Source organism: Ruegeria sp. B1 (genome assembly GCF_056535885.1).
On the sequence record NZ_JBQFJA010000001.1, the window covers coordinates 3,883,604 to 3,939,558 of the forward strand.

General features: G+C 58.2%; 59 protein-coding genes and 1 tRNA gene (2 of these 60 running past the window's edge). 12 read left to right on the plus strand and 48 right to left on the minus strand.

What is annotated here, in order from left to right:
* The 3 genes from mtnA to ACR3ES_RS19180 form a co-directional block, all read left to right on the plus strand.
* Positions 1-222 carry the 3' portion of an S-methyl-5-thioribose-1-phosphate isomerase gene (mtnA, locus tag ACR3ES_RS19170; RefSeq protein WP_170435414.1) on the plus strand. Its footprint begins 873 nt before the window's first position, so only the last 222 of its 1,095 coding nucleotides appear in the window; the start codon falls outside the window, past its left edge; the stop codon is at positions 220-222.
* 113 nt (positions 223-335) lie between these two features.
* Positions 336-986: a class II aldolase/adducin family protein gene (locus tag ACR3ES_RS19175; RefSeq protein WP_480634741.1), complete on the plus strand. Its 651-nt coding sequence runs from the start codon at positions 336-338 to the stop codon at positions 984-986.
* 605 nt (positions 987-1,591) lie between these two features.
* Positions 1,592-2,332, plus strand: coding sequence for an SDR family oxidoreductase (locus ACR3ES_RS19180; RefSeq protein ID WP_480634482.1), 741 nt, complete (start codon positions 1,592-1,594; stop codon positions 2,330-2,332).
* 38 nt (positions 2,333-2,370) lie between these two features.
* Here ACR3ES_RS19180 and ACR3ES_RS19185 read toward each other — a convergent pair whose 3' ends face one another.
* On the minus strand, positions 2,371-3,612 hold the full coding sequence (locus tag ACR3ES_RS19185) for an MFS transporter (RefSeq protein ID WP_170435411.1): 1,242 nt from the start codon (positions 3,610-3,612) through the stop codon (positions 2,371-2,373).
* A gap of 148 nt (positions 3,613-3,760) precedes the next feature.
* Here ACR3ES_RS19185 and zapE point away from each other — a divergent pair, with 148 nt between their 5' ends.
* A complete protein-coding gene (gene zapE, locus ACR3ES_RS19190; protein ID WP_170435408.1) occupies positions 3,761-4,819 on the plus strand; it encodes a cell division protein ZapE in 1,059 nt (352 codons plus the stop codon).
* 62 nt (positions 4,820-4,881) lie between these two features.
* Here the strand turns inward: zapE and ACR3ES_RS19195 are convergent, their stop codons facing one another.
* The 4 genes from ACR3ES_RS19195 to ACR3ES_RS19210 all read right to left on the minus strand — a co-directional run bounded on the left by ACR3ES_RS19195 (position 4,882) and on the right by ACR3ES_RS19210 (position 11,139).
* Positions 4,882-6,156, minus strand: a complete 1,275-nt coding sequence (locus tag ACR3ES_RS19195; RefSeq protein WP_480424206.1) for a bifunctional folylpolyglutamate synthase/dihydrofolate synthase — start codon at positions 6,154-6,156, stop codon at positions 4,882-4,884.
* Positions 6,153-7,085: an acetyl-CoA carboxylase, carboxyltransferase subunit beta gene (gene accD / locus ACR3ES_RS19200; RefSeq protein WP_170435404.1), complete on the minus strand. Its 933-nt coding sequence runs from the start codon at positions 7,083-7,085 to the stop codon at positions 6,153-6,155. The genes ACR3ES_RS19195 and accD overlap by 4 nt, the downstream gene beginning before the upstream one ends.
* Positions 7,086-7,144: 59 nt before the next feature.
* Positions 7,145-7,939 carry a CPBP family intramembrane glutamic endopeptidase gene (locus tag ACR3ES_RS19205; RefSeq protein ID WP_480634742.1) on the minus strand — a complete coding sequence of 265 codons (795 nt, stop codon included), beginning with the start codon at positions 7,937-7,939 and terminating at the stop codon, positions 7,145-7,147.
* A gap of 92 nt (positions 7,940-8,031) precedes the next feature.
* Positions 8,032-11,139, minus strand: a complete 3,108-nt coding sequence (locus ACR3ES_RS19210) for an ABC transporter transmembrane domain-containing protein (protein WP_480424208.1) — start codon at positions 11,137-11,139, stop codon at positions 8,032-8,034.
* 246 nt (positions 11,140-11,385) lie between these two features.
* On the opposite strand from ACR3ES_RS19210, the gene ACR3ES_RS19215 reads away from it, so the two are divergent.
* The 3 genes from ACR3ES_RS19215 (at position 11,386) to ACR3ES_RS19225 (ending at position 14,123) form a co-directional block, all read left to right on the plus strand.
* Entirely contained in the window at positions 11,386-12,147 is a 762-nt protein-coding gene (locus ACR3ES_RS19215) for a DUF6478 family protein (protein ID WP_170435400.1), read from the plus strand.
* An 11-nt stretch (positions 12,148-12,158) separates the two neighbouring features.
* Complete coding sequence (locus ACR3ES_RS19220; RefSeq protein WP_170435398.1) at positions 12,159-12,518, plus strand: hypothetical protein; 360 nt, start codon at positions 12,159-12,161, stop codon at positions 12,516-12,518.
* Between the two features lie 78 nt (positions 12,519-12,596).
* A complete protein-coding gene (locus ACR3ES_RS19225; RefSeq protein WP_170435395.1) occupies positions 12,597-14,123 on the plus strand; it encodes an MFS transporter in 1,527 nt (508 codons plus the stop codon).
* A 50-nt stretch (positions 14,124-14,173) separates the two neighbouring features.
* Here ACR3ES_RS19225 and ACR3ES_RS19230 read toward each other — a convergent pair whose 3' ends face one another.
* From ACR3ES_RS19230 to ACR3ES_RS19260, 7 genes are all read right to left on the minus strand, one after another.
* Positions 14,174-15,514, minus strand: coding sequence for a S41 family peptidase (locus ACR3ES_RS19230; protein ID WP_170435392.1), 1,341 nt, complete (start codon positions 15,512-15,514; stop codon positions 14,174-14,176).
* 6 nt (positions 15,515-15,520) lie between these two features.
* Entirely contained in the window at positions 15,521-16,651 is a 1,131-nt protein-coding gene (locus ACR3ES_RS19235; RefSeq protein WP_170435390.1) for a peptidase M23, read from the minus strand.
* The gene (gene gpmI / locus ACR3ES_RS19240) at positions 16,648-18,165 is read right to left on the minus strand and encodes a 2,3-bisphosphoglycerate-independent phosphoglycerate mutase (RefSeq protein ID WP_170435387.1); all 1,518 of its coding nucleotides are present in this window, start codon (positions 18,163-18,165) and stop codon (positions 16,648-16,650) included. Before gpmI ends, ACR3ES_RS19235 begins: the two co-directional genes overlap by 4 nt.
* A gap of 151 nt (positions 18,166-18,316) precedes the next feature.
* Positions 18,317-19,987, minus strand: coding sequence for a sulfatase-like hydrolase/transferase (locus ACR3ES_RS19245; protein ID WP_170435385.1), 1,671 nt, complete (start codon positions 19,985-19,987; stop codon positions 18,317-18,319).
* Between the two features lie 69 nt (positions 19,988-20,056).
* Complete coding sequence (nqrM, locus tag ACR3ES_RS19250; RefSeq protein ID WP_170435383.1) at positions 20,057-20,293, minus strand: (Na+)-NQR maturation NqrM; 237 nt, start codon at positions 20,291-20,293, stop codon at positions 20,057-20,059.
* A gap of 15 nt (positions 20,294-20,308) precedes the next feature.
* On the minus strand, positions 20,309-21,334 hold the full coding sequence (locus ACR3ES_RS19255) for an FAD:protein FMN transferase (RefSeq protein ID WP_480424210.1): 1,026 nt from the start codon (positions 21,332-21,334) through the stop codon (positions 20,309-20,311).
* Positions 21,335-21,399: 65 nt separating this feature from the next.
* Positions 21,400-21,585, minus strand: a complete 186-nt coding sequence (locus ACR3ES_RS19260) for a hypothetical protein (protein WP_170435381.1) — start codon at positions 21,583-21,585, stop codon at positions 21,400-21,402.
* A gap of 121 nt (positions 21,586-21,706) precedes the next feature.
* Between ACR3ES_RS19260 and ACR3ES_RS19265 the strand changes: the two genes are divergently transcribed.
* Positions 21,707-22,231: a CBS domain-containing protein gene (locus ACR3ES_RS19265; protein WP_170435379.1), complete on the plus strand. Its 525-nt coding sequence runs from the start codon at positions 21,707-21,709 to the stop codon at positions 22,229-22,231.
* Positions 22,232-22,276: 45 nt separating this feature from the next.
* Here the strand turns inward: ACR3ES_RS19265 and ACR3ES_RS19270 are convergent, their stop codons facing one another.
* Positions 22,277-23,041, minus strand: a complete 765-nt coding sequence (locus ACR3ES_RS19270; protein ID WP_170435377.1) for a metallophosphoesterase family protein — start codon at positions 23,039-23,041, stop codon at positions 22,277-22,279.
* Between the two features lie 179 nt (positions 23,042-23,220).
* Between ACR3ES_RS19270 and ACR3ES_RS19275 the strand changes: the two genes are divergently transcribed.
* Positions 23,221-24,234, plus strand: a complete 1,014-nt coding sequence (locus ACR3ES_RS19275; protein ID WP_170435376.1) for an NAD-dependent epimerase/dehydratase family protein — start codon at positions 23,221-23,223, stop codon at positions 24,232-24,234.
* Positions 24,235-24,248: 14 nt separating this feature from the next.
* Positions 24,249-25,532: a Vi polysaccharide biosynthesis UDP-N-acetylglucosamine C-6 dehydrogenase TviB gene (gene tviB, locus ACR3ES_RS19280; RefSeq protein ID WP_170435374.1), complete on the plus strand. Its 1,284-nt coding sequence runs from the start codon at positions 24,249-24,251 to the stop codon at positions 25,530-25,532.
* Positions 25,533-25,589: 57 nt separating this feature from the next.
* Here the strand turns inward: tviB and nqrF are convergent, their stop codons facing one another.
* Genes nqrF through ACR3ES_RS19310 form a run of 6 tightly spaced genes read right to left on the minus strand, consistent with a single transcriptional unit; the run spans position 25,590 to position 31,447 of the window.
* Entirely contained in the window at positions 25,590-26,810 is a 1,221-nt protein-coding gene (gene nqrF / locus ACR3ES_RS19285; RefSeq protein WP_170435372.1) for an NADH:ubiquinone reductase (Na(+)-transporting) subunit F, read from the minus strand.
* Between the two features lie 10 nt (positions 26,811-26,820).
* Positions 26,821-27,429 carry an NADH:ubiquinone reductase (Na(+)-transporting) subunit E gene (nqrE, locus tag ACR3ES_RS19290; protein ID WP_170435370.1) on the minus strand — a complete coding sequence of 203 codons (609 nt, stop codon included), beginning with the start codon at positions 27,427-27,429 and terminating at the stop codon, positions 26,821-26,823.
* On the minus strand, positions 27,429-28,082 hold the full coding sequence (locus ACR3ES_RS19295; RefSeq protein ID WP_170435367.1) for an NADH:ubiquinone reductase (Na(+)-transporting) subunit D: 654 nt from the start codon (positions 28,080-28,082) through the stop codon (positions 27,429-27,431). The genes nqrE and ACR3ES_RS19295 overlap by 1 nt, the downstream gene beginning before the upstream one ends.
* Positions 28,082-28,897 carry a Na(+)-translocating NADH-quinone reductase subunit C gene (locus ACR3ES_RS19300; RefSeq protein ID WP_170435365.1) on the minus strand — a complete coding sequence of 272 codons (816 nt, stop codon included), beginning with the start codon at positions 28,895-28,897 and terminating at the stop codon, positions 28,082-28,084. Before ACR3ES_RS19300 ends, ACR3ES_RS19295 begins: the two co-directional genes overlap by 1 nt.
* Positions 28,890-30,098, minus strand: coding sequence for an NADH:ubiquinone reductase (Na(+)-transporting) subunit B (locus ACR3ES_RS19305; RefSeq protein WP_170435363.1), 1,209 nt, complete (start codon positions 30,096-30,098; stop codon positions 28,890-28,892). Before ACR3ES_RS19305 ends, ACR3ES_RS19300 begins: the two co-directional genes overlap by 8 nt.
* Positions 30,099-30,103: 5 nt before the next feature.
* Complete coding sequence (locus ACR3ES_RS19310; RefSeq protein ID WP_170435361.1) at positions 30,104-31,447, minus strand: Na(+)-translocating NADH-quinone reductase subunit A; 1,344 nt, start codon at positions 31,445-31,447, stop codon at positions 30,104-30,106.
* 294 nt (positions 31,448-31,741) lie between these two features.
* Between ACR3ES_RS19310 and ACR3ES_RS19315 the strand changes: the two genes are divergently transcribed.
* Positions 31,742-32,857: a THUMP domain-containing protein gene (locus ACR3ES_RS19315; protein WP_170435359.1), complete on the plus strand. Its 1,116-nt coding sequence runs from the start codon at positions 31,742-31,744 to the stop codon at positions 32,855-32,857.
* 103 nt (positions 32,858-32,960) lie between these two features.
* Positions 32,961-33,037: transfer RNA gene (locus ACR3ES_RS19320), tRNA-Pro, on the plus strand.
* A 277-nt stretch (positions 33,038-33,314) separates the two neighbouring features.
* On the opposite strand, the gene ACR3ES_RS19325 is transcribed toward ACR3ES_RS19320, so the two are convergent.
* The 29 genes from ACR3ES_RS19325 to ACR3ES_RS19465 form a co-directional block, all read right to left on the minus strand.
* Complete coding sequence (locus ACR3ES_RS19325) at positions 33,315-35,477, minus strand: hypothetical protein (RefSeq protein ID WP_480424214.1); 2,163 nt, start codon at positions 35,475-35,477, stop codon at positions 33,315-33,317.
* 106 nt (positions 35,478-35,583) lie between these two features.
* A complete protein-coding gene (locus tag ACR3ES_RS19330) occupies positions 35,584-35,919 on the minus strand; it encodes a hypothetical protein (protein WP_480424215.1) in 336 nt (111 codons plus the stop codon).
* 22 nt (positions 35,920-35,941) lie between these two features.
* On the minus strand, positions 35,942-36,760 hold the full coding sequence (locus ACR3ES_RS19335; protein ID WP_480424216.1) for a DNA adenine methylase: 819 nt from the start codon (positions 36,758-36,760) through the stop codon (positions 35,942-35,944).
* 152 nt (positions 36,761-36,912) lie between these two features.
* Positions 36,913-37,893: a contractile injection system protein, VgrG/Pvc8 family gene (locus ACR3ES_RS19340; protein ID WP_480424217.1), complete on the minus strand. Its 981-nt coding sequence runs from the start codon at positions 37,891-37,893 to the stop codon at positions 36,913-36,915.
* Between the two features lie 3 nt (positions 37,894-37,896).
* Positions 37,897-38,100 carry a tail protein X gene (locus ACR3ES_RS19345; RefSeq protein ID WP_480424219.1) on the minus strand — a complete coding sequence of 68 codons (204 nt, stop codon included), beginning with the start codon at positions 38,098-38,100 and terminating at the stop codon, positions 37,897-37,899.
* Positions 38,097-38,528 carry a phage tail protein gene (locus tag ACR3ES_RS19350; RefSeq protein WP_480424220.1) on the minus strand — a complete coding sequence of 144 codons (432 nt, stop codon included), beginning with the start codon at positions 38,526-38,528 and terminating at the stop codon, positions 38,097-38,099. Before ACR3ES_RS19350 ends, ACR3ES_RS19345 begins: the two co-directional genes overlap by 4 nt.
* Positions 38,528-39,946 (minus strand): phage tail tape measure protein, encoded by a 1,419-nt coding sequence (locus ACR3ES_RS19355; RefSeq protein ID WP_480424222.1) that lies wholly within the window; start codon positions 39,944-39,946, stop codon positions 38,528-38,530. The genes ACR3ES_RS19350 and ACR3ES_RS19355 overlap by 1 nt, the downstream gene beginning before the upstream one ends.
* On the minus strand, positions 39,904-41,271 hold the full coding sequence (locus ACR3ES_RS19360) for a phage tail tape measure protein (RefSeq protein WP_480424224.1): 1,368 nt from the start codon (positions 41,269-41,271) through the stop codon (positions 39,904-39,906). The genes ACR3ES_RS19355 and ACR3ES_RS19360 overlap by 43 nt, the downstream gene beginning before the upstream one ends.
* Before the next feature lie 13 nt (positions 41,272-41,284).
* Entirely contained in the window at positions 41,285-41,431 is a 147-nt protein-coding gene (locus ACR3ES_RS19365; protein WP_480424226.1) for a GpE family phage tail protein, read from the minus strand.
* Positions 41,432-41,457: 26 nt separating this feature from the next.
* The gene (locus ACR3ES_RS19370) at positions 41,458-41,757 is read right to left on the minus strand and encodes a phage tail assembly protein (RefSeq protein WP_171558849.1); all 300 of its coding nucleotides are present in this window, start codon (positions 41,755-41,757) and stop codon (positions 41,458-41,460) included.
* A gap of 81 nt (positions 41,758-41,838) precedes the next feature.
* Positions 41,839-42,339 carry a phage major tail tube protein gene (locus tag ACR3ES_RS19375; RefSeq protein ID WP_253261200.1) on the minus strand — a complete coding sequence of 167 codons (501 nt, stop codon included), beginning with the start codon at positions 42,337-42,339 and terminating at the stop codon, positions 41,839-41,841.
* 12 nt (positions 42,340-42,351) lie between these two features.
* Entirely contained in the window at positions 42,352-43,536 is a 1,185-nt protein-coding gene (locus ACR3ES_RS19380) for a phage tail sheath subtilisin-like domain-containing protein (protein WP_480424228.1), read from the minus strand.
* A 42-nt stretch (positions 43,537-43,578) separates the two neighbouring features.
* Positions 43,579-44,145: a hypothetical protein gene (locus ACR3ES_RS19385; RefSeq protein WP_480424230.1), complete on the minus strand. Its 567-nt coding sequence runs from the start codon at positions 44,143-44,145 to the stop codon at positions 43,579-43,581.
* A complete protein-coding gene (locus ACR3ES_RS19390) occupies positions 44,145-45,374 on the minus strand; it encodes a phage tail-collar fiber domain-containing protein (protein ID WP_480424232.1) in 1,230 nt (409 codons plus the stop codon). Before ACR3ES_RS19390 ends, ACR3ES_RS19385 begins: the two co-directional genes overlap by 1 nt.
* Before the next feature lies 1 nt (position 45,375).
* Entirely contained in the window at positions 45,376-45,942 is a 567-nt protein-coding gene (locus ACR3ES_RS19395) for a hypothetical protein (protein ID WP_480424234.1), read from the minus strand.
* Positions 45,942-47,021, minus strand: coding sequence for a phage tail-collar fiber domain-containing protein (locus ACR3ES_RS19400; RefSeq protein WP_480424236.1), 1,080 nt, complete (start codon positions 47,019-47,021; stop codon positions 45,942-45,944). Before ACR3ES_RS19400 ends, ACR3ES_RS19395 begins: the two co-directional genes overlap by 1 nt.
* A 2-nt stretch (positions 47,022-47,023) precedes the next feature.
* A complete protein-coding gene (locus tag ACR3ES_RS19405; RefSeq protein WP_480424238.1) occupies positions 47,024-47,650 on the minus strand; it encodes a phage tail protein I in 627 nt (208 codons plus the stop codon).
* Positions 47,643-48,644, minus strand: coding sequence for a baseplate assembly protein (locus ACR3ES_RS19410; RefSeq protein WP_480424239.1), 1,002 nt, complete (start codon positions 48,642-48,644; stop codon positions 47,643-47,645). Before ACR3ES_RS19410 ends, ACR3ES_RS19405 begins: the two co-directional genes overlap by 8 nt.
* Positions 48,641-48,982 carry a GPW/gp25 family protein gene (locus ACR3ES_RS19415; RefSeq protein WP_480493569.1) on the minus strand — a complete coding sequence of 114 codons (342 nt, stop codon included), beginning with the start codon at positions 48,980-48,982 and terminating at the stop codon, positions 48,641-48,643. The genes ACR3ES_RS19410 and ACR3ES_RS19415 overlap by 4 nt, the downstream gene beginning before the upstream one ends.
* The gene (locus tag ACR3ES_RS19420) at positions 48,979-49,203 is read right to left on the minus strand and encodes a hypothetical protein (protein WP_480424243.1); all 225 of its coding nucleotides are present in this window, start codon (positions 49,201-49,203) and stop codon (positions 48,979-48,981) included. Before ACR3ES_RS19420 ends, ACR3ES_RS19415 begins: the two co-directional genes overlap by 4 nt.
* The gene (locus ACR3ES_RS19425; protein WP_171558876.1) at positions 49,203-49,742 is read right to left on the minus strand and encodes a phage baseplate assembly protein V; all 540 of its coding nucleotides are present in this window, start codon (positions 49,740-49,742) and stop codon (positions 49,203-49,205) included. The genes ACR3ES_RS19420 and ACR3ES_RS19425 overlap by 1 nt, the downstream gene beginning before the upstream one ends.
* Positions 49,742-50,287, minus strand: a complete 546-nt coding sequence (locus tag ACR3ES_RS19430; RefSeq protein ID WP_480424244.1) for a hypothetical protein — start codon at positions 50,285-50,287, stop codon at positions 49,742-49,744. Before ACR3ES_RS19430 ends, ACR3ES_RS19425 begins: the two co-directional genes overlap by 1 nt.
* Complete coding sequence (locus ACR3ES_RS19435; RefSeq protein WP_480424246.1) at positions 50,284-50,727, minus strand: phage virion morphogenesis protein; 444 nt, start codon at positions 50,725-50,727, stop codon at positions 50,284-50,286. Before ACR3ES_RS19435 ends, ACR3ES_RS19430 begins: the two co-directional genes overlap by 4 nt.
* Positions 50,728-50,729: 2 nt before the next feature.
* Entirely contained in the window at positions 50,730-51,185 is a 456-nt protein-coding gene (locus tag ACR3ES_RS19440; protein WP_480424248.1) for a gp436 family protein, read from the minus strand.
* Between the two features lie 281 nt (positions 51,186-51,466).
* Positions 51,467-51,847, minus strand: coding sequence for a hypothetical protein (locus ACR3ES_RS19445; RefSeq protein WP_480424249.1), 381 nt, complete (start codon positions 51,845-51,847; stop codon positions 51,467-51,469).
* Between the two features lie 11 nt (positions 51,848-51,858).
* Positions 51,859-52,770 (minus strand): Mu-like prophage major head subunit gpT family protein, encoded by a 912-nt coding sequence (locus tag ACR3ES_RS19450; protein ID WP_171558888.1) that lies wholly within the window; start codon positions 52,768-52,770, stop codon positions 51,859-51,861.
* Positions 52,771-52,776: 6 nt separating this feature from the next.
* A complete protein-coding gene (locus ACR3ES_RS19455; protein ID WP_480458704.1) occupies positions 52,777-53,751 on the minus strand; it encodes a phage protease in 975 nt (324 codons plus the stop codon).
* A gap of 346 nt (positions 53,752-54,097) precedes the next feature.
* Positions 54,098-55,306, minus strand: a complete 1,209-nt coding sequence (locus ACR3ES_RS19460) for a phage head morphogenesis protein (protein WP_480424252.1) — start codon at positions 55,304-55,306, stop codon at positions 54,098-54,100.
* Positions 55,299-55,955, minus strand: the 3' end of a protein-coding gene (locus ACR3ES_RS19465) for a DUF935 domain-containing protein (protein WP_480424254.1). 870 nt of this gene lie beyond the right edge of the window; 657 of the gene's 1,527 nt are visible here — the last part of the coding sequence; the start codon falls outside the window, past its right edge — the gene reads right to left on this strand; it ends in the stop codon at positions 55,299-55,301. The genes ACR3ES_RS19460 and ACR3ES_RS19465 overlap by 8 nt, the downstream gene beginning before the upstream one ends.

Genomic DNA, 55,955 nt, shown 5'->3' on the forward strand with positions numbered 1-55,955 from the left:
CCAATTGAAGAACGGGATCAGGAAGAGGTGTCGCACGTCATGGGTGTGGACGAGGATGGAGCCATCGCCGATGTCCGCGTCACACCGGATGGCACGGAAGGCGGCAACCCTGCGTTCGACGTCACCCCAAACCGGTTGGTCACGGGCCTGATAACCGAGCGCGGAGTCTGCGAAGCCTCCGCCGAAGGTTTGAGCACACTGTTTCCTGAGCATTCCAATTAACGGTTTGTTCAGAACCCAACACGAAAGTTCGACAAATTCCATCGGGCGACCGGTTGTATTTCCAAGGCAAAAACAATGATCGAAAACTGGTACAAACTGGACGACGCCCAAACATGGCGCAAACGGGGGGGGCGGATCCTGCCGATCAGGAACTGGGCGAACGGGTCTACACATCTCGTCTGATCGGACAGAACCCGGATCTGCTCATGCATGGCGGTGGCAACACCTCCGTCAAACTGGAACGGCCCGACCTGTTTGGCGCGGCGCAGCCTGTCCTTCACGTAAAGGGATCGGGTTGGGATCTGGATACCATCGAAGCACCGGGACTGCCCGGTGTTTGGCTCGAGCCGCTCATGAAGCTCCGCGCCCTGGATCGTTTGACTGACTTTGAAATGGTCAACGTTCAGCGCGCCAATCTGTTGGACTCAGGGTCACCAAACCCGTCGGTTGAAACGCTTTTGCATGCGTTCCTTCCGCACAAATATGTCGATCATACTCACGCCACACCATTTTTGGTTTTGGCAAACCTGCCAAATGCGGCAGGTGTTTGCCGTGAGATTTTCGGCGACCGTATGGCCATAGTACCTTACATCATGCCGGGGTTTGGCCTTGCCAAAAAGCGGCGGAAGTGTTCGACGAGAACCCAAATGTCGAGGGGCTTTTGCTGTTGCAACATGGGCATTTCACATTTGGCAGCACCGCACAGGAAAGTTACGACCGGATCGTTTCACATACCAACGAAGTGGCCGCCTATTTTGGAATGACGGACCTGACGCCGATCGGTGTCCGCGAACCCGCGCGGAACTTGCAGGTGTTGCCTACCCTTCGCGGGGTAATCGCCGAGGTATCTGCCGGGCGGGACGATCCAATGCCGGTATTCGATCTTCGCAATGGTCCGGAAGTGATGAAGTTCTTTGAGCGTTCGGATGTCGACGCTTTGTCGCAACGTGGCATGGCCTCACCCGACCACGTTTTGCGAACCAAAGGCTGCCCGCTTGTCCTACGCGCGTCCGATCTGGCGGCTGGTCGCGCGCAACTCAAGGCCAAGGTCGAAAAGTTTGCCGAGGACTACCGCGCCTATTTTGATCGGCAAGCGCCAACAGCCGATGAACCAAAAACCATGTTGTCCGCAGACCCGAAACACGCATGGATTCAGGGGGTTGGCCTCATCGGCATCGGTGCAAACGCAAAGGCGGCATCGGCATCGGCCGATCTGGCCGAACAGAACCTTCGCGTCAGGGCGGTGGGTGAAGATGCTGGAGGGTTTTACCCGATAGGTGAGAAAGACCAGTTCGATTGCGAATACTGGTCTCTGGAACAGGCAAAACTCGGCAAAAACGCTCCTCCGCCTCTCCAGGGCAAGATCGTGATGATCACAGGAGGAGCGGGCGCAATTGGCCTGGCCACTGCAAAAGCCTTTGCGGCTGTTGGGGCAAACATCATGCTGGTGGATCAGGACGAGACCGCATTGGCGGAAGGCCAAAAATCCTTAGGCCATTGGCACGCCACCCATGCCGGCGACGTAACGGCTGACGGAGCCGCCGATGCCGCTATGGATGCGGTCATTCACCGGTTCGGTGGGCTGGATATCCTTGTGTCCAATGCAGGCTCTGCAATGTCAGGCGCCTTGCTTGACTTGGATGATCTCGAGTTTCGGTCTGCATTCGAATTGAACTTTTTTTCCCATAAGGCTTTCGCCACAAGTGCGGCCCGCGTTATGCGCAAACAAGGGCGCGGTGGTCAGTTGTTGTTCAACATTTCAAAGCAGGCCGTCAACCCCGGTCGGAACCTTGGCGCTTACGGCACACCGAAGGCGGCCACCATGTTCCTGCTACGCCAACTGACGCTCGAGCTTGCGGAAGATGAAATCCGGGTCAATGGTGTGAACGCAGACCGTATCCGTTCGGGCCTGTTGACGGACGCGTTCATCAAGGATCGCGCCGCGGCTCGGGGGGTCGCAGAGGATGTGTATATGGCAGGCAATTTGCTGGGCCGTGAAGTCGAGGCCACTCATGTCGCCGATGCATTTGTGGCTCTTGCCCTACTGGAGCGCACAACGGGTCATGTTGTGACTGTAGACGGTGGGAATACCGAGGCAGAGTTGCGCTGAGGCTGGCCCACCAAAAATGCAAGTAGGGGTGGCAGCATTCATGCTGCTGCCGGCGAAACCGCTCGGTTCTCGCGAATGGGCAGGTGGACGATGGCACTGAAAGCACCGACCGCCACGCCAATCCACCAAACCATCGTATAGTCACCATATTGGTCGTACATTCGTCCGCCCAGCCATACGCCCAAAAAGCTTCCAACCTGATGGCTAAAAAACACGAACCCGTAGAGTGTCCCCATGTATCGCAGCCCATAGAGATGCGCGACGAGGCCAGAGGTCAATGGCACGGTGGCCAACCACAAGGACCCCATCACCAGCGAAAACACGATTACCGTCAGCGGCGTGATCGGGAAAACGATGAACAGTGCGGCCGCAAGCGTCCGGCCTGTGTAGATCATGGCCAGCAGGTATTTCTTTGGGAAATGGTTCCCGGCCCACCCGGCCAGAAGCGTGCCACCAATATTGGCCAGACCAATTAGCGAAATGGACACCGCCCCCAGCGCTGAGGTTGTCGTAATCCCGATGGAATGCAAGACACCGCCCGGCTGGATCGGACCGCACATCTCGGTCACGAATGCCGGGAAATGCGCGGTGACAAACCCCAACTGATAGCCGCAGCTGAAAAAGCCAAGAAAGATCAGCGCGTAAGACGGGTCGCGAAAGGCCTTACCCAGAATCTGGCTCATGCTTTCTTCCAGCTCGGCTTTGCTGATCGGCTGAGGCGCCCGCATGAAGGGCAAGGTCAAAACAAGCGCCAGAACCGCAACGGCAAAAACAACGAACACCTGTTGCCACGGCAGGAAGGTCAGAAGCCATTCGGCTGTCGGTGCCCCGAGCACCTGACCAAAGCTGCCGGCCGCTGTGACAATCGCCAATGACATGGACCGGTTTTGGTCAGAGGACGCGCGGCCGACCACGGCCAGAACCACGCCAAATCCTGTTCCGGCGATACCGAAGCCGACCAGCCAGGCATACATTTGATGTTCGAACGGTGTCACAGACCAGGCCGACAAAACCATACCTGCGGCATAGGTCAGCGCCCCGAGAATGATCGCCCGACGGTCCCCGACTTTTTCGGCGATGGCCGCAAAGATTGGCTGACCAATGCCCCAAGCGAGGTTCTGAATGGCGATGGCCATCGAGAAATCGGTTCGCAGCCAGCCGAATTCATCCGCAATGGGAATCTGAAACACCCCGAACGATGCACGCACGGCAAAGCTGACCGTGATGATGATACATCCAACGATCAGAATCGGGTTCATGAGGCGGGCGGTCTGCTGCATCGGGATCTCGGCGTTTCGTTCGCCGGACGTTAGCGGTTTTGAACAAGCCGTCAATTCAGCAGATTTGCGGTCACGGATAAGCAAAATTGATGTGTCGCCCAAAATGGCTGCTTTTCAAGGCGCAGGGCGCGCGTTAAGGCTCGGGATCATGACGGATCTTGTTTCGATTTACGAGGCGCGCATTGCCGAGGGCAGCCTGACCCGGGATGACGCGCAAGAGGCCGTTCTGCCGCATTTCGAGCGTATCCGGACGGCTCTGTCTGAACCGGTCAAGCGCGGGCTGTTTCGCAAAGCGCCCCCGCCGCCACAAGGCCTCTACCTGTGGGGCGGTGTCGGGCGCGGGAAGTCCATGTTGATGGACATGTTCGTGGATTCTTTGGCGGACATCCCGGCGCGTCGGGTGCATTTTCATGCGTTCATGCAGGAAATCCACGCCGGTATGCACACAGCAAGGCAAGAGGGCGTCGAGGATGCGCTGGCGCCTGTGGCGCAAAAGGTCGTGAAGTCGGTCCGCCTGCTGGCCTTTGACGAGATGCAGATCACCGACATCACCGATGCGATGATTGTCGGCCGCCTGTTCGACATGCTGCATGACGGCGGCGTGGTTGCCGTGACCACCTCGAACCGGCATCCTGATGACCTGTACAAGGACGGGCTCAATCGACAGCTGTTTCTGCCCTTCATCGCACATATCAAGGACCAGTTGCAGGTGTGGGAATTGGTCTCACCCACGGATTATCGCCAGAACCGTTTGGAAGGCGCGCCGGTCTATTTCACGCCCATCGGGCCCGAGGCCCGGCACAGCATCCGGACGGTCTGGAATGATCTTGCAGGTGGGCAGGCCGACCCGCTGGTGCTGCAGGTGAATGGCCGCGCGGTGGAACTGCCCGCCTTCCGCAACGGCGTTGCGCGCGCGTCATTTTACGATCTGTGTGGCCGCATGCTGGGCCCGGCGGATTACCTGGCCATCGCCGAAGAGGTGAAAGTTCTGGTGCTGGAAGACATCCCGCGCCTGTCGCGCAACAACTTTAACGAGGCAAAACGGTTCGTGACCCTGATCGACGCGCTGTACGAAGGCAAAGTGCGCCTGATCTGTTCCGCGGCCGCCGAGCCCGAGATGTTGTATGTTGAAGGTGAGGGGACATTCGAATTCGAACGCACCGCCTCGCGCCTGCGGGAAATGCAGGATCAGAACTGGGGCACATAGGCGGCGCTGCCCCCGCCGCGCTTCGCGCGCCTCCCCCGACGTATTTTTGGCCAGATGAAGCCCTAGCCGTTTTCGCGAAGGATATTGCCGGCCAGATAAAGCGAGCCGCAGATCAGAATGCGGGCCTTTGGATCTCTGTCCGTGATCCCGGTCAAGGCATCCGTCACGCTGGTGGCTGTTGAGGCAGGCAGGTTCACACGGGCTGCGGCGGCGGCTGTGTCTTCGGCGCTCAGCGTGGCGGTCTCATCGGGTATCGAAACAGCCGTCAGGCTCTGAGCCTGCCCGGCCAACGGAGAGAGATAGCCCGTCACATCCTTGGTATTCAGCATGCCGCAAATCATGTGGGTCGGTTTTTGCGGTAGTTTCGCCAACACGTCAGCCAGTGCAATCCCGGCCGCCGCGTTGTGTCCCCCGTCCAGCCACAACTCGGCCTGCGGAGCCTGGTCGACCAGCGGGCCGGTTTTCAGGCGTTGCATGCGGGCGGGCCATTCGGCCTCGGTCACCGCAGCCTCATACGCCGCATCCCCCATGTCCAGGTGGCGCAGAACCGCCAAGGCAGCACCGGCATTCTGAATCTGATGTGCGCCCAGCAGGTTGGGCAGCGGCAGATCGCGCAGACCGGTTTCGTCCTGATAGACCAGACGACCGTTTTCTTCGTGAACATGCCAGTGCTGACCATGAACCAAAAGCGGAGCGCCCAGACGTGCGGCTGTGTACTCGATGACTTCGAGCGCCTCATCCTGTTGAGGTCCCACGACGCAGGGCACGCCCGCCTTGATGATACCGGCCTTTTCGGCGGCTATTTTACCCACCGTGTTGCCAAGGAATTGTTCGTGATCCATCGAAACGGGGGTGATCACCGTCACAGCAGGCTGTGCGATCACATTGGTCGCATCGAGCCGCCCGCCCAGACCAACCTCGAGCAACGTGAAATCCGCCTTGGACCGCGCAAAAGCCAGCAAGGCGGCGCAGGTCGTGATTTCGAAATAGGTGATGTTTTCGCCGCCATTCGCAGCATAACACTCATCCAGAACCGCCGACAGCGCGGGTTCGTCGATCAGCGTCCCAGCCAGACGGATACGCTCGTGAAACCGCGCCAGATGGGGCGAAGTATACGCGTGGGCCCGGTGCCCTGCCCCTTCGAGCCCCGCGCGGATCATGGCCAGGGTCGACCCTTTGCCATTGGTACCGGCAATGTGGATCACGGGCGGCAGCTTGGTGTGCGGATTGTCCAGTGCGGCCAGCAGACGCCAGACACGGTCCAGGGTCAGATCGATGATCTTGGGATGCAGCGCCATCATCCGTTCAAGGATGACGTCCGAGGTCTGCGCGCTCATGTCTCGGCCGTATCCTCGGCAGGCGCGTCTTCTGCGACCTCTTCAGGCTCTGGGGCAGGCAGGTCCCCTTTAACCGCAGGGGGCAGGTCCATCAGCATGCGGGTGATGGTGATCAGTTCCTCACGCATATCCGTCCGCTTGGTCACGCGGTCCAGCATGCCGTGATCCAGCAGGTATTCCGCGCGCTGGAACCCTTCGGGCAGTTTCTCGCGGATCGTCTGTTCGATCACACGCGGCCCGGCAAAACAGATCAATGCGTTGGGTTCCGAGATGTGCACATCGCCCAGCATCGCGTAAGAGGCCGTCACGCCACCCGTTGTTGGATGGGTCAGAACGACGATGTACGGCAGGTTGGCCTCTTTCAACATCTCGACAGCAACGGTTGTGCGCGGCATCTGCATCAGGCTCAGGATGCCCTCCTGCATCCGGGCACCACCCGCTGCAGAAAACAGGATCAGCGGGCGTTTCAGCCGGACCGCCTCTTGTGCTGCGGCGATGATAGCGTTGCCGACATACATGCCCATCGACCCGCCCATGAACGAGAAATCCTGTGCCGCAGCCACGATGGGTGTGCGCCCAATTTCGCCGGAGGCGACCAGCATCGCCTCTTTCTCGCCGGTCTTTTTCTGGGCCGCCTTCATGCGGTCGGGGTATCGTTTCTGATCGCGGAAATGCAGCGGGTCGTCCGTTGGCGCCGGAACCTCGACTTCGGTGAAAATCCCGCCATCAAATAGGTGTTTGAATCGGTCGCGCGGCGTGATCGCCATGTGGTGGCCGCATTGCGTACAGACATTCTGGTTTTCAGCCAATTCGCGGTGAAACAGCATCGTTCCGCATTCATCGCACTTATGCCACAGGTTTTCCGGCACTTCGCGGCGCGAGAAGATCGAATTGATCCTGGGACGAACGTAGTTTGTGATCCAGTTCATGTTGGAACCTTGCTGATGCGGCGTTGACGTCAAATAAGACGCAACGGCAGGAAATGCAATCAGCGCCTGATCGCCAGACGTGCTGTCAGCCAGCAGACAATCATCACCGCAAAATCCACATAGAGCCACTGCCGGAGCATGCCCGTATCGGACATGTCATAAGGCAACAGGAACAATGCAAGACCGCTGAGGTTGTCGGGTAGCGAGATGAACAGCAACGCCACGACATTGTTGAAGAAATGCAATGCAATAGCTGGGCCCAGCGTTCCGGCCCGGGCTGTCAGATCGGCGGCAAGCAGACCGAAAATGAACGACCAGACGGCGATCAGGGGCGCGTTTTCTCCGGCGACCGCAGGGGCATAGTGACCGGCAGCAAACAATGCGGCGGGCAGGCCCATCCAGATCACCCGAGACCGGAACCGGGCGGCCAGAGTCTGTTGGATATAGCCGCGAAACAGCACCTCTTCGGCGCTGGTTTGAATCAGGACCGCGCAGGCGGACAAGGGCAACAAAACGAGCCAGGTGGACAGGCTCAGGTTCTGTGTTAGCGGCGCGCCCATGTCATAGGGCGGCAGGATCGCCAGAACCACGCCCAGAACGAGCAGCGCACTGAATACTTTCCAGAACTGGCGCACTCCGACACTGCGCTGGCCGAGAATCGAGCGCAATGACCGGTGTTGCAGGTTCCGTGCGGCGATGGTCACGCCCAGCGTGATGAATCCAAAGCTACACAACAGAATGAGCATGGCGACAGGCGATGACCCCTGCAGAAAGCCCGTTGCCCAGTCTTGCGAACCCATTCCGGCAATCAGCGCAAACAGGCCCAAGTTCATGGCCGTGACCAGAACACCCACAAGTGCCAGTCCAACAAGCAGGCGCCAGAGCTCGGGCCGCGCGCGCGTCCTTCACAAGCCGCTCGTGGGCGGCGTAAACAAGGGGCGAGGCATCAGGCATTGTCACCCCTGTCCTCCATCCCGATCGCATGAGCGACTTCCGGGAAAATGTCCGCCGGGTTCTTGGCGCCGTTGATCCTGTTGGACAGTGCCGTCAGATACCCGGCCACCGTTTGCAGCAATTGCACCGCAACCGAGGCGTCGCTTTCGACAACGGCCCGCAGTTCCTCGGCTCCGATCCGCAGGAACGAGCAATCGGTCAGGGCAACAAGATCCAGTTGGCGGGTCTCGCCGGTAATGATGGACAGATCCCCAATCAGGCGTCCGGGTTCAATGATCGAAATCGGTCTTTTCTGCCCATCTTCATCCGACCAGTCCAACCTGGCCTGTCCAGAGATGCACAGATACGCTGCGTCCGGGTTTTGGCCGCGTGCAAAAATGACCTGCCCCGCGGCCACGTCGTACCACTGCGCCGAAAAGGCCAGCAACCGCTGGTTTCGAGCGTCAATGCCCGCAAACAGCTCGGTCGAAGAAATAACCTCGAGCTTGCGACTCAGATCGGCTGATGCTCCCTCTTCATGAACAATCTGCGTGCGCGAAACGCCATCAATGCGGCCATCTTTGACCTCAACAAACAGATCATAGGCTTCTGGGTGGGCAAAGTGATCTTCCATGAAAATCATGATCGACTCGGGCAACAACTCGCGCAGTTTCAGCCGCGTTCTCAGCCGGCTTTCGGAATCGTGGCTTGCCAACGCTTTATCCAAAATCAGAATATCCGGTCGCTTGATCCCGGCGCGGGAGAACGCGGCGCGCTCCTGAAAAACTGTCGGCAGGTTGTTCCCGCCCAAACCCGAGGGCAGATCGTAAATGATCGCTGCCGCTCTGCGACGCAACCCGGCCGTATTCAGAGCCCCTGCCACGACGTCCTCAATCTCTTCCGTGCGGGCTCCGGCCATCAGTGAAGTTCGACCATAAAGCGCGTTTTCCATCACCGTCAGGCGAGGAATATACGTATCGGGTGAGACGGGAATAAACATTCCGTCCATCGCCCCCCGCAAACGCTCGGCCTGTCCTTTGCGGATCGCAAGGATCTTGTCTTTGTATTCCTCCGGGAAATCGGGACCGATCTGTTCGGCGGTCAGAAGGAACGGCACGGTCAGCAAGAGCGCGCGCTCTTCGTCCGTGATCTCGGCATCGCCTTTTGCACTGCTGCGATCTTTGATGTCGAGCAGGCGGTGATACATCTCTTTGGAAATACCGAGCCGCAGGAACAGCGGGTGATCCGTCCCGTCGCGACCGAATGCTTGGTTCAGCGTTTCAAGAACGGCGTTCGATATGCCCATGGCGTCATCTGCCAGATCATGCGTACTGAGCACCGAGAAAAACCGGCCGTCTTCGGCCAGAAACTCCGGAGAGATATCCCGCGATGGTGCGGCAAATAGCAGATTGCCGCCCAATGGCACCGCAGGGTTAAAACGGTTCGGATCGAACCGGAACACGTATTGATCCAGATCTTTTTCCCGCAGGCGCTCTGCAACGGTTTCTCGCAAGTCAACGATTTCCTGCGCCAGAACGGGATGCAGGTCGGGGTCAAGCTGGCTGCGCAATGTGCGGCGGAACATGAACTCGTCAATGCCCATCGCCTCGACCAGCTGGAACCACCAGTCCCGTATCTCGTCGATACTGTCCAGCCCGGCAACCCCGGGATCAACCCACTCGTCCGACAGGGAATCCGGCGGATTTCCCGCGCGGACCGCCTCGATCTGACGGCGCGACGGCGCCTTGACGGCGTCGGTTTCGTGTTGCGGATGTGTGCGCAGCGGCATCAAAAGGTTGTCGCCCATTGTTCCGTCAAACAGGTAAGGCCGCGAGTAGGCATAGCCGATCCGGGCAGCGATCACGGATTGGTGCAGGTCTTTCAGGTTGTGCCCGGCCAGAATGACATCGCCCTGCACCGGTAGCAGCTCGCGCGTCAGCAACTGGGCCAGGGCGTTTCGCTCGGATGCATGGGTCGATTGGATCGCCACACGCGCACCCTTTGGAATGGTCAGGTCAATATCTTCCAGTATGGTTTTGCCATCATCATCTCGCACGGTCACATTGCGCAGCTCTATATCGCCAGTCAGATGCGGGATGGTCTCGGGCGATCCCACAAACAAGTGTTCTGGGATCATTTTGTCCGGGGCGAAGCGCTCGGTCACGATTTCCCAGCGCAGCGACATGTCCTGCACCTGATTGTAATAGGTCAACAGGTCCTTCCATGGCCCGCTCAGGTCTTTGTACGCCCCCAATGCAGCGACCAGAGCACCAACCGTCACCTCACCCGTAATCGCCAGATATCCGCCGACCGAGTAAAACAGAAACGGGGTCATCTGCGTAATCAGGTTGTTCAGGAACTTCATAAAGAACTTCTTGTTGTAGATCTTGAACCGGATCTCGAACAAGGTTCCCAGCCGGTGACTGAACTGCGCCAGCCGATAGCGCCAGCCGCCATTGGTGCGCAGATCGCTGATGCCTGCCGCGCTTTCCCCAATTTCCGAACTCAACTGCCGAACCTGTTGGATGCGATCCTTGTTCAACAGGTTGATCTGGCGTTGCAATTTCGGGATCAACCACGCCTGCAACGGGATCAGCGCGATGCTGGCAAGACCGAACCAGACGCTTTGCATGAACAGAAAGGTCACGATCGTCATCATCTGACCGAACTGGAACACCGGCTGTGCGATGGCATCCCCCATCAGGCCGCCCATCGGCTCAGCCTCGGACGTTATCATCGAGACCAACTCACCCTGACTGGTGGTCGCAAAGTAGGATTTCGGAAAACGCATCGCGCGGTGAATCAAGGTGAACCGAAGGCGGCGCAACATACGCTCGGCCAGAATGCCTTTCATCGTGTTGATGCGCATCTTCATCAACCCGCTGACCAGCACGGTACCCAGAAAGGCAAAACATAGAATCATGAGGTACTGAATCTGGGTCACGGTCAGTCCCCAAAGGGTCACCGTGTCTGCGGGTGCACCGATGGCGTCATTGATGATCTGCTTGGGTAATTCCAGCGAGGCGTAGAGAAACGGAAACGACAATACAGTCAGCAGCAGCAGCACGAATTGCTGCTTTTTCGAATACTTCCAGATGAACGAGAATAGGGTGGGTTCCATACCCGAGCCTTGTCATTAATTGAGAGTGCAGGGTGGTTTTTCAGGGAACGACCCGCTGAATTCAGATGACAGACGGTAAGCACTGGCCTCGCGTATTGCAAGAATTGACGCCGGTTTCCCAAACAGGACGTAACGACTTGCCATCAAAACCGTTTGCGGTCAGAGATTTCTGCGGCTTGGGCGGAATTCCGGGTTTGTCCCCAAACAGTCTTGGACTAAAGAAACACAGCCTGAGATGATGGAACCATGAGCAGAATTCTGGATCTTTACTTTCACCGCAAGGCTTTGCGACGCTGGCGCAAAGCGGCACAAGAGGCCGCGAATACGCAGTACATGAAACTGCGTCTGCAACGGGATCAGGCGCGTACGCTGCGGACCCAGTTGAATAGGTTGATTCACATCGCTGATGGCCGGCTGACATTGCCCCGGATCGGATCGGTTCAGTTTCCCAAACCTATTGGAACAGACTGGTATTGCCGTCCCGACCTCTGGCGGGGACCACTGGCCCGACCCGGCATCGCGTCGGCAGCCCGCAAGGCAGAGATCGACCCGCACGTGACCTTGTTTCATGACTGCAAGCAATCTGAAATTGCTGTGCGTCAAATTCGAAACAGACACGAGAGCGACCTTGCGCCTTACAGCCTCGCCATCGAGGTTTTCAGCTTTGAGGGGTCGTTTCTGTCACTATCGGTCGAATTGCCGCAAGAAGCCGTCCGGGATTTGACGCGGCAGCATCTTATGCGTGTTGATGCCAGAATTGACAGCGAGCGTGCCTCAAAGGTTTTTGCCCGGCTCAATATTCAGCATGGGCCGAACACAGAACAGGTCTTGCGTCAGATGGACTTGTCCGGCCCTTCGAATTCAGTAGATTTCGACTTGGCCCATTTGCCATTGAATGAGCGGCGGATTGAAAAGATGTGGCTGGACCTGATCTTTGAGACCCCGCATATGAACCGCATTGTGCTGCGTGATTTGACATTCTGTCGCCACCACCGCGCCGATTTGTGAGGTGCCCAGATATGACCAGTCCAACCTTGACGCAGACCTCGTTCGAGAACGGCATCTGGCAGGCGCATATTCAAGCTGACACCGAACCGCGTATCGAGGTCCGTTACTTGAATGAGATCGTGGATGGCGTTGCGGTCACGTCGGTCCAGACAGGTTGGTCACTGCGGGTTCCGGTACCTGCGTCAGCCCTGTCCGAAGGGGTGCATTGCTTTGTCATCCTGGATACGGACACAGGCCAGAAACTGGCTGATTTTACAGTGATCGCAGGCGCGCCCGCTGCGGATGACCTTCGGGCCGAGGTCGAGTTGTTGCGCGCCGAGTTGGATATGCTAAAGCGCGCGTTTCGCAGGAAGCACCGCTACGACGATTGAACCGAATTCTTCGAGAAACCTATCTTTTTCAAAGATTTCATGCATCAGTGGGGTATCCGAAGCAACCCGAGCCCCCCTATGGACCGCAGCAGCATCGTTAAAGTCATCGCCTTGATGGTGACCGGCTTTGGAATTGGGATCGATTTCACCGGTGCGCTGCTGTTGGTTCCGGCAATCGAAAATTCCTTCGATTCTGACATCACCAGCACTCAGTGGGTCCTCAACATCTACGCCTTGTTTTTTGCCATGACGATGGTTGCTGGCGGGCGCCTTGGTGACATGTACGGGCACCGCAAGATTATGATCATTGGGCTATCGATCTTCTTGTTTTCATCCGTTTTGTGTTTTGTGGCGCCCGGTCTTGATTACCTGATCGGCGCCCGTGCTTTGCAGGGCATAGGAGCCGGATGCGTCTGGCCGTGCACTCTGGCGTTGGGGGCAACGAAAGTCGGGCGTGAGGAACATCGCGCTCTTGTTATGGACATGATTTTGGCAGGCGTCACCACCGGGAATGTTTTCGGCCCCATGATCAGCGGCCTCGCCGTTGGTCTGGGAGAATGGCGCTACTTCTTTCTCGTCAATGTGGTGCTGTCCTGCGTCTCAATGGCGACCACCGTGTTGTTAATGGAACGCGAAACCAAGCATAAACAGGGCGAGCACATAGACTTCGCGGGCATGGGTCTTTTGTCCTTTGGCGTCTTGCTTCTGCTTTACGGTTTGGATGTTGGCGCCGATTGGGGCTGGACTTCGGTCCCGCTGCTTTTGTTGTTTTTTGTCAGCGCAGTGCTGTTTGTTCTGTTTCCAAGGGTCGAAACGCGCGTGAAGGAACCGCTGATATTGCCGCAGATGATGCACAACCGGGAATTCCGCATCACGCTTGGGCTCAACATGTTCAATGTCTCGGCGGCTTTTGTCGCGTTTCTGTATTTTCCTCAATACATGCAGAAGGTTCTGGGCTGGTCGACCTTTGAATCGGCGCTCGGGCTGGCGCCGCTGACCGTGTTGTTGGCAGTGGGATCGGTTCTATCGGGCACTCTGTACAACGACTTTGGCCCCAAAAGACTGTTGTTCTGGGGATATGTGATCGCGACAATCGGGTCAGCCAGCATCGTCGTTTTGCCAAGCTCGCTGGGTTACTTTCAGATTCTGCCGGGCATGACAATGATTGGGCTTGGGGCGACCCTAACGGTTGGGCCTTCCGGAACAGCAGCAGTCTGTGCCGTAAAGCCGGAACGCGCTGGCCTGGTCGGTGGGTTGAGCTTCATGACGCATCTGGTTTATGGCGCGATCGCCGTCGCTTGCGCCACCGCAATCATGTACGCCGTCAGTCTGTCCAGCCTCAGGGATCGTCTGGCCGCTGCCGGTGTCAACCTTTCCGATGCGGATCAAAAGGCCATCAATGGCGGCACCCTTGAAACGGCCTCGGCCAAGGCTGTTATTTCAAAACTGGACCACAGCGACGTCGAAAAGGTCACAGAGGCCATTACAGCAGCCTTCAGCACTGGTATGAGCATGGCCTTTATCTTTTCCACTGTCTCAGTATCCATGGGCATCATTCTGGCGCTGATGCTGGATGAGGACAAACTGCACAAGATCGAAAGCTGACGCGCAGCTATGGTTGATACAGGGCCGCGTGTGCCACGGCCCTGTTATCGTTACTGAGACGGTCCGTCCGGATTAAAGGCCGACAGCCCTTTGAGGATATCGATGGCATAGGCCAACTGGTAATCCTCTTCTCTCAACTCGGCTGTTTCTTCTGCCCTGGCGCGATCTTCTTCTATCTGACGGATTTCGTCTTCGCTCAGGCTGTCATTGTCCAGACTGCCGCGCAACTCGGCTTCGGATCGGGAGAAGGGGTTGTCCTCTTCGTCTTCCACCTCGGGCGCGGGGCGCGGCTGTTCGACAATAATATCCGGGCTCACGCCCAGCGCCTGTATCGAACGGCCCGACGGGGTGTAATAGCGCGATGTTGTCAAGCGCATCGCGCCGTCTCCGCGCAAGGGCATAACGGTCTGTACCGAGCCTTTGCCAAAGCTCTTGGTCCCCACAACAATCGCGCGGCGATGGTCCTGCAGCGCACCGGCCACGATCTCAGAGGCAGAGGCCGAACCGCCGTTGATCAAGACCACAATGGGCTTACCCTCGGCCAGATCGCCGGGTGTTGCGTTGTAACGGTCGCCTTCTTCGGGGTCACGACCACGGGTCGATACAATTTCCCCTTCGTTCAGGAACGCGTCCGATACCTTGATCGCCTGCGTCAGCAAGCCACCGGGGTTGTTGCGCAAATCCAGTACAAAGCCGTTAACCTTTTCCATACCACCGACTTCGGCGATTTGCTCTTCAAGACCCTCTTGCAGGTTCGGGAACGTCTGGTCGTTGAACGTGGTCACGCGCAACACAACACTGGTGCCTTCCGAGCGTGCGCGAACCGCAGTCAGCTTGATCGTGTCTCTGATGATGGTGACATCAAACGGCTCAGCTTCTCCTTCACGGACGACGGTGATGACGATCTCGGAACCGACCGGGCCTCGCATAAGATCAACCGCCTTGTCCAGCGTCAGGCCAAGGATGCTTTCCCCATCCACGTGAATGATAAAGTCGCCTGCTTCGATCCCTGCCGCTGCGGCCGGGGTTTCGTCGATGGGCGAGACCACTTTTACAAAACCCTCTTCCTGCGTGACCTCAATGCCCAGACCGCCGAACTCACCACGGGTTTGCACCCGCATCTGCTCGGCGTCATCCGGAGACAGGTAACTGGAATGTGGGTCCAGCGATGTCAGCATGCCGTCAATGGCCGCCTCAATCAGTTCCTCGGGCTCAACCTCTTCCACATATTGCGCCCGGATCCGCTCAAAGATGTCACCGAACAGATCCAGTTGTTGATAGACGCTCGCCTTGTTTTCGGCTTCTTGCGCCAAAAGAGGCCCTGCGATCTGAGTGGTTGCAATCACGCCTGCCACGGTACCGGCCAGACCGGCCATCACAAATTTCTTCATACTCGTTTATCCATCCTTGTCGGTCCGAAACCATGATTCCGGGTCCACGGGGCTGTTTTCTTGTCTGACCTCTATATAGAGCGTTTCTGATCGGTCAGTTCCAGTGCCATCACTGCTTGTTGACAATATTGCGCCTATTTCAGGCGTTTCACCGGGCATCAGACCCACGGGTGTGCCTTCGGGAATCACCTGACCCGGCTCACCATAAACCTCTTGCAGACCGGAAAACACGAATAAAAGGCCTGGCTCCGGTTCCAGAATCACCAGATTCCCAAGCGACAACAGCGGCCCGCGATAACGGATCGTGGCGGCTGTTGGTGACGTGACCAACGCACGCGGGCGCGTCCCAAGCACCAATCCCGGCCGGGTCACACCGGCCGCATCGGTCTCACCGGAGCGATGCAGCAAGATCCCGCGCACCGGCAAGGGGATCTGTCCCTTTTGATCCGATACACTGGCATCCGTTTCGGCAATCTCACCTTCCGAAATCTCGGCCAGACCGCTCGCAAATCCGTCTAGTGTTTCCGTGGACGATATCAAAATCGCGGTGCGTATAGGGTCTTCGACAAACCGACGCGGCAGATCGGTGCGGTCCGCGATGGCCTCGCTGAGCCGCGTGCGGGCGCTCTGCACGCCGGTCAGACCCTCTGTCAGTGTTTCCGCTGCATCCTGTTGCAAAAGGCGCAGGGTCTTAACCTCTTGCAGATCCTCGGCAAGTGCCTGAGCGTTGGCGTTCAAACCCGGTGTTACTTCCGACAGCATCATTCCGGTGCGCGCGGCCCCTAAAGGGCCAGACGGGTGCAACATCAGAACCGGCGGCGCGGTGGTTTCGATTGTCTGCAGAACGCCCAGCAGCTGGGCCACCTCTTTTTCGCGGGCACGCAGCTCTGCGGACAGCTGCGCCTCACGCGTGGCGGCACGGCGCAAGCCATCGCGCATGGCCGAAAGGCCCGCCTCATAGGCCTGTATGGTCTGGGTCAATGCACGGACCCGATCACGGGCACCATCCGCTTCGATGAGGGAAATCGATGCCTGTTCCAGCATCGCTGCCGCCTCAAGCGCGGCTTGCGATGGATCACTTTGGGCCTGCGCAACCGCAGCGCAACACATGGAAGCAACGAAGGAGAGCACCCTCATGACAGCAGGCTTTCCCCGGTCATTTCAGGTGGTTTGGGCAGGTCCATCAGGTCCAGAAGGGTCGGTGCCAGATCCGACAAACGCCCGTTACGCAACCTGGCCCCGTCCGGTCCACCAACCAGAACCACCGGCACGGGATTGAGCGTGTGCGCGGTATGCGGCCCCCCGGTTTCGGGATCGACCATCATCTCGCAATTGCCGTGATCAGCGGTCACAATCATCGCGCCGCCAACCTTGTCCAACGCGGCAACCACCTGAGCCAGACCCTGATCCACCGCTTCACAGGCTTTGATCGCCGCCTGCAGGTCCCCGGTGTGTCCAACCATGTCCGGATTGGCGTAATTTGTGACGATCAGGTCATATCCACTCTCGATCGCCTCAACGAACTTTGCGGTGACCTCGGGCGCAGACATTTTGGGCTGCAAATCATAGGTCGCCACCTTGGGCGATTTCGGCATGTACCGGTCTTCGCCCACTTCTGGGGTTTCCTTGCCACCGTTGAGGAAAAAGGTCACATGCGGATATTTCTCGGTTTCCGCCAGACGAAACTGCCGCAATCCCCGTTTGGCCACCCATTCGCCTAACGTGTTCACGATAGCACGTTTCGGGAAAACCGTCGTCATATACGCGTTGTGACCGTCCGAGTATTCCACCATGCCAAGAAGCGCAGAGAGCTTTGGTCGCGAACCGGTGTCGAAGTCCGAAAAACCTGGCTCTCCAATCGCGCGCAGGATTTCCCGGGCCCGGTCGGCCCTGAAATTCAGGCAAAAGAACCCATCCCCGTCTTTGACACCTTCGTAGCCGTCCAAGACAGTTGGCGTGATGAACTCATCCGTCTCGGACTGGTCATAGGCCTGTTTCACCGCCTCCTGCGCGCTGCTTGCAACGCGGCCTTCGGCTTGCATTATTGCCCTGTATGCGGCGCCGACGCGTTCCCAGCGATTGTCCCGGTCCATCGCAAAATACCGCCCGCCTACCGTCACAATGCGCGCTCCGCTGGGCAACCGATCCTCAAGCTCAGCCACAAACGTCAAAGCCGATTTCGGGGCCACGTCCCGTCCGTCCGTGATGGCGTGCAACGCGACGGGTACGCCGGAATCGGTGATCGCCTTTGCCGCTGCAATAATGTGATTCAGATGCCCGTGGACGCCACCATCCGAGACCAGCCCCATGAGATGCGCAGTGCCATCGGCAGATTTGACCTTATCGATAAAGTCCTGCAGGGCGCCGTTTTCAAAAAATGACCCGTCTTCAATGGCCAGATCGATCTGTCCCAGATCCATGGCAACAACCCGGCCCGCGCCGATATTGGTATGACCAACTTCGGAATTGCCCATCTGACCACTGGGCAGGCCAACGTCCGGGCCATGGGTGGTCAGGATCGCATGCGGTCCGTTTTGCATGATGGCGTCAAACGTTGGGGTGTTGGCCAGATAGGGTGCATTGGCCTGCGTATCGTCGGACAGACCCCAACCATCAAGAATGCACAGGACAACGGGTTTCGGGGCGGCCATTGAGGGTCTCCGATTACTGCTCTTACGACTTCTTCTATCGTTTGGTCGCCAAAGGGTGAACCGTCTTTGCTGATCTGCACGCAGAATTAATCAACACCACACAGAACATCGGCTGAGACAGACCCATCAGGGTTGTCCGATCTGAGGGCGGCTAGTCCTTGCGAACCGCCTTGTACGGTCTTGCAGTCCGGTTGCGATACTTGACCGTCAGCTCCAGCGGCGCATCGTTTTCGTCGTAGATACCGACAAGTACCCCCGTACCCCGGCTTTTGGTTCGCATCTCGATCAACTGCTGTTCCGACCGCGTGGTGCGCTGGGACGGACGCCGGGTCCAGGCAAACAGATGATCATACATCTCAGCGATTGCGCCTGCATGATCCGCATTGCCACCGAGGTCGGTCAGTTCATCGGGATCATTTTCAAGATCGAACAGGATGGGACGGTATCCGCCCTCACAATGGATCAGTTTCCATTTCCTGTTCGCCACCATGAACATCGCGGCATCCCGGACCGAGACGTTCAGCCGTTCGGCGATCGGCGACGCGGAATAGTCATACTCGCAAATCACCACATCCCGAGACGTCTCGTCGGTTTGCCCGTGCAGGATTGGCAACAAAGAATGCCCTTCGAGGATATGCCCCGCAATCTCACCACCCGCGATGTCAACAAATGTCGGTGCCAGATCGATGGATTCTACAAGCGCGTCGCTGGCCATACCGCGCGTCGCGTCTGCCTCGGGTGATGGGTCATAAATGATCAGCGGCATCTTGGTCGAAGCGTCTTGAAAAAAGGTCTTTTCCCCCATCCAGTGATCACCCAGAAAATCACCGTGGTCCGACGTCAGGACAATCATCGTGTCATCCATGCGCCCGGTCTGTTCCATCCAGTCAAACAACCGGCCCATCTGATCGTCAGCCTGCTTGATCAGACCCATATAGGCAGGGATCACCGCCTCGCGAACATCCTGGCGCGAGAAGGTCTGGCCGATTTTCGTATCCATGAAGGCTTTGAGCACCGGATGAGCGTTCTGTCGCTCTGATTCAGAGCGTACGACCGGCAGGACATGCTCGGGCCCAAACATCGAGGCATAGGGTTGGGGCACGATGTATGGCCAGTGCGGTTTGATGAAACTCAGGTGACAGCACCACGGACCGTCATGGGTCTGCATGAACTCGATCCCGCGGCCCGTCAGATAGGGTGTTTCACTGTCTTCTTCAGCGATATTCGCCGCCTCGGATGAGTTTTTCAGAAACCAGCCGGACAAAACAGTCCCGTCCTCAGCCAGACCGGAATTGGCAAAGTCATGCCAAGGATTGTCACTGTCATAGCCTTTGGATTTCAGGAACTTGTTGTATTCTTTCGCGCCGTCGGGGTCGTAAGAGCCATCTGGTCCCTCAGGCAGCATGCCATCGTCGCGCTCAAACACGTCAAACCCGCATTCCGCGACGCGCGTGCCAATCAGACTGTCAGGTTCCAGACCCAAACGCGCCATACCCTCGGCATCCGCGCGCATGTGGGTTTTTCCCACCAGCCAGCAAGCCATTCCGGCCTTGCGCAGATGGTCCCCCATGGTCATCTCGCCCACTTTCAGCGGGATGCCGTTCCACGAGGCCCCGTGCGAATGCACATAGCGCCCCGTATAAGTGGACATCCGCGAACTGCCACAGATCGGAGACTGGATATAGGCGCGGTCGAACCGCACGCCACGGGCGGCCAGACGGTCGATATTGGGGGTGTGCAGGTAGGGGTGACCGTAGCAACTCAGGTAGTCCCACCTCAGCTGGTCGAACATGATGAACAGGATGTTTTTGGCTTTTGCCATTCTCAGGCCCCTGGAAATGTCAGAGACCTACCTAGCCATTTCCTGACCCGGCGCGAAGCCTAAACTTTGCTAAGCCTGCCGGTCCATCTGTTCCAGCATCTTTCTGGCGCGCTTGCACTGCAACTGATCCCGTAGCGGGCTGTCGGGATCGACATCCTTTTGGCAAACGACGCATTTGTCCGCACCGGAAATCGCGTTCAGGCCGCCACAGCTGCCTTTGATGGTCTTGCCCATCAGCAGAACGCCCAAAGACATGCCAACCATGATGATCAGCAGCAGTACAAAGGCCAGAACAAAAGTGCTCATCGTGGGTCCTACCTGTCAGTCGGTGCCAAGCGCGTCTTTGAACGCAGTACTATGAACTGTAATATAAGCATCTTCGCCGCCTGTCACATCCCGCGAGATGAAATACACGGCGATTTTTTGTTCTTCGGCAAGTTCCAGCCCCTTTTCCTGCCCCATCGCCAGCATAGCCGTGGCCCAGGCATCCGCCATCATGGCGTTTTCGGCCAGAACCGTGACCGACGTGGTTCTGTGCGTGATTGGCCGCCCGGTTGTCGGGTCAATGATATGCGAGTACCGCACGCCATCCTGCTCAAAGAAATTCTTGTAATCGCCTGAGCCGGCCATGCCCTGATTGTCCAGCGACACGATCAGTTGCAGATTCTGCGGGCCGGCCTCAGGCTTTTCGATCCCGATCCGCCAAGCTTCGCCCTGATCGTTTTGACCTTTCGCCACAAGATCGCCGCCGATTTCGACCAGATAATCCTCGACGCCCGCGTCTTGTAGCGTGTTTGCAACCGCATCGATCCCATAGCCTTTGGCGATGGCAGACAGGTTGATCCCCACGCTCGCTTCGGATTTCGCCAGTGTTCCCGCCTCGGCGTCCAACACCAGCAGCCGGTTTTGACCAACGGCATCCAATGCAGCGCTGATTTCGGCATCTGATGGCACCGGGTCTTCAGGCGTACGCGGCCCAAAGCCCCACAATTCTATGAGCGGTCCAAGCGTAACATCAAAAACCCCGCCGGTTTTGTCGTGCACGTCGTTTGCTGCGGCCATGACGACGGCAAATTCCTCGGATATCTGCATCGGATCCGTGCTGGCAGCGGCCGAGAAGGTCGAGACCTCGGAATTTGGATCCCAATTGGACATTTTTGCGTTCACTGCGGCCAATGTCTCTTCGACGGCTACGGCAAGAACGGCTTCGTCCAGATCGTCACCGATTGCCGTGACATTGAACGTTGTTCCCATTGTTTCACCGGACAGGCGCACCACGTCGGGCTCTTTGTCGAACAGGCAACCGGACACAAGTGCTGCAAGGGCCATTGCGGGCATCAGACGCATGGGCGTTCTCCTGGAAAATCCGTGTCCGGCATATGCCAGCGCCCCCTGCCGGAGTCAAACCGGGATCAGAGTTTCAGCGGCAGGAACCCGAGCACTAGAAGCCCAAGCCCTGCCGTCACCCCGAACAACCATGCACGTTTCTTCCATCCAGGCGGCTGCTGCTTCCACGCCATGCGAAAATTGTGGCCGCAGACAACAACGACAAAAAACAGGAGAACGGCCAGCGGCGGGGTCAGATACAACTCATTCAAACGCTTGGGTTTCCTTGTTTTGTCCGGGATTTTGCCGATTGCGGCAATTGAACTCTATACAGGCCGGTTGGCTGCGGTAAGGTGAAAGAGACGGTATTCCAATTGCACGAGGAGATTGCCTATGGCCCCAAGCTCTTATCAGCCTCCGACACGTGGCGACAAGGCAGGTTCAACCACCTACAGCCAATCGGTCGACTCGAACCTGTCGCACACGCAGACCAGCGTGGCCAAGCTGCTTGAGGGTAAAGGCGATGCGGTCTTTTCCGTGCGTCCCAACGACACGATCCATTCCGTGGTGAATACCCTCAAGGAAAAGCGGATCGGTGCAGTGGTTGTGACGGATCAGAACGGCACCCTGAAAGGTATCTTGTCCGAGCGCGATATCGTGCGGCGCATGGCCGATACACCGGGCCAAACCCTGCCGCAATCGGTCGAGGACCTGATGACCAGGGATGTTCAGTCCTGTAAGCCCGATGACCTGTTGAATGACGTCCTGAAAACCATGACCGAAGGCCGTTTTCGCCATATGCCGGTTCTCGAAAATGACAAGCTGTGCGGCATCATCACCATCGGCGACGTCGTACATTTCCGCCTTAAAGAACTGGAATACGAAGCGCTGCGCATGAAGCAGATGATCGTGGGCTGACACGCAATGCCAGGTTTGCGGAACTCTGTCCTGCTACCGCCATGATTAGCCGGTCGAAACGAACCGAACTCCGCCCTTGAATATCTCGGCGGCGGTCAGGCGATTGGTCGCGAAGGCACCTGTGTCAATCGAGACGATGCCGTGCCGCGCCCGCGCATGATCAACGATCGTGTGCCCGTGCACCACCCATTGGCCGTCCTGCCGGGGAATGCGCGGGAACTGCGGATGCCCCCACACGCAGATTTGCCGCGACTGGGTTTCCACGGATTGATTGGGGTCCAGCGCCGCATGCACCACAGTCACATTGCCGCTGGTCCAGGTCAGCGGTCGCGTGTTCAGCCATGACAGCAGCGCGTCGCCCATCGACTGTCGCAAACGTGCCGCCACCGCCACCGCCCCATCGCCGAAAACGGCCTCGTTTATGCCGGCAATCCCGAAAGAGGCCAGGGTTTGCAATCCGCCATTGTTCAGCCAAAGCCCCCCGACCCGCTTGGGATCTTCGACAAAACGAAGCAGCATTTCCTCATGGTTGCCCAAAAGGCAGACCACCCGCCCGTTCGATGTTTCGCTGAGGTGATGCAACTGACGCAAAACCTGCGCGCTGTAATCCCCTCGGTCCACGTAATCCCCGACAAAGATCAGGGGGCAGTCGTCATCCAACTTAGGCAGTAGGGTCTGCAGCAGGTCGAGACGGCCATGAATATCGCCAATCACGACAAACCGTTGCTCAGGCGCGATTTCGGACGCGGGAAACCCTGCGTCCTGCGCCGCGTTCCGACCGATCAGCCCTTTTATCCAGTCTCTCACCATGCTGGTTCATCCCTACTCTGACCGGGCATTGGCGACAATCGGCAAATGGAACCCTGACGCGGTCCGAACCAGCACCGCGACCCCCTGATTTGACGCCGTCACACTGAAAATCTCCTTGACCTTGAGCCGGGGAACGTATCCCTGATGGGCATGTGTTTTGATTTGCGTTTGAGGGTTTCATGAAACGGGTTCTGGTTACAGGCACGGCGGGATTTATCGGGTTCCATCTGGCAAAGCTGCTGCTGTCAGAAGGGTTTCGCGTACATGGCTATGACGGGATGACGGACTATTATGACGTCACCCTGAAACAGCGGCGACACCAGATGCTGTTGCAAACACCCGGTTTCACCGCGACCGAAGACCTGCTGGAAAACCACGAACGCCTCATGGAGGTGACGGATGAGTTCGAACCGGAGGTAATCGTACACCTCGCAGCACAGGCCGGTGTAAGATACAGCCTTGAACATCCCCGCAGCTATATCGACTCCAACGTTGTCGGTACGTTCAATGTCATGGAGGTCGCGCGGCAGCATAAGGTCGAGCATCTGCTGATGGCCTCAACCTCGTCTGTATATGGCGCAAACGAGGACATGCCGTTCACCGAGGTCGAAAAGGCGGACACTCAGCTGACGATCTACTCGGCCACGAAAAAGGCAAACGAGTCGATGGGCCATTCCTATGCGCATCTATGGGATTTGCCGACCACCATGTTCCGGTTCTTCACTGTCTACGGCACCTGGGGACGGCCGGATCTGGCGCTTTACAAATTCGTCGATGCGATTCTGGATGGTCGTCCGATCGATATCTACAACCACGGCGATATGTATCGCGATTTTACCAATGTGGACGATCTGGTGCGGGGCATCAGACTGTTGATTGATGTGCCGCCAATCCGTCCGGCCAGCGCGGACGACATCGAAGAAGGTGACAGCCTGTCTCCGGTTGCCCCATATCGGGTCGTCAATATCGGCAACGGCGACAAGGTGCGCCTGATGGATTTTGTCGAAGCCATCGAAGAGGCTATCGGCAAGGAAGCCATCCGCAACTATATGCCGATGCAGATGGGTGACGTTCCAGCCACGTGGGCAAATACCGACCTTCTGCAAAGATTGACGGGATATCGCCCCCAGACCGATTTCAAGGACGGTATCGCCCGCTTCGTGGAATGGTTCCGCGACTATCACGGCAAGTAAACGACGAGAACCACATGCTGGAAACGAACCCCAATGCCCGAAAAATCGCTGTTCTTGGCTTGGGTTATGTCGGCCTGCCGTTAGCAGTGGCATTTGGCAAGACCGGCCCGGTTTTAGGGTTCGACATCAACCCAAGGCGCATCGATGCGCTGTGCAAAGGCATGGATGCCACGCAAGAAGTTGAGCCGAGCGATCTGGCTGCGGCAACGGGTCTGAGTTTTACCACCGACCCGTCCGAACTGGCCGCGTGCGACACTTATATCGTTACCGTTCCGACACCGATCACGTCTGGCAAACAACCCGATCTCTCACCCCTTTTGGCAGCGACCGAGACCGTGGCGCATGTCCTGAAACCCGGTGATTTGGTGATCTACGAATCCACCGTGTATCCCGGTGCGACCGAAGAGGATTGCGTGCCGGTTCTTGAACGCGTCTCAGGGCTGAGGTTCAACACCGATTTCTTTGCTGGCTACAGCCCTGAGCGGATCAATCCCGGTGACAAAACGCACCGTATCACCGACATCTGCAAGGTAACCTCGGGCTCAACACCTGAGGTCGCCGATGTGGTTGACGCGCTCTATGCCCAGATCATTTCTGCAGGCACGCATAAGGCCGAAAGCATCCGCGTAGCCGAAGCCGCCAAGGTCATCGAAAATACCCAGCGAGACCTGAACATCGCGTTGGTCAACGAACTTGCCATGATCTTCGGTCGTATGGACATCGATACCGACGCCGTCTTGCGCGCAGCGGGAACAAAGTGGAACTTCCTGCCATTTCGCCCCGGATTGGTTGGCGGGCACTGTATCGGCGTTGATCCCTACTATCTGACTCACAAAGCCGAAGCGGTCGGCCATCACCCACAGATTATTCTGGCCGGGCGTCGGTTGAATGACGGGATGGGCGGATATGTCGTTTCGCAACTGATCAAACGCATGGTGCAAACCGGGATCGATGTGGGCGCGGCCCGGGTTCTGATCCTGGGCTTAACGTTCAAAGAGAACTGCCCCGATCTGCGCAACACCCGCGTCGTGGACATTATCGAAGAACTGCAGAGCTATGGCGTGGACGTGGACGTACACGACCCGCATGCCGACGCCGACGCGGCCAAGGCCGAATATGGTCTGTCGCTGACCCAGCAGCCGGATCAGGGCGCTTATGACGGCGTCGTTCTGGCGGTCGCACATCGAGAGTATCGAGAGATGGACCCTGAGCAGTTCCGGTCTTACGGCAAGGAAAAGAGCGTGCTGTTCGACGTCAAATCCTGCCTGCCGCCCGGGGCCAGCGATCTGAGGCTGTAAGCGCACCAAAAGGCCTGGAAAAGAAAACCGGCGCTATGAGCGCCGGTTCTTTTGTTCTTATCCGCCGAAATCGTCGAGCATGATGTCTTCGCGATCCACCCCCAGATCCAACAGCATATTGATGACCGACTGGTTCATGATCGGAGGGCCGCACAAGTAGTATTCGCAGTCTTCCGGGGCGGGGTGGTTCTTAAGGTATTCTTCGAACAGCACGTTGTGGATGAAGCCGGTGTACCCGTCCCAGTCATCCCCGGGTTGCGGGTCCGACAGGGCCACATGCCATTCGAAATTGCCATTCTCGTTGGCCAGCGTGTCGAAGTCTTCGACAAAGAACATCTCGCGCCTGGACCGCGCACCATACCAGAAGCTGATCTTGCGGTCAGAATGCAAACGCTTGAGCTGGTCAAAGATATGGCTGCGCATTGGGGCCATACCTGCGCCACCGCCGATAAAGACCATTTCCTTTTTCGTGTCGCGGGCGAAGAATTCCCCAAACGGACCAGAAATCGTGACTTTGTCACCGGGTTTGAGGTTAAAGATATAGGACGACATCTGACCGGCAGGAATGCCTTCGGAACCCGGAGGCGGCGACGCGACCCGCACGTTGAGCATGATCATGCCCCTTTCCTCGGGATAGTTCGCCATGGAGTAGGCCCGTTCAATCGGTTCGCTGACAACAGATTTGTACTGCCACAGATTGAACTTGTCCCAATCCTCGCGATACTCGTCTTCGACGTCGAAATCTGTATAGGCCAACTGGTGGGCTGGCGCTTCGATCTGGATGTACCCGCCGGCGCGGAAATTCACGTCTTCGCCTTCCGGCAGGTCCAGCGTCAGCGCCTTGATAAAGGTTGCCACGTTGTCATTCGATCGAACGGTGCATTCCCATTTCTTGACGCCAAAGACCTCCTCGGGAACCTCGATATCCATATCCTGCTTGACCGCGACCTGACAGGACAGCCGGTCACCGCAGGCGGCCTCACGCTTGGTGATGTGGCCCTCCTCAGTCGGCAGGATCGACCCGCCGCCGGAATGTATCCGAACGCGACACTGGGCGCAGGTTCCACCGCCGCCGCAGGCCGAAGGGACGAACAGTTTCTCGGCAGCCAGCGTTTGCAGCAGTTTGCCACCCGCCGGCACCGAAACCGTCTTTTCACCATTGATGGTGATGTTGACATTGCCGGTCGACACCAGACGCGACCGCGCCGCCATGATAATGGCGACCAGTCCCAGCACGATCAAAGTGAAGAGGGCGACACCCAGGCTGAAAGTTTCCATCGACGCCCCCTTACAGTTTCACGCCCGAGAAGGACATGAAGGCCATCGCCATCAGCCCAGCGGTGATGAAGGTGATCCCCAGACCCTGCAAACCGTCCGGAATGTCCGAATACTTCAGCTTTTCGCGCACACCGGCCATTGCGGTGATCGCCAACGCCCAGCCAAAGCCGGAAGACAGACCATATGTCGTGGCCTCGGCAAAATTGTAGTCTCGTTCCACCATAAACAGCGAACCACCCAGAATGGCGCAGTTCACCGTGATCAGCGGCAAGAAAATCCCCAGCGCGTTATAGAGCGGCGGAAAATACTTATCGAGGATCATCTCAAGGATCTGCACCATCGCCGCGATGACACCGATATAGGAAATCAGGCCAAGGAAGGTCAGATCGACATCCGGAAATCCCGCCCAAGACAGCGCACCCGGCTTGAGCAGATAGTTCAGCAGCAGGTTGTTGGTCGGTACGGTGATGGCCTGCACAACCATCACCGAGATACCAAGCCCAATCGCGGTCGATATCTTCTTGGACACGGCGATGAAGGTACACATCCCGAGGAAGAAGCTCAGCGCAAGGTTTTCGACAAAGATGGCCTTAACGGCCAGTGAAAGCAGACCTTCCATCAGTGCGCCTCTACCTGCTGGATTTTGTATTCACGCTCTTCCACCTGGTTCGGTTTCCATGTGCGGAAGGCCCAGATGATCAGACCGATGATAAAGAACGCCGACGGGGGCAGCAGCAACATGCCGTTAGGCACGTACCAGCCGCCGTTGTTGACGGTCTCCAGAATGGTGACACCGAACAGCGACCCAGCCCCGAACAATTCGCGAAAGAACCCGACCAGCAACAGGATCAGCCCATAGCCCATACCGTTCCCCGCGCCGTCAATGAACGAAGCGACAGGCGGGTTCTTCATTGCAAATGCCTCGGCCCGGCCCATCACGATACAGTTGGTGATGATCAGGCCCACAAAGACCGACAGGGTTTTTGAAATCTCAAACGCATAAGCCTTGAGGATCTGGTCCACCAGGATCACGAGCGAGGCGATGATGACCATCTGCACGATGATCCGGATCGAGCCGGGGATCTGGTTACGCAGGCACGAGATGAAGAATGACGAGAACGACGTCACGAAGATCACCGCCAACGCCATCACCGCTGACACTTGCAGCGACGAGGTCACCGCAAGGGCGGAACAAATACCCAGCACCTGCAACGTGATCGGGTTGTTGTCGACAAGCGGATCGATCAGCATCTCTTTCTTGGTCTGGGACATCAGATCTCTCCTGCTTGCAGTTTGGCCAGAAAGGGAGCGTAGCCCGCGTCGCCCATCCAGAACCGGACGAGATTATCGACACCGACCGAAGTCAGTGTGGCCCCCGCCAGCGCATCGACGTAGAAATCGGGTCCGGCGGCAGGTTGTGACTTTGCGACAGTGATCTGAATTTCACCCGCATCATCGCGCAGCCGTTTGCCGCTCCACAATGCCCGCCACCGCGGGTTGTCGATCTCGGCCCCCAGACCCGGGGTCTCTCCGTGCTGATAAAATTGCAGGCCGTAGATGTCGTTGCCGTTGTTTTCCAGCGCGATAAAGCCGTACATCGTCGACCAAAGACCATAGCCGTGCAGCGGCAGAATAGCCTTGTCCAAGGCACCCGCATCATCACGCAGCAGATAGATGACGCGGTACTGTGCCTGACGACCGATCCCCGCCGGGTCGTCATCCAGCGCAACGCTCAGGTCCGGATCGGACGCAGCGGCCTTGTCGTCAAACGTGGCTGGGTCAAACCGGTCATCGACAAAATTGCCTGTAGACAGCTCCAGCACATGCGGCTCAAACGCTGCGAAGGCTTCGGTCACGTCAATGCCGGGCTCATAGATACCCGCGACCTGTAGGACGTTGACCTGTTTGTCCTTCAGTTGGTTCGCCGCTTGTACGGGACGCAGACTGACGGCCGCAAAGGACACAACCATCGAAGCCACCAGGCAAACGGCAACGGCGACAAAGATGGTCTTGCCAACCGAATCCGGCGAGGCGGCCAGAAACCGGGCAATCGCGCCTTTTGGTTCAGGGGATTGCGTATCAGACATGGCGACGCGCCCTCCGTTTGATGTTGGCCTGCACCACGAAATGGTCAATCAGCGGTGCAAAAACATTTCCGAATAGAATGGCAAGCATCATGCCTTCGGGGAAGGCCGGGTTGACGACCCGGATCATCACAACCATGACACCGATCAGTGCACCATATATGTAGCGTCCCAGGTTCGTGTGGCTAGCCGAAACCGGCTCGGTCACCATGAAAGCCAGACCAAATGCGTAGCCCCCCAGAACGATGTGCCAGTACCATGGCATCGCAAACATTGGGTTCGTGTCCGACCCAATCAGATTCAGCAGCAGCGTAAAGCCGATTGTACCCGCTAGACAGCCGACAATCAGCCGATAATTGGCGATCCGCGTCATAAGCAAGAACGCCAGACCGATCATGCAGGCCAGTGTCGAGGTCTCGCCAAAACTGCCCTGAATGGTGCCAAAAAACGCGTTCCACCAGGTGATGCCTTCGGCGGCCAATGCCTGATAGCCCTGCGAAGCGGATACCGACAGAGTGGTCGCGCCCGAGAACCCGTCAACTGGCGTCCAAACCGTATCGCCCGACATATTTGCCGGATAGGCAAAGTACAGGAACGCGCGCCCGACCAAAGCCGGGTTGAGGAAATTCTTGCCCGTCCCGCCAAACACTTCCTTACCGATGACGACACCAAAGATGATCCCGAGCGCAACCTGCCACAGCGGCGCCGTCGCCGGCATGATTAGCGTGTAGAGCATGGACGTGACGAGGAAACCCTCGTTCACCTCATGGCCACGGACGGTGGCAAAGATCACCTCGAAGATACCGCCTGCGACAAGCGTCACGATGTAGATCGGCAAGAAATACATCATCCCGTGCAACACGTTGGCAAAAATGCTGTTGGGATCCAGCGGGATACCGACCGCCTGCAGGATCGCGACCCGCCATCCGGTTGCCGAGTCAGGCCCCAACGCCGCGATGGCCGAGTTCGCCTGGTAGCCGGTATTCCACATTCCCCACAGGATACAGGGGATCGTCGCGATCACGACATAGGTCATGATCCGTTTCATATCGATATATGACCGGGCGTGCGGTGCGGCGGTCGTCACCGTTTTCGGAGTGTAGATAAAGCTTTCCACCATCTCGTAGATGGGGAAATACTTTTCGTACTTGCCGCCCTTGGTAAAGTTCGGTTCGATCCGGTCAAAGAAGCTGCGCAAACCCATTTGGCTTAGCCCTCCTTTTCAATTTTTGTCAGGCAGTCGCGCAGCGCCAGCCCGTATTCGTATTTCGCGGGGCAGGCAAAGCCCACAAGGCCCAGATCCTCTTCGTCGAGTTCCAGGGCCCCAAGGGCCTGCGCGGTATCGGTGTCCATCACCAGCAACGCACGCAACAACTGGGTCGGCAGGTAATCCTGCGGCATCAACCGCTCAAAGGTCCCCGTCGGCACCATCGCGCGGCGTCCGCCGTTCAGGTTGCTGGTCAGCTTGAACAGCTTGTGCGAAAAGGCCGAGCCCAGCACCGGCTGCACCGCGTATTTCGAAGGCATTGGGCGGATCCAGCCCATCGGAATCTGATCGTGGTCTTCGCGGATAATTGTGATCTGACGAGAGAACCGGCCCAGATAGGCAGTCGGCCCCTCGGCTTGATGCCCGGACAGGACCGATCCTGAGATAATGCGCGCTTGTCCGTCGACCTGGACCTCGTCCCGGGTCAGGTCGTCGGTCGACGCGCCCATAACGGTCCGGATCAGACGCGGCTGACGTGCGCCCGGCCCGCTCAGCGCGACGACGATGTTGGGGTCCAGATGGCCGGTCTGCATCACGCGGCCGATGGCGATGACATCCTGATACCCGATGGTCCAGACCTGCTTGTCACCCGCCAGCGGTTCGAGGAAATGGATATGGGTTCCGGCCAATCCGGCCGGATGCGGTCCGTCAAAGGCAGCAACTTCGACACCCGGCACATCCGCACCCGGAACCGAGTCACCATCTCTGTGGCACAGATACGTCTTGCCCTCGGTCAGTTTTGAAATCGCCGCCAAACCGGCAGCAAACGCCTCTCCGGCATCGGCAATAATCACCGCGGCATCCGGTGCCAGTGGTTCGCTGTCCATCGCGGTCACGAAGATTGCGGCCGGTTTTGTGCCCGGCGCCGGTATCTTGGAATACGGGCGTGTGCGGAACGCGGTCCACAGACCGGCAGCGCACAGCTTTTCCGTCACGCCCTCAGCATCCTCGGCATTGCCGACGCCCGAGAAATCGATCCCCGTGTCATTGGCGTCCGAAACCGCGACAACAACGCTTTGCAGCACACGACGTGCACCCCGGTTGATGGCGACGACCTTCCCGCTCAGCGGGGCCACCATCATGGCTTCGGGCACGTCCTTGTGGCAGAATAGCGGGGTGCCACGTTTCACCTCATCGCCTTCCTGAACCAGCATGCGAGGTTTCAGCCCAAGATAGTCTGCCCCCAGCACTGCTACGCTTGAATACTCCGGCCCTGGCTGAATAGTTTGGTCGGGGGCGCCTTGAATTGGCAACTCCAACCCTTTTTTCAGTTTGAAAGTTTGCATCTCGCTACGGTCTTCCAAGCCTCTATTTCTGCGCCCGCTGTTTGCCGCCCTGCAGTTCAGGCCGTGCAACAGCCCGGATTTTCCAACCGTCAGGGCCGTCTGAGCGCCGGTCACCTGTCGGAATCCGCAAGCGTATTTCCGATCACGGACCCTTTACGCGGGGATGCCGCGAAACGCAAACCTCTTAACTGCGAAAACCGTACTACAAAATGACGTTCTCCTGAAGGCGCCTCGCTGTCTCACCAGTGTAAAAAACCGTGTTGCGCAGATTTGCATCCGGTGTAAGCAACGGACATGAGCAATTCTGACGATCTTGAGATATTTTTGGTTGCTACACCCGGTCTGGAGGGCCCGCTTTGCGCTGAGGCCGTTCAACTTGGCTTCTCAGATGCCCGTCAGGTCGCTGGTGGTGTCACCTGCCGGGGAGGCTGGTCCGAGGTCTGGCGCGCCAATCTGTCGCTGCGCGGCGCGAACAAGGTGTTGGTCCGGATCGGCAGTTTTCCCGCTGTACACCTTGCGCAGCTGGACAAGAGGGCGCGCAGATTTCCCTGGTCGGACATTCTGCGCCCGGATGTGCCTGTCAAAGTCGAGGCCACAAGCCGCAAATCCCGCATCTACCATGCTGGCGCAGCCCGGCAGCGGATCGAACGCGCGATCTCTGAAACGCTTGGCGCGCCCGTCTCATCGGATGCCCGCCTGCGTGTTCTGCTGCGCATCGAAAAAGACATCTGCACGTTTTCCGTTGATACCTCTGGCGAGCCTTTGCACAAGCGCGGCCACAAACCCGCTGTTGCCAAAGCCCCAATGCGCGAGACGATGGCGGCGATGTTCCTGCGAGAGTGTGGCTTTGACGGGACCGAGCCTGTGATGGACCCGATGTGCGGATCGGGCACGTTTGTCATCGAAGCCGCCGAAATCGCCCTCGGCCTATTACCAGGTCGGTCGCGGCGGTTCGCCTTTGAAGATCTGGCCGGTTTTGATACGCAGGCTTGGGACAATATGCGCCAACATGACGCGATTGGCGAGACGGATCTGCAATTTGTCGGATCGGACCGCAACACCGGCGCGATTGAGGCGGCGGGCACCAACGCCAACGAAGCTGGGGTCGCGTCGGTGACACGTTTCTCGCAACGCTCAATGAGTGACCTAAAACCCTTACCCGGCCCGGCGGGATTGGTGGTCGTCAACCCGCCCTACGGCGCCCGGATCGGAGACGAAAAACGCCTCAGATCGCTTTACGGCAGCTTGGGCAAGGTCCTGATGGCGCGGTTCTCGGGATGGCGGGTCGGCATCGTGACCAGCTCGGGCCCGCTCGCCCGTGCAACACGGCTGCCATTCCTGCCGACCGGACCGGTGGTCGATCACGGCGGCACCAAAGTCCGGTTGCACAGAACCGAAGCCCTACCCTGATCACGCGCCAATCTGCGCAATAACTGCCCTTGGTCCGCTCTGCCAATACCCAGGAATTTCCCTTGCACATCCCTATCACCAAGTATAGATCACCCGCCACGGTCGGAGTGTAGCTCAGCCTGGTAGAGCACTGTCTTCGGGAGGCAGGGGTCGGAGGTTCGAATCCTCTCACTCCGACCAATAAATCCAGATAGTTACCCGTTTTACTTTGCCCCCAATTCACGGTCGCTCCGGATTATGCGGCTATTCGGGTGTAGCTCGCCACAACTTTTTGCAGTGAGTGACAAGGATATTTGCAGCAGCGTGTTTTTCTGGCTCTGAGCGATTTGGCGACTAAACGCCTTGAGAGACCTTGGTCAAATCACCTCTCTCCTGCCGTTGTCCCACTTTGGCGCATCCTGTCTACGTGCATGCATTCACCTCGAATGATGAATGGCCTCGCCTCCGATAGGATCTGTTACAGCGCCTTTACGTCATCGTAAATCTTGCGGAGATGCTCATCCGACATGTCTAGGATGGGTTCATACATAAAGGAGTTCAGGTGGATGTTCTCTGGTGTCATGAGAACAACTCGGTCCATTGTCGGAATGGCAGCATGGCTAGGGAAGTCCTCACGAAAACGCTTCAGTAGCACCGTAGTCTGATTGCCGCTTATCTGCCCAGGCAGGTTCGGGTCGTTGATCTGCCCGAGCATGTATTGCTCTGCACGGAGGCTGGTGGCGATTGATAGGACAATTTTGTTTTCAAAGTTGGCAGCATCTGCTTCCTGAAGGCAGTCGTCAGCCTCTTGGTAGACCAAGTCCAAAACGCGCGCCCCGGACGGTGCCGCGTTCGCTGGTAGGGCACCAAAAATTGTCTGGTAGATGTCAAAGATGTCGTTGTCCTGAATGCCTGCGGTGCCATCCTTGATGTGCAGAAGACATGTCAGAGTCTCGTAGTCAGGGTCGTCTTCGCCCTTAGTGTACTCCACAAGGTTGCGCATAAACGGAATGGAAGCGATCCGCTTTCTCGGCTCCGTTCCGAAATGGACCTTCCAGTCGTTGACGAAGATATTCTTGATCCCGACTGCCTTATTGACCTCAATGCCACCTTCCTTCCTCGCGACCATGAAGCAAGACTTGTAGTTAACAAAACGGCTTTGGATCGTCCTGAAAAAATCAAAGTTGTGGGTGAGGATGACCTGTCGGAATTTCTCGTCGTCCGCGATATCCTTCAGATACTGAATGATCGCATACTTGTTCTTGTAGTCGAAGGAGTCCGCGATATCGTCGACGATGATTATTGTTTGCTGCCCCGCCTTCCGCCGAACTTCAATCTCGAAGATGATGTTCAGGATGTAGAAAGCCCTGCGCTCGCCAGTGCTGAGGACATCCAGCAGCGCATCCCTTTCGACATCCCTTCGGTCGTCGCCTTCCTTGAAGGTGAAACCTAGTTTCGGGATTTTGTCCTCGTTGAGAACGACCGACACAAGGTTCTTCACCTTTAGCTCGAATGGGACGAAGAAGCGCTCATTGAAGATTTCGATGACTTCTTGCCATGCCGTCCGTTCATTGCGAGCCGCCTCTTCGATCTCCTTCCTCCTCTCCGCGGCTGCCCGGATTTCCCTGACCAGTTGATCGAAAGCGTCGCGATGCTTCACGAAGTAGCTTTTCCAGACTTGCTCCTTAAAGTCGGCGACATTCGCCAAGGCGGGAAGAATGTCTTCGTGATCAGCGATGAAGGAATTGAAGCCCCTGACATTGGCGTTTTTGTGAATAAGCTTTTCGATTGCGTCGAACTTCTTCCTCAGGTCGACATCTGATGTGATGCCCTCCTTCTCGTCCTTAACCAACTCCTCGAGCTGCTTCTTCGATGTGATCTCAACCTTTTCACCTGCATTCAGGCTGACGCTGTGGGCTGCATCGAAGAATCCGTTGTCGGCGAGCGCCTTCGCTATCACCCCCGCATTGTAGTAGGTGAAAGTCCCGCGCTTGAAGTACTGCGACTGGTCGATGAGTTCGTTAAAGCGCTTAATGTAGTCTTCTAGTGCTTCCCGAACTTGTTCCTGCTGGAGCATCTCGACAACCTTCGGATCGAAGACGAGATCATATGGGATGTCGGCAAACGGAGCTTCCGACTGTTCGTCGACCTCCGCAGCGACCCGACTAATAGCCATGAGAAACTGTTCCGACGTCCTGGTGAAGGTCGACGAGATTTCGGAAGCGAGATCTTTTTTCGAGCCTGACTGGTCCTTCAATGCGGCGAGAAGCGTCTTCTTTGCATCCTCAATGCTTTCATTGAGTTTCTGGTGTTCCCTGCGGAGAGCCGCATTAACGAGAAGGGTGGACGTCTTTTCGTTGCTACCAAAGTCTTCATCGTATGGTCGAATTATCAGAACGGATTCCGGATCGAGTTCCGCATCGTTCTCGTCGAGTACCGACCTCTTCGTAGGTCTGTCCGGGAACATCTTGTCAGAAGATTTCTTCTTATCAGCGATGTCTTGGAATGTTTTGGCAAGTGATGATTTCATGGCACCGTTTGGCGCATAAAGTGCGACAGCATTACACTTGCTGAAGTCGAAAGCGTGCTCCAGTTTCCGAATTCCGTAGCAGTACTCCAAATCGAGTTTCAGCGTGCGCATAAAACGACTCCCCCCTCTTCTTTGTACTGGTTGTATCGGTCACCGTCTCAATTGGCCATTGGTAGAAAGCGCAACCGATCCAGCCTAATGTAGCCGCTCGAAGTATTTAAGCGGGATCGGATGCGGCCTGTTCAACCGAGATCTTGAACGGTACTTCAGGCAAATCTACACACCGGCTCAGTACGTCCTTTTTAAATTCATCAGGTGCCATGGCGAGGTCTCGCGCGGCTCGGTAGCCTTCGATGTAACCGAAGATCGCACCCACGTAAGCCAAAGCTGACATAGGGGACGACACTCCGGTTTTGTCCATTGGGTTTTTTATGCGGTGGAGCACATCGGCACAACTCGCTTCGGAAACCCACGCACCCGGTGCCAGGTCTTCAGCGATTGCTTGAGGTGTGGTCAGGGCGAGTGCCAGAGCGGTCGATGCTGCCAGTTTCATGAAACCGTGTTCCTTTAATGGTTCAGTCGAATCCAAAATTCGAGATCAGCAGTTCGGCGCGCTGGCCTCGTCCTTGATTGACCTTACTGACCGAATAGGTAGTGGAAACCTGACTTAGGTGGAAGGCGTCAAAAATCTCACGGATTTCGGGCACGTCATTAATCGACATCAGGAAGCGGCCTTTGATCCGGCCGAGTTGGTCTGCCATCTGATCAAACTCTTCACGGGCGAACATCTCTTTGCCGTAGTCACTCTCGCTGCCCCAATAAGGTGGGTCGAGATAGAACAGAGTAGCTGGGCCATCATAGCGCCGGATGAACTCGGCGTAGTCCAGGCATTCAATCACGACACCCGCCATGCGGCTGTGCAAGTCTTCCAGCATGGGTTCCAGCGTGGTCAGGTTGAAGCGGCCCGGCCGGTCCTTGCTGACACCAAAGTTGCGGCCTGAGACCTTGCCTCCGAAAGCGGTACGCTGCAGGTAAAGAAAGCGCGCAGCACGCTCCAAATCGGTTAGGGTGTCTGGATCGGTATCGACCAAGCGTAGAAACTCGGCGCGAGTGGTGAGCTGGAAGCGCAGCACCTCCAGGAATTGCGGATAGTGCCGTTGCAGGATGCGAAAGAGGTTGCTGACATCGCGGCCGAAGTCGTTGATCACTTCCGAGCGCGGCTGCATTGCACGTCGCAGAAAGATGCCGCCCATGCCGACGAATGGCTCGGCGTAGGTTTGGTGCTGAACACCATCAAGGATGGCGGTGATCCGCTTTGCAAGATTGCGCTTCCCGCCGAGCCAAGGCGCTACCGGATTGACGGGTTTAACGGGGTGTAAAAGCTCTCTTTTCATAGGGTGTAGAATCGTGCCTCAATGCCGGTCCCTTCGAAGGGAGGAGCGGCCATAAGCTTTTGCTGGTCGGCGGGGTCGGATGTGAGAGTTTGGCCCCGTGTTGAGGGGCGTTGGCGCGCCCCTTGACCTCCGTTATTCGACGCTCAATTCGCTCATCCCTTGCCCTTCTCATTGTCGCGCTCGGCATCAAAGCTGGTGGTCAGGGTGTCGGTTAGACGGTGCTGGACACGGGTGATTAGCCATTCGCCGGTCAGCTCAGGCTTGATGCCCTGGAGATCGACCTTGGCCTCGGCCATTAGGTCACCCCAGAAACCACCCAGTTCGATGCTGATCTTGCCGCTGGCCCGGCGTGAACGCGTGAGGGCAGCGTTGGCCGCACTTTGGGCTTCAGCTTCGGTGGGATAGCGATGGCGCAGCGCCAGCTCTGGCTCCCTGTCCCCGGCGGTCGCCCTGCGGGTAACTGCGGTACCGCGCTCGCCCCATTCAGCAGTCACCCGGCCGTATCTCCCGCGCCCGGTGATTTTCCAGGAGCCACCCTTCATTTGAGTGCGGTGAACGACAAAGATGGGCAAATCTGATCCGTCCGCAGCTTTGCCTTCTCCGTGCTTGGCGAAGACTAGGTATTCGCCTGCGGGCTTTGAGACAGCGTCTAGACCCTTGGCCAGCCGGGTTAGGAAGTTGAGATCGCTTTCGGAAGTTTGCGCTTGGTAAGCGTAGAAATGCGCCTTCAAACTTTCACTTACCAGCGATTTAAGACCGTGTTCACCGGCGATCTTGCCGACGATGTCCTCAATCGTCACGTCGCGCCAGCTTCGCGTCTTGCGGGCGCGGATGCCACTCAGCATGTCAGTCGCCTTGGCACTGATCGTCATGGTGTCCGGCGCGATCTCGCCGCTTGTTTCATCGACAACATAGGTTCCGATCTCGACAAGGTCGCCGACGAAACCGAGAGCGATCTTGAGCTTTGCGCCAGCCTTAGGCAACGCGACCAGGTAATCGCGATCATCAACCATGATCTCGGCTGTGTCGGACTTCAGCCCGGCCTCATCGATGATGGTCAGGCTGGTAAGGCGGTCCTGAAAGTTGCCGGTGACATCCGTTCCGTCAGCGATGATCTGATAAGCGATGTGCATGGATCACCCCCAGAGCCGGATCGGTTTGCGGACAGTTTGCTCCGGCACGTTGGGCAGCTTGATCAACAAGCCCTTTGGCAAGACTGGCCCAAGCGCGGCGAGGCCGGGATTGGCATTATAGACGGCGACCGTCATATCTTCGCGGCCGTAATGAGACTTACAGATGGCATCGACCATGTCGCCGTCGATCGTGCGGTAGGTACTCATAGCAGACCTCCGATGAACGAAGCCAAATCGCCAGTATCCGGCCCGTAGCTCTTAAGAGTGAGTGAAAACTCGATCTTGCGTGGCGCGCCGTCACGGAGGAGATAGCTCTTGCGCTCTTCCACCCGCACAATCACCCAGCGTTTCCAAACCCAACCCAAGCCATCGACCATCATCATCGGTAGGCCACTGCCTGCATTTAGACGCATCAGATCGACCTGGTGCAGTCCCCCCTTGAAGTGCGGATAGATCACGCCCTCGATCGCAACCTCCTGTGCGCCGGGACCGAGATACTGCAACGCCGGTTCGCGGCCGATGCGTTCGACCTCGTTCCAGCGATACCCGGCGCTTCGTGAAAACTGCTGGTAAGCCCCATTCGTCATTCCAAACCGAAAGCTTCCGAGCGCCATCATGACAAGTCCAGGCTGCATCAGTAATCCACCCCGTCGTGCAGATCTGCGCGCCGGGCATCTTCACGCTGTGCCAGACGACGCTCAACCTCGCGGCCAATGTCTTCCGCGCTCATGCCCTGCGTCGGATAAATGTTGATCGTCACAGTGTCGCCTTCTCGGGTGATCTGTGGCGCGCGAGTTGGAGCCGACATCACCGGGCGACGATCAATAGTTTCGACGATTTCGGCATGAGAGGGCATTGCAGCAACCGGCGCGGCCATCGCCGAGGCCGCCATTGCGGCCTTCAGCACACGACCGGGCAGAATGGTGCCCGATACGCCCGGCACGAAAATCTCCGGGCTGCGTTCGCCCACCAGGTAAGGCATGCCCGCACGGACCGGGCCTCCGCGATCGCGTTCACCGTTCGGGTTTGCTTCAGGCGCATCCTCTGCGGCAGTCACCCAGTTCCAGGCATCCTGCATCCAGTCTGGCACGATGCTAGACAACTTCTCTGAGATCGCGGCAACCATCTGCGGCACAAGGGAGGCCATTCCGTCCCATAGCCCCTGCAGCAACTCGACACCGACATCAAATAGGCTGAACTCACGGAACACTTGAACGATCTCTTCCGGGACGCCCAACAATTCCATGACATAGGCTATCAGACCCTTCATTGCCTCGGTCGCAAGCGTAAACGGATTGAACTCAGCCAAGAGTTTAAACACGCCGTTTAACAGCCCTTCATCAAAGGCCGCTTTGACGGCATCCACCTTCTCGATGACGAAGCTGACGATCTGATCCCAGTTGTCGTAGACGACGTAGGCAAGCGCTGCGACACCGGCGATGATCAGCCCGATCGGATTGGTCAGCATCAGAACGCCGAGGCGGATGAATGCCTTGGATAAGAGGCCAACGCCGCCTAGCAACCACTTGATCGGACCAGTTGCTACCCACGCCAGAACGCGACCAGCGGTGCGGATCGGAGCCATTGGGAACTGCCAGATCAGGCGGAGTGCAAAGAACCACGCATAGAGCCTGGCAACGGTGCTGATCAGCCCTTTGTTCTCTTCAACCCAGCGTGCAACACTACCGACCACCTCACCGAGCGCTTCACCGGCGTTCTGACCCCAGCTAAGCCATTGCTCTTCGGTTGCATCCATCGGACCGAGCAGGTTCGTGAACCATTCCCAAATCTGCAGGGCGTAGTTGATGATGGCGTCAAGCATGGGAGCGGCCGGGCCAAGCGCCTCGCGGAAGGTGCGCCAGAAACCGACAAAGAAAGTCTTCAAACCCTGCCAGTTGTTGTAGATCCAGATACCCGCCATCGCGACACCGGCCAACAGTGCACCGATCCCGGTAGCGAGAAATGCAAGACGGATCGCAATCAACGCACCGCGCACCAGCTTCATCGGGTTCAAGAGTGCCAGTAGCGCTCGGCCGAGCTGCGGCAGAAGCACCAGGAGCCAGCTTCCGGCGCGGATAATATGCAAGATTGGGTCAGTATTGAGAACAGCACCCACCGCAGTGCTATCGAGCCGAGACGGAAGACCAGAAGCCCAGCAGTCAGTTTGAAGATCAAGCCGATCAGTTCTGGGTGTGCCTCGGCCAAGCCCTGGAGAGCTGCGATCGCAGGAATGACAGTCTCAATCAATGCGACGATCTCGGGCAACAGCACTGTGCCGATCGAGATCGCCGCGCTTTCAGCAATGCTTTGCAGTCGCTTCAATGACCCTGCTGTGTTCTCATTGAGTTTTGCGGCCACACGCGCAGCCGAACCTGCCTCGGTCAGGCTATCGGCATAGGATTGCAGCGCACCGCTGCCCGCCTGTTCGAGAAGGATCGTAGCGGCGCTGGCGGCTTCCATGCCGAAGATATCGTTGATCAGCTTGGCTTGCTGGCCAGAGCCGAGGCGCTGAAGGCTCTCATGTACTTCGGCAAGGATTGTGGGCATGTCTCGCAGGTTGCCGCTGGCATCAACGGTCTGTACGCCCAGTTCGGCCATTGCGTCGGCCGCAGGCTTAGGAAGCGCCGCCAGACGCAACATCATGGCCCGGAGCGCGGTGCCCGCCTGGCTGCCCTGGATGCCAGCATCACCAAGCTTGCCCGCCATCGCCGCTGTCTGTTCAAGAGATACGCCAAGCGCAGCCGCATTCGGGGCTACGTATTTCATGGTATCGCCCAGCATGGTGAGATCAGTGTTCGAGGTGGTGAAGGTGTTGGTCAACACGTCGCCCAGGCGACCCATCTGATCGGCTTCCATGCCGAAGCCACTCAAGACGTTCGAGGCAATATCCGCCGCCTGACCGAGATTGATCGCACCGGCGCTGGCAAGGTTGAGCATTCCGGGCATTGCCTCGACAGTTTCGTTGACCTCGAAACCTGCCATTGCAAGAAAACGCATCCCCTGGGCGGCTTCCGACGCAGCCCAGGGTGTCGTTGCGCCCAACTCTCGGGCGGTCTCTGTCAGCTTGGCAAGCTCTTCATCATCAGCGCGGGCGACGGCCGCGACCTCGGCCATCGAGCGTTCAAAATCAATCGCTGGCTTTAGCGAGGCGGCCAGCGATCCAGCCAGAGCGGCGACACCGAAAGCTTCGCCCATGAGGGCCGAACGGCGAGCCTGATTTGCGGCCAGTTGTTCATTGGCCCAGGCGACACCGGCGCGACCCGTTTCTTCCGTGACCGCACCGATCCGGCGGAGGGAGTTCGTAACAGCGCGTGCTGGTCCGGTTGCCTGATCCACCAGCTTCAGAATGAGCGCAATGTTCAGGTCGCCAGCGGCCATCTCGTTTCCGTTCCTATCGTTGGTTAAACGGGGAACGTCCCGGGTTGTTCTGAACCTCGAAGCGTTCTCGTGCCTTCTCGCGCCACCGTGCCAACTCTTCGAGGGGCATGCCCCTCATCGCATCAGGCTGCCAGTGGAAGACCGAGGCGATGTCGGCCATCGCGTCTTCCACATCGTCGGGTAGCTTCAGGTATTCGCTTCCAGCGCCTGAAGCTCCGACTTCTTCGCGAAAAAAAGCACTGTCTTCCCGCAGAGCGCCACGAAGTCGGCCGGATCCAGTGCGGCTACCTGAGCCGAGGTCAGCGGGGGTTGAGTGATGCGTGGCAAGAGCTTGATCATGGCGTCGGTGTCCATCTGAAGCACATCCGTCATCTTGAGGCCGCGCAGTTCGCCAGTCTGGGGCTTGCGCAGATCAATGCCGGTCACGTCTTTGCCGTCGATCTTGACGGCAGCGGACAGGGTAACGTCATGTTTCTTCTTGGTCATGGTACAAATCCTGTTTGAGAGGGTGTTTTAACCAGGCGTGAACGGGGATGCGCTAACGCCTGGAGGTTCACTGTAGGCGGTTCAGAAGCCCATCGCGGCGCGCAATTCAGCGAGCTGATCTACACCGCCGATGATCCGCTTGCCTGCCTCGATATCGATCTCGAACAGCTCGTCGCCGTCCTTCAGCATGCGGAAGTAATCAACCTCGAGCGTCAGCTTCAGCGGCATGTCAGACCCGGACTTCAGATCACCGAAGTTGGTCATGGACCAGCGACCACCAAGCGTGCCGACATAGCTGTCGGCCGAGAAGTCATTCTCGCCCATCGCGCCGGGACGCAGGGTCATCCGCTGGCGGGTGCCAAACATCTTGATCAACTCGGGTGGCCATTCAGCGAGGGTCAGCTCGGCCTGCATTGCCTCCATGCCCATATCGACAGCGACAGGGCCGTCCATACCGCCACCACGGTGGCTTGCCGTCTGTATCTTCAGCTCGGGCAGTTTGCCCTCCAGGACGCGACCAGCGTAGCTGACCCCATCGACGAAGGCGTTGAAGTTACGGATTGTGCGCGGGTACTGCATCATGATCAGTCCTCCTTATGCTGCCGCGCCAACTTCGGCGATCAACTCGTCGTAGTAGTCGCCGTTGCGATGTGCGCGGAAGATCAAGTGCTCAAGCGGTGCGGGTGGTTCAAAGTCGAAGTCGAGGTAGAGTTTCCCGGCCTTCAGAGTGGCTTCTGTGTTCAGCTCGGGATCCAGCCAGCAATTGAAGCCCAAGAGAGCGCCAGTGTTGACCATCTGCTGACCGAATGCCTGAACGCCGTCGCGAATGTCCATGAGGAGTTGCGCCGACATTGGGCGGTCCATCGCCCAGAGATGGGCGCGCTCAATGCTCTCATAGATGATGTCGGCCGTGCGGCGGACAGACAGGAAGGCCCATTGCGCATCAGGGCTGGTGCCCCGGTTGCCCCAGAGCCGGAAGCCGTCGCGGCGGATGATTGTCGCAACTTCGGCCTCATTCATCCGGTTGGCCTCGGTTTCGGTTGAACTTAGGTGGAAGCTGACCGGGCGCGCCGTGCCGGAGATCCCATTGATCACCTGGTTGGACGGCGACCACCAGAAGCCCTTCTCGATGTCGCGCTTGGCGATCAGTCCGGCGACATAGCCAGAGGCCGGTCGGGTCACGTAAGAGGCCGAAACGTTGTCAAACACGGTCACGGCGGGATCGACGATGAACAAGCGATCGGAACCCCAGTTTTGGCGGTCTGCCTTGGCGTCGGTTTCATTGGTGTTTGGGCCATCCGCCACCACCACCGCTCGCAGTTTTTCGGCGACTGCGATCAGGTTGGTGACGACCGGGCTGGCAGGCTCGCCAGGCACGGTTTGGGTGAAGCCGGGTGCAGCGAGGATGCGCGGCGTCAGGTCAAGCTTGGATGCGGATGCCTCAAAGGCCCAGAGGCCGGTGCCTTGGGTGGCATCGCCGACCACCTTAGTCAGCGTCGTGGCAGCATCCGCACCTTCGGCGACACGAACCATCACGACCAAGGAAGCGCCCTGGGCATAGACCGCTTCATAGGCATCCTTCAGAGTGCCCGCGTCACCGAGCAGTGCCGCTTTGCGCGGTCCTTCGATTAGTAGCGGGGTGTCTTCGGGGAACTCGTCGACGTCAGCATTGGGGGCGGTACCCACCAGGCCGATCACCGAGCTTTTGGCGGTGCGAATGGGGCGAATACCATCATCAATCTGGATGACTTCCACCCCGTGGAGAAACTGCTCAGGCATGGGTGCCTCCTTTGGTTGCAGATTTGTTTTGCTTTTGGATTGTCATGGTTGGCCTCCTGCCAGCGCCTGAAACGCGGCAAGAGCCTCGGCGCTGAACACATCCAGCGCGGCTTGCAGCTCGTCATGAGTGGCAGCAGCCTTGACGGCGGCGCGACCGGAAGCGCGAAGAGCAGCGCCTTGACCGATATGGCCATGGTATGCGGCGTCTTTGCTGATGATTTTCTCGGCCAGATTGTCAGGCGAGATGCCGCCACCCGCCGCCTCGGTCTCAATCAACGCGGTCTGAGCATCCGTGGCCGTACCAGCCAAGTATGCTGTCGCGACCTTGACCTTTACGGGCCAAGTGTCCCGCTCTTCCTGCGTGGCGCTCTTAAGCAGCGCGCGCAGGTAGCTGGCGTGCGTGGCATTCACTTCGGCCAATGCATTTGCCTTGGCGTCTTCAATTGAGATCACCGGGGCAGCAGGCGGCGTGAATGTCTGGCCGTCATAAACATCATTGATACGAACGGCATCTGTCGCTTCGACCCAGCCTTCAGGGACGGGCGCGTCGTCCTCAATCCTTATCAGATTTGAAACACGGCCATCGGTGATTTGCGCTGCCTTTTTCATCAGTAGTACTCCGTAACGATGATGATGCCGTCAGCGCCATCTTGCCCCTGAGATCTAGGAGCAGCAGGAGGGGGCACCCCGACAGGCTGAGTTGAGGCCGTAACCCGAGTGGCGCCGCCAGCGCCGCCGGTGCCGGGCACTGTGGCAGCTTGCTGAATATCCTCGTCATTTAAAGAGTCAGATGGCCCGAAAATGGACCCACCCGGCAGCTTTGGACGCTCTCGGCCTTCTCTTTCTTCGAACCAGTTCTGAATGCCCGGAGAGCCGCGATAGTTGATGTCGCCCCCTGATGAATGGGCTGTCGGGCCAGGAAGGGTTCCACCGCCGCCATTCGCGCCAATGTGCCCAAAGGAGGTGTTGCCGCCCTGGCCTCCCCATGCGCCGGTGATCCCGGCAGAAGAACCGCCCGAACCACCTGCGCCAACTGCGTAAGTGAACTCTTGCCCTGGGTCTGGCGTCAGCCATGCTTCAAACCCCGCGCCGCCAGCGCCCGGATGTCCATAGAGCCAATCACCTGCTAGGCTGTGGAACGGTTGTTCACCTCCCTGACCGCCAGCGACGCCTCTCACGTGTATGGCCTTGCAGCCTTCCGGGGTGACGTACACGCCCGTGCCATGTGTGAGTATTCTGACGGTTGGGGGTTTCACTCCTTTGATCGCTTGCGCCACGCGCAGAGGCGACATTGCTTTGGTTTCAAGCGCGCCTGCCAGCGCTTGGGCTTCTGTGGCGAAATCCAAGGCAAATGTGCGATCTGCCGTCAGATCGCCGCCGCCCGTCATGCCTGGACCTGCCGTCAGGGTGCGGTCTGCCGACGCGTAAGTGGTGCTGACATCGACATGGATGATCAGGTTCTCAAGGTCCGAGAACACCACGTTGATGCGCAGATGCGCCGAGACTGTGTTGAGCGGCTTGTTTACCGGCGGGTCATAATGAGCGATGGCGATCATGTCGCCATCCACATCGAAGAGACCGGCCTCGCGGATCACAAACGGACCTTCATTCTCGGCCAGCAGTATCTCAAAATACGCCGTATTCAGCGCACCTTCCGTGACACCCTGCGCCGAGACCGGCTTGCGCCCCTGTTCATTCTCCAGTGCGATCTCGCCGCCAGCCGGAATGCGCTCGCCATCGCCCCATGCGATCTCGGCAATTTGGAGTGCCGAGGCATTTGCCAGCGCCGCCGCTTCCTTGTTGCGACCCACATTTGTGAGCATTGCGTAAGATGCCATGTCAGCCTCCTAACGCCTCAAACGCCGCCTGTGCCTCGGCCTCGAACGCGTCCAGTGCGGCTTGCAGCGCATCGTGGGTGGTCGCAGCCTCGACGGCGGCGCGGCCCGAAGCAAGGAGATCGTCGGCCTGACCGATATGGCCAAGGTATGCGTCTGCCTTGGTGATGATGGTCTGGGCTAGCGCATCAGGCGTGACGCCGTCGCGCGCCGCCGCCGCGCCCATAAACGCGATCTGGGCAGCGGTGGCGGTGCCCGCTAGGTAGGCTGTTGCAGCCGCGCTCTTCGCGGGCCACGTGTCCCGCTCTTCGGCGGTGGCGTTGTCAGTCGCTTGGCGCAGGTAGCTGGCATGCGTTGCCTTCACGTCCGCCAATGCTTTTGCTTTGGCCTGTTCAAACGGGATCACCGCAGCCGCAGGGGCAGCAGGGGTCGTGAATGCTTGGCCGTCATACTTGTCGCCGATACAAGCGACGCCGTTGCATTCGACCCAACCTTCGGGGATGGGGGTATCATCCTTGATCCGCGCGATATTGGTCACACGGCCATCGGTGATTTCAGCGACAGTCTTCATCAGTAGTACTCCGTCACGACGATAATTCCGTCAGCGCCACCTTGTGCGAAAACGGGTCCCCCCACACCGGCTCCGCCAGCACCTCCTGTTCCGGGAACTGTGGCGGATTGCCCGGCGCCCCATGCAGATACCGAGTCTGATGGTCCGAAGATGGACCCACCGGGAACGTGCAGGAATTCACGACCGTCGTGGCCCGTGTAGTTGACACGCTGCCCCGGCGATCCGCGAAAAGTGAGCACTTTCGTTGACGGATCATTGCCACGCCATGCCGTCGCCGTTGATCCAGTACTTGTGTTTCTGCCTCCATTCGCAGCGATGCTCCCAAAGCGGGTGGTGCCGCCGGAACCGCCGAAGACGGGACTCTGAAAATCGCTTAAACCGCCGGGCGAACCGCCTGCGCCAATTGTGTAGGTGAACTCCTGAAAAGGGGTTGGTGTTAACCATGCCTCAAACCCGGCACCACCGCCGCCGGGAAGGCCAAGGCGGATTGAGAAGTTTGGATGGGTTGCCGGGAATTCACCTCCCGCGCCGCCACCAACGCCTCTGACATGAAGGGCTTTGCATCCTTCCGGTGTGACGTAGGTGGCGTCTGCGCCCTCGGTGAGAATTGTGACCGTCGGGGCTTTCAGCGCTTCAATCGCTTGAGCCAACTGCTCCGGTGTGACGAACGCAGTGGAGGCGTCAATCTGAATATTCAGGTTTTGCAGGTCGGTGAACACCACCTTGATGCGCAGATGTGCCGAGACTGTATTGAGTGGTTTGTTCACCGGCGGGTCATAATGAGCGATGGCGATCATATCGCCATCCACATCGAAGATACCGGCTTCGCGGATCACAAACGGCCCTTCGTCCTCGGTCAACAGCACCTCGAAAAAGGCCGTGTTGAGTGCGTCTGCAACAGTACCTTTGCCTTGGACAGCTTTACGGCCCTGTTCATTTTCCAGTGCGATCTCGCCGCCTGCCGGAATACGTTTGCCATCGCCCCATGCAATGTTGGAAATTTCGAGCGGAGTGCCATTGGCCAGAGCCGCCGCTTCCTTGTTACGGCCCACATTCGTAAGCATCGCAAAAGACGCCATCGTCAGCCTCCCACTTCCACGCGCAGGTGGGTGTGTGCCACCGCTGCATAACCAGACTGCGCCGTTAGAACCGGTGCGGGCGGAATGTCCGCCACCGCCTCGGCTCTGATGGCTGTGTGTTGAAACGCCCCGCCATGAGCGGGGGTATCGATGCAGACATTGAGCGCCACATCGAAATGCGCCCGCACCGGCTTCACGTTGTCGATTACTTCGACGATCTCAGCCAAGAGGTCCGGGCTGATCTCGATGCCTAAGGAGTGCGAGCCGAGAACATCGACTGCGATGCGGAAGGTGTACGGTGTTCCGCCATATTCGAACCATTCGGAGATATCGATGGCATAGCCCAGCGTCTCCAGTGCCCGCCGCACAGCGCCGATCGTACCCTTCAGGCGGTGCAATTCGATGCTGCGCTTGATGACCGCGCGCTTGGTAGCCTCCGGCCAGCTTGCCTCCCAGGTCTCGACCGAGAAGGCCCAAGCGAGCCACCCAAGCAATTCGGAAGGGCATGTGTCGGGGTTCATCAACGTGGCCACCGACGTCAGATCGGGGGTGCCCTTGCGGATCGCCTGCTCAATCGCCTGGTCATGCCGCGTCGCGTTGGGTTTGAGGACCGAAGAAAGATCAGACATCACGACCTCCCACGGTCAGGGTGATGCCGGTGCAATACGCCGCCTGATAATCATCCACCTCGATATGGGCGGCGGGCTGGATCAGATCGACATTCTGCACTCCGGCTTGGTGTAATGCCGCATGTAGGCCAGAAATCGTGATGTCGTGGCCAAGTCGGTGATGCTCGTGCACGTAGGCTTCAATGGCCTCTCGGGCGGCTGCAAGCACAAGGTCTTCGTCTGGCCCGTTGTAAAGGGTCAGCATGGCTTCGACCTGATAAGGAATGATTGTGGGGGGTTTGACGCGCGGATGATCGGTCAGAGGACGAATATCTTCTTCGTTTAACCCGGTGCTAACGGCACTCAAATCCTGCTGTGACGGAGTGCCGTCACCATCACGGGAAAGAACCGTAACTGCCACATCGCCCGGCATAGGATCGTCAAGCCCAGCGTCATCGACGACCCGAAGCACTAAAACATCTGCGGGCAGTTGAGCAGCAATAGAGGGATCAAGCTCCAGCTTATCAAAGCGCGGTGCGTCAACAGACACGTCCTTAATTGCACCCGACGCAGACAGCGCCCAGAAGATGTAAGCGCCTCGCGGTCCCGCTGTTGGGAAGCCTTCCGGCGCGAGATGCGCACGGATGCGCAACCGGTCGTCATCCTCAAGCACCTCGGGTATTGGCGGCACCGCATTCGGGTTAGCCTCTTGGATCACTTGCCGGGTAACGCCAAAAAGAGCAGCGAGCTGATCGAGGTTGCTTCCGGTGGAAAGCGCCAACATGCAGGCCCTTGCCCCGTCATTGAACTCCAGTCGATCGAGCATCCGGTAATAGGCGCAGACCCGCAGGAGCTGCGCGGTCGGTTCACTCTCGAGCGACAGATAGGCTTCGAGATCAGGCATAAAGCTGATGGCCTCGGCCTTCATTTCAGCCAGCAGCACCTCATATTCGACCGTCTTGATAACCTCTGGCGCGGGCAGTTTGCTCAGATCGATCGAAGTGAAACCACTCATGCTGCCACCTCTGCATTGAGATCGACAGGCATCGGGATCACGTTTCCTTCCGCGTCATACAGTTCGAACTCGGCGTAGCCCGCACGGGTGGCAACCAATTCGATACGGGCCAGATCGATGCGAGGCTCCCAAAGGTCAAGCGCCTCGGCTGTCGCGAGGTAAGCGTCGATCATGGTCTCGCCATTGAGCGGCTGGTCGATCACGTCAGGCAAATCGGAGCCGTAGTCTCGCAGCATCACCAACGAGCCTTTGGGCGTTGTCAGAATGTCGAGGATCGACTGCGCCAAATGCACCGCCGCTTCGATCTTCCGACCCGTATGCCGGTTCATGCCGATCATTTCTTGGTGCGGCTCCGTTTGCCGGTTTCGGCCTTGTCAGCCGGGATCTCGGTGACAACGGTTTCGTCAGCGCCTCCAGCCAGATCGATGCCGATCAACACAAGAGTGACGTTTTCGTACTTGGCTTCGACATCGGTCAGAGACACGGTGCTGCCCTTGGCGCGCCACTTGCCTGCAACCCAGCCATCGGCTTTGACGGTGTAATCTTTCTTTTCGTTCATCAGATCGGTTTCCCTGTGTTGGAAGGTCCACGCTCGACGCCACTGTGGGTGTGGTTGGCAAGGCTGACGCCCTTGGCAGAGACGTCGCCGTTAGCCAGCACAGCACCGCCAACATGAACAGCGCCCCCAACGTGAACGTCCCCGCCGACCTGAACATCACCGCCAACATGAACGTCGCCCTCAACGTTCACATCGACGGTCACGTTGAGCGTTCCCTTGATGATCATCTCACCACCGGCCAAGTTGATTTGCGGGACGGCAGCGTCGGAGCTTGGTGCGTTTCCCGCATAGATCGAGGCTGCGATACAGCCCTGAGCGATTTCACCGCTCTCGGATATGACGATCACCTGCTCCCCAACCGTGGGCATCCACCAAAACTGCATCCCACCGGCGCGCAGTTGAGAAACGGGTAAAGGCGGTGATGAAAAACTGCCAAAATCAACGATGGCGGTGGCGGTACCAGGATCGACAGAAGCGATCCGGCCTACGCGGACGATGTTCTCGATACGGCGATCCGCTTCGGCGAGCGCTTCAGACATCAGCCTTGCCCCCCGATTTGGGTGTAGTCTTCTTCGACCCCAGGCTCGTCTCCAGACACCTGCGCCACATACAGCTCTACTCCGAGCGGTCGCGCTTCAGGCTGAAAGAAGCTGATCGGTTGATCCCATGTCACGGCCCAAAGCGAGACTGCATGATCCTTGGCCTTGGAGGAGATAAGCGTATGCATTCGGACGTTGCGGGCTTCGCCCATCGCCGGGTTGTCCCAGTTTTGACCAGGAACGAATGACAGGATTTTCTGGCAGATGTTCGCGGCACGCACGTCACGTGGCGCTCCCAGCCCATCCCTGACCACGACATAGACCGCCATTTGCAACATGAAGGTGTTGGCGTGTCCGGCATAGGTGGTGTCTTGCTTTGCACCCAGAACCGAGACCAGGACCGAGGGCGACGGCAAACCTTTGCGCTTCAACTCCTCAAGCGAGAATTTGCCCGCGTGCGGTTTGCATTCGGCCAGATCAGGCATGAAGGACTTAACCATTGCGCTGACAGTCTTGGGCAGATCGGAAAGCAGTGTATCGCTCATTGCAGAAGCTCCTCCAGCTTGCCGGTGACTAGATCAGCCAGATCGATCTCGTCTTCATCGGAGATCCCGAGATAAGGACGCGCGGGGATCCCGCTGCCGATCTCATCGCCGCCAAAATGATGATGCGCGGCGTAAATCAGGTTCGATCCCACATGGACTTCGCCGCCGGTTGAGTAACTGGCGATGCTGTCGCGTAGATCACCCTCTTCAACGAGCAGCGAATGGCGATCCTCGCGAGTGTCGTCATAGGCTTCGGACCAAGGCACCCAGGCCGCACCATCCGGGGCGGTCTTTGTTTCGAAGCGATTGCGGGTGGAGCTTTCCAGAATTGCACCAGCCGCGTCGGTCAACTCGGCCATTTGGAAACCTTCGAGACGGCTCAGCCGCTTGATTGCCGCGTCAAGTCCTTCGGTCGTCAGGGATGCAGTTACACCAGCCATGGTCACAGCCCCCGCATTTTCTCGCGTGTGAACACACGCGGAGGCCCACCGGCCACGATCGGACGGGGCGAGGTGTGAGTGGCTTCCCCGGTGTTGGGATCCACAGGACCACGCAGGTTCAAGGACGCGGTGCCTTTGGCGATTTTTTCGAGGTGCTTGATCGTGTCTTCGTAGCGGCGGCGATGTTCTTCAGAGAGTACATCGCGGGACAACGCCAACCGATAGATCGCGATATCCACACAGAACTGCTTCAACAGCTCTTGGGCTGCCACCGCATCAGCCAAATCTAGCGGTAGGGAGTGGCGCACGCCAATAAAGCTGTCGATTTCGCCAGAGGCTGAGGTCAAAGCGCGGGTCACAGCATCGGCATCAACCACGCCATCACCATCCCGATCCGCAACATAGAGAGCGTCCTCGGAATAGAGCGTGATGATATCTTGCTGCGTGGCGTAGGCCATGATCTTCCTCTGTTCGAGTTACCCGGCCAGCGGTGCTGCCACTCCGCCGACCGGGCTGATCCGACGCGCGCCATCTGGGGATGTCTGCTCGCCCGCGTGTCGGTTTTGAATTCGGGGGCAGTTTTCTGACATGCCCAGGTCGTGGCGTGTTGGGGGCTTCGCTTTGCGCTACACTCTTGGCGTCCCCTGCGCCGGTGCCCCGAGGGTGCTTTCAAACCGGCGGTCTATGGGTGCTGACGGACTTGCGGCCCGGACCAGTTGCCCCCTCTCTCAGGTATTGGTCAGCTCGAAGCAGTTGGTGCTTTGAACCCGTTTTCTGTCATGGCGTCCCAGACGCGGTCGCGTTCTGCGCCTGTGATCTTGCCCAGCTCGTCGCTCAAAAGGGCGTTCAAGCTGTCGAGCTTGGGCTTACCGTCACGCTGGAAGTCCTCGGCTGAGAACGCGGAGACCGCTTCAGCGATCTTCTCAAGCCGCTCCTTGATCGCGGCGGCATCGTCGTCCGATGCCTCCTTGATGCGAAGTTTGACCTCGGCCTTCAGGCGCTCCCACTCCTCGTCGGTGAAGTCGGCTGCATCAACCAAGATGCCACTTTCGGTGAAATGCCGACCGCAGCGCCAGAAACCAGCGGCGACGGTGGCAGCAATTAGAAACTTACCAGTCATAGCTCAGCTCCTCACGCGACCCACGGCGTGTCGAGAACATCGACCGCCTCGTAATTGGCATTCGACGCACCGCCTGCGCCCAGCATGACCTTGACGGTCTTGTTTGCAGCGGAGCGCAGCTTGGGACCAACCACCATCAGGCTCGGCTTGATGCCCAGCGGGCGGCCGTTGCTATCGCGCAACCCGCGCATCTTCTCGATCGCCGCGTCCAGGCTGTCGCCATCAAGCGCCGCATTCGACGCATAGGCCATCTGCCAGAGACCGAAGCCCACATTGCTGCGGGCATCGACGCCGTAGAGGAACTCCTTATTCATGAAGACATGATCGGAGTTCTGCGGATCGGTCTTCGCAACGAACTGGGGCTTCTTCCGTTCCTGATAGATCATCGGCTTCAACGGCCGGGTCACATCGAGCAGATACCACCAGGGGTTTCCAACCGCGCCGGAAGCATCGACGTTGGAGACGGTGATTGCATCGCCGTTTTCGTTAAACGAGGGATGGTCACCGTCAAAGAAGTACTGGCCATCATAGCAGGTCTCAACGCGACCCTGGGCCATCAGGCCAAAGGTCAAGTCGTCAGGCTGCTGCGCGGCGCTAACCCCCATCTCCTGCATCAGTGGACCATAGACACCCAAGTTATCGTCCTCGATGTCGTTGCGCTCGACGCCAACGGTGGACTCAAAGTCCTTGTTCGTGATCGTGTAGCCCTTGGCTTCCATGTCCTTGATCACGCGGGCACCGACCCATTCCCGCATCTTCGGGAACTTGCCGAGCCAACCATAGGTTTCCGACTTGGAAGTCGAAGTGATCACCGTGGCGACGCTGGTGAAGTCAGCGTCAGGCCGGGTTGCGGTGAACGCGTCCTGGAAGTTCTTCTTGAAACCGACCTGAAGGGCGGTGAGGGATGCGGCTGTGACCATCATGGCGGTTTACTCCTTGTTCTCGTCAGCCTTGGCGGCGGCGAAGTCCTCTTCGGTCATCCCCAGGGCACGGCAGGTGGCCAGCTCTTCGTCGGTTAGAGCGGTTTTGTTTTGGGCTTCGACCTTCTTGCCATCGAGGTCGCTTTTGGCAGCGATCTCGGGGCTGGCCTCGACCATCTTCTGAAAGCGTTCGAGACCGCCTTCGTCGCGGCAGGCGGCTACATGATAGTCACGGCTGGCTGGAGCGATTTTGCCCGCCTCAATGGCAGCGTCGACGGCAGTGTTGATTGCTTCGTCTTCGCGTTCTGCTTCGGCGTCCTCGAACTTCTTGATCCTGTTCAACGCGAGATCGTGGTCAGCACGAGGCACAAATTTTGAGGCGTCGGGATTTTCGGCGCGATTGCGCGCGGTGGCCTCGTCGGATTTCAGCTTGTTGATCGCCGTCAGGGCATCCGTTTCAGATGCGCCCTCAGACAGGCCAAGGGCCTCAAGGATCGCCTTGTTCATGGCAGGTTCCTCCTGATCGCCCTCAGTATTGAGAGCGGCGAGTTGCAAGTTGGGTTGATTGGTCAGACCGGCAGAGAGCATCTTGAGGATGTCGCCTGCAGCCTTTTTGAAAGTGAACACAGGGCTGATGTAGCGATAGCCTTTGGATGCAATGGCCTGTCGACCAACTTCGTTCCATTCGACACGGCCCCAGATCGCGCCGCTCCGAACTTCCAAATCCTTGATCCAGCCAATCGCAGGGGCCGCTTCGCCCTTGGGACCTTTCACTTGCGTGGCATGTTCGAAGTCCACAGGCAGATCCGCAGCGTTGCGTTTGAACGCAGCGACGACCTCTTCGGGGTTCGGCAAAACCCATTTACGACCGTCACGCCCCTCAATGTCTGGGCCTGCCGGTGTGAGCTGAATCCAGTCTGGCACAGCATCACCAGACGCATTCAGCGCCAATGCTATTGTTTGCACGGAAGTGTTCACAGTCATGGGGCGACAATGCCCCGCTCCTACAAGCGATTGCGCCCCGACAGTTGTCGGGGGTAAGACTGCGTGTCAGTGATGGTTTTGGGTCAAGCGCTCAGAGGGCCGGAGAGGGCCATCATTGGTCAGACGCTACTGCGGGCCGGAATTTTTCTCAAGGTCGCTCCTGACCCGTTTAAACCCTGTTTAACGGCGAAGCTTGTATAGACCCTTGCCCACGTTTGAGGCTCCGCTCCATGACAGGGTCGGTTCGGTTGAAAATCCGGGGCAGATTGCTTATGCTTGGATTGCGTCTGAGCCAAGCGGGCAGCCGGTCTCGAGCCGCGAAGGAGACACCGTCCTTCCAGACGCTTTATTCCCTCACCAGATCGACGCCATCGCGCTCAAGAAGTCTGCGCCATTTGGCCAGCGTTGTTCGATGGAAGGTGCTGAGGAAAATCTCATCACCCACCACCGTACGTTTCAGCACCAGACGCCAACGCCGATCGGCACCACCTTCGATAATCAGACTTTCCGTGCCAGTGGAGGAGACCTCCCGAGCCGCTGAGCCGGTCTCAAGCAGATCGGCTACGCGGACAAACTCTTCTGCCGTTGCCTCGCCATGTTTGCGCCGGGTCTTTTCGGCGGTGTAGTCGGAGAATTGGACGACGCGGGTGCGCGCGCTGATCGCTGAGGCTAGCTCATCGGGCAACATTGCCACAGGGACAGCGCCCTTAGCACTGCCTTCATGAATGCGCCGCAGCCGCCAGCTTGCGGCCATGTCCCGCGCGGCAGCACGCGCAACTGCCGGATCGGCCGCATCCAACTTGCCCGTTAGGAAGCGCTCCATCTGGCGCTGACGGTAAAGGCCGGGGTTCATCTCCCAGCCGGGATCGATGCCGGAAGGGATGCGCTTGATTTCGCCAGTGCGCCGGTTGAAGACTTCTCGCATCGGGATCTCCGGGCTGTCCGAGATCCCGCGTCGCTCGGCCTCGCGCCTGGTGATCTGGCGCACATGGCATTTGCAACCCCAGCCATTGGGCGGATACCAACTCTGCCAGAACGGGTCATCTACGGGCAACACCAGACCTTCCTTGGCCTCATGGTGCGGACGATGGTTTTCGCTGGGGCCAAGCAGGTAGATCAGATAGGGCAAGGCGTCCTTTGTGCGCTGGATGCGATCCCACTGACCTGCAGCACGGGCCGACCGGATGTTCGCCCGATAGATTGTCTTGAGACGGCGCGGACTGCCAAGCCGTACCTTGCGCACATCGCCAGTGACCGGATCAACCTGCTCTTTAACGCCCCACCAGCCGAGTTTGCGCAAGCGTGGCTTCAAATCTTTGGCAAACTGCTCATAGGGAATGCCTTCGTCGATAGCCTCTTGCAATGCGCCGTGGATCGCCTCCAGCACATCGACCTGCATGGCCTTGGCAACCGAGAAAGCCACGGCATGCTCTTCAGGTTCGACATCCTGCCAATCAAAACTCGGCCGTAGCCCTTTGTTGCGAAAAAAGGACGCCACCTCGGGCGGTGCACCAGGGTTGAATGCGTAGCCCGGCTTATCCGAGAACTCAGTCATCCTCGGCCTCGCCAGACGCACGGGATTTAACTGCGGCTTTAACGAGGGATTCAATCATGGCTTTATCGCCGAGCTGTGGGAAAGCATCCGTGATGATCCTGCGGGCCTCGTCATAGCTGGATGCCCCTTCCAGAAGCGCAAGCGCAGGCTCCAGCACATCGCCCATGACCTCCTCCCAATCGGCAAAGAGATCATCCTCCACTTCGTCGAGATCGGCATATGGGTCATCCGGCTCTGCCCGGTTACGCGCCTCGGCTGTTTTGGCCGCTGGCTTCACACCGCCGATCACCTCGTCGTCATCGTCCGGTTCGGAAAAGCCCAGTTTGGATCGCAGCTCCGATTGTTTGACGCGCAGGCCCTGGCTGATCATGCGGAAGGCGTTCTTCATGATCATGTCAGTGTCTTCGACTTCCTCGACGAGGATCGACAGACGGGGGTAACGCTCCTGGATCCCGTAGTTGAGATCGACATAGGGCTTTATCAAGTCGCGGTTCAGCGTGCCGGAAACCGAGCGCGCATCTGACTGAGCTACGTCATGGCGCACCTCGTTATGCACCTGCGCCTGCGCCATTGAGGAGCCATTGTCCGAGGTCATGGTTTGACCCAACACCGCCTTCGATGTCTGCTCATCTACCCAGCGTGCCAGTTT

Coding starts and splice junctions, on each gene's coding strand:
- ACR3ES_RS19255 (WP_480424210.1), bottom strand. CDS start 21,334: ATGCGTCTGATGCCCGCAATGGCCCTTGCAGCACTTGTGTCCGGTTGC.
- ACR3ES_RS19435 (WP_480424246.1), bottom strand. CDS start 50,727: ATGGCTGGTGTAACTGCATCCCTGACGACCGAAGGACTTGACGCGGCA.
- ACR3ES_RS19425 (WP_171558876.1), bottom strand. CDS start 49,742: ATGTCTGAAGCGCTCGCCGAAGCGGATCGCCGTATCGAGAACATCGTC.
- ACR3ES_RS19235 (WP_170435390.1), bottom strand. CDS start 16,651: ATGAGGGTGCTCTCCTTCGTTGCTTCCATGTGTTGCGCTGCGGTTGCG.
- ACR3ES_RS19210 (WP_480424208.1), bottom strand. CDS start 11,139: ATGGAACCCACCCTATTCTCGTTCATCTGGAAGTATTCGAAAAAGCAG.
- ACR3ES_RS19375 (WP_253261200.1), bottom strand. CDS start 42,339: ATGATGCAGTACCCGCGCACAATCCGTAACTTCAACGCCTTCGTCGAT.
- ACR3ES_RS19310 (WP_170435361.1), bottom strand. CDS start 31,447: ATGCAAACTTTCAAACTGAAAAAAGGGTTGGAGTTGCCAATTCAAGGC.
- ACR3ES_RS19215 (WP_170435400.1), top strand. CDS start 11,386: ATGAGCAGAATTCTGGATCTTTACTTTCACCGCAAGGCTTTGCGACGC.
- ACR3ES_RS19275 (WP_170435376.1), top strand. CDS start 23,221: ATGAAACGGGTTCTGGTTACAGGCACGGCGGGATTTATCGGGTTCCAT.
- ACR3ES_RS19295 (WP_170435367.1), bottom strand. CDS start 28,082: ATGTCCCAGACCAAGAAAGAGATGCTGATCGATCCGCTTGTCGACAAC.
- ACR3ES_RS19430 (WP_480424244.1), bottom strand. CDS start 50,287: ATGAGCGATACACTGCTTTCCGATCTGCCCAAGACTGTCAGCGCAATG.
- accD (WP_170435404.1), bottom strand. CDS start 7,085: ATGAACTGGATCACAAACTACGTTCGTCCCAGGATCAATTCGATCTTC.
- zapE (WP_170435408.1), top strand. CDS start 3,761: ATGACGGATCTTGTTTCGATTTACGAGGCGCGCATTGCCGAGGGCAGC.
- ACR3ES_RS19460 (WP_480424252.1), bottom strand. CDS start 55,306: ATGACTGAGTTCTCGGATAAGCCGGGCTACGCATTCAACCCTGGTGCA.
- ACR3ES_RS19440 (WP_480424248.1), bottom strand. CDS start 51,185: ATGGCCTACGCCACGCAGCAAGATATCATCACGCTCTATTCCGAGGAC.
- ACR3ES_RS19380 (WP_480424228.1), bottom strand. CDS start 43,536: ATGCCTGAGCAGTTTCTCCACGGGGTGGAAGTCATCCAGATTGATGAT.
- ACR3ES_RS19365 (WP_480424226.1), bottom strand. CDS start 41,431: ATGGCCGACATCGCCTCGGTCTTCCACTGGCAGCCTGATGCGATGAGG.
- tviB (WP_170435374.1), top strand. CDS start 24,249: ATGCTGGAAACGAACCCCAATGCCCGAAAAATCGCTGTTCTTGGCTTG.
- ACR3ES_RS19245 (WP_170435385.1), bottom strand. CDS start 19,987: ATGGCAAAAGCCAAAAACATCCTGTTCATCATGTTCGACCAGCTGAGG.
- nqrE (WP_170435370.1), bottom strand. CDS start 27,429: ATGGAAGGTCTGCTTTCACTGGCCGTTAAGGCCATCTTTGTCGAAAAC.
- ACR3ES_RS19420 (WP_480424243.1), bottom strand. CDS start 49,203: ATGAACGAAAAGAAAGATTACACCGTCAAAGCCGATGGCTGGGTTGCA.
- ACR3ES_RS19415 (WP_480493569.1), bottom strand. CDS start 48,982: ATGATCGGCATGAACCGGCATACGGGTCGGAAGATCGAAGCGGCGGTG.
- ACR3ES_RS19270 (WP_170435377.1), bottom strand. CDS start 23,041: ATGGTGAGAGACTGGATAAAAGGGCTGATCGGTCGGAACGCGGCGCAG.
- ACR3ES_RS19330 (WP_480424215.1), bottom strand. CDS start 35,919: ATGAAACTGGCAGCATCGACCGCTCTGGCACTCGCCCTGACCACACCT.
- ACR3ES_RS19395 (WP_480424234.1), bottom strand. CDS start 45,942: ATGAAGACTGTCGCTGAAATCACCGATGGCCGTGTGACCAATATCGCG.
- ACR3ES_RS19230 (WP_170435392.1), bottom strand. CDS start 15,514: ATGAAGAAATTTGTGATGGCCGGTCTGGCCGGTACCGTGGCAGGCGTG.
- ACR3ES_RS19300 (WP_170435365.1), bottom strand. CDS start 28,897: ATGTCTGATACGCAATCCCCTGAACCAAAAGGCGCGATTGCCCGGTTT.
- ACR3ES_RS19350 (WP_480424220.1), bottom strand. CDS start 38,528: ATGCAGCCTGGACTTGTCATGATGGCGCTCGGAAGCTTTCGGTTTGGA.
- ACR3ES_RS19390 (WP_480424232.1), bottom strand. CDS start 45,374: ATGGCATCTTACGCAATGCTCACAAATGTGGGTCGCAACAAGGAAGCG.
- ACR3ES_RS19370 (WP_171558849.1), bottom strand. CDS start 41,757: ATGACCAAGAAGAAACATGACGTTACCCTGTCCGCTGCCGTCAAGATC.
- ACR3ES_RS19195 (WP_480424206.1), bottom strand. CDS start 6,156: ATGAGCGCGCAGACCTCGGACGTCATCCTTGAACGGATGATGGCGCTG.
- ACR3ES_RS19340 (WP_480424217.1), bottom strand. CDS start 37,893: ATGCACATCGCTTATCAGATCATCGCTGACGGAACGGATGTCACCGGC.
- ACR3ES_RS19345 (WP_480424219.1), bottom strand. CDS start 38,100: ATGAGTACCTACCGCACGATCGACGGCGACATGGTCGATGCCATCTGT.
- ACR3ES_RS19220 (WP_170435398.1), top strand. CDS start 12,159: ATGACCAGTCCAACCTTGACGCAGACCTCGTTCGAGAACGGCATCTGG.
- nqrM (WP_170435383.1), bottom strand. CDS start 20,293: ATGAGCACTTTTGTTCTGGCCTTTGTACTGCTGCTGATCATCATGGTT.
- ACR3ES_RS19315 (WP_170435359.1), top strand. CDS start 31,742: ATGAGCAATTCTGACGATCTTGAGATATTTTTGGTTGCTACACCCGGT.
- ACR3ES_RS19225 (WP_170435395.1), top strand. CDS start 12,597: ATGGACCGCAGCAGCATCGTTAAAGTCATCGCCTTGATGGTGACCGGC.
- ACR3ES_RS19445 (WP_480424249.1), bottom strand. CDS start 51,847: ATGACTGGTAAGTTTCTAATTGCTGCCACCGTCGCCGCTGGTTTCTGG.
- ACR3ES_RS19455 (WP_480458704.1), bottom strand. CDS start 53,751: ATGACTGTGAACACTTCCGTGCAAACAATAGCATTGGCGCTGAATGCG.
- ACR3ES_RS19175 (WP_480634741.1), top strand. CDS start 336: ATGGCGCAAACGGGGGGGGCGGATCCTGCCGATCAGGAACTGGGCGAA.
- ACR3ES_RS19335 (WP_480424216.1), bottom strand. CDS start 36,760: ATGAAAAGAGAGCTTTTACACCCCGTTAAACCCGTCAATCCGGTAGCG.
- ACR3ES_RS19180 (WP_480634482.1), top strand. CDS start 1,592: ATGATCACAGGAGGAGCGGGCGCAATTGGCCTGGCCACTGCAAAAGCC.
- ACR3ES_RS19305 (WP_170435363.1), bottom strand. CDS start 30,098: ATGGGTTTGCGCAGCTTCTTTGACCGGATCGAACCGAACTTTACCAAG.
- nqrF (WP_170435372.1), bottom strand. CDS start 26,810: ATGGAAACTTTCAGCCTGGGTGTCGCCCTCTTCACTTTGATCGTGCTG.
- gpmI (WP_170435387.1), bottom strand. CDS start 18,165: ATGGCCGCCCCGAAACCCGTTGTCCTGTGCATTCTTGATGGTTGGGGT.
- ACR3ES_RS19405 (WP_480424238.1), bottom strand. CDS start 47,650: ATGTCTGATCTTTCTTCGGTCCTCAAACCCAACGCGACGCGGCATGAC.
- ACR3ES_RS19360 (WP_480424224.1), bottom strand. CDS start 41,271: ATGGCCGCTGGCGACCTGAACATTGCGCTCATTCTGAAGCTGGTGGAT.
- ACR3ES_RS19325 (WP_480424214.1), bottom strand. CDS start 35,477: ATGCGCACGCTGAAACTCGATTTGGAGTACTGCTACGGAATTCGGAAA.
- ACR3ES_RS19400 (WP_480424236.1), bottom strand. CDS start 47,021: ATGGCGTCTTTTGCGATGCTTACGAATGTGGGCCGTAACAAGGAAGCG.
- ACR3ES_RS19185 (WP_170435411.1), bottom strand. CDS start 3,612: ATGCAGCAGACCGCCCGCCTCATGAACCCGATTCTGATCGTTGGATGT.
- ACR3ES_RS19265 (WP_170435379.1), top strand. CDS start 21,707: ATGGCCCCAAGCTCTTATCAGCCTCCGACACGTGGCGACAAGGCAGGT.
- ACR3ES_RS19385 (WP_480424230.1), bottom strand. CDS start 44,145: ATGAAAAAGGCAGCGCAAATCACCGATGGCCGTGTTTCAAATCTGATA.
- ACR3ES_RS19450 (WP_171558888.1), bottom strand. CDS start 52,770: ATGATGGTCACAGCCGCATCCCTCACCGCCCTTCAGGTCGGTTTCAAG.
- ACR3ES_RS19410 (WP_480424239.1), bottom strand. CDS start 48,644: ATGAGTGGTTTCACTTCGATCGATCTGAGCAAACTGCCCGCGCCAGAG.